At 60.2% G+C, this 57671-nt stretch carries 53 protein-coding genes and 1 pseudogene (1 of these 54 cut by a window edge); 24 read left to right on the top strand and 30 right to left on the bottom strand.

Annotated features, from left to right (window positions below):
• Together nifJ and AACX78_RS08655 are read right to left on the bottom strand one after the other, a co-directional pair.
• A protein-coding gene (gene nifJ, locus AACX78_RS08660) for a pyruvate:ferredoxin (flavodoxin) oxidoreductase (RefSeq protein WP_159165952.1) crosses the window boundary here: on the bottom strand, positions 1–2846 show its 5' portion. Its footprint begins 730 nt before the window's first position; only the first 2846 of its 3576 coding nucleotides appear in the window; its start codon is at positions 2844–2846; its stop codon lies beyond the left edge, outside the window.
• Positions 2843–4489 (bottom strand): NAD(P)-binding protein, encoded by a 1647-nt coding sequence (locus tag AACX78_RS08655; RefSeq protein WP_159165951.1) that lies wholly within the window; start codon positions 4487–4489, stop codon positions 2843–2845. Before AACX78_RS08655 ends, nifJ begins: the two co-directional genes overlap by 4 nt.
• A gap of 352 nt (positions 4490–4841) precedes the next feature.
• On the opposite strand from AACX78_RS08655, the gene AACX78_RS08650 reads away from it, so the two are divergent.
• Both AACX78_RS08650 and AACX78_RS08645 read left to right on the top strand, forming a co-directional pair.
• Positions 4842–6650, top strand: a complete 1809-nt coding sequence (locus AACX78_RS08650) for an MOSC N-terminal beta barrel domain-containing protein (protein ID WP_159165950.1) — start codon at positions 4842–4844, stop codon at positions 6648–6650.
• Between the two features lie 210 nt (positions 6651–6860).
• Positions 6861–8573, top strand: a complete 1713-nt coding sequence (locus tag AACX78_RS08645) for a methyl-accepting chemotaxis protein (RefSeq protein ID WP_159165949.1) — start codon at positions 6861–6863, stop codon at positions 8571–8573.
• A gap of 76 nt (positions 8574–8649) precedes the next feature.
• Here the strand turns inward: AACX78_RS08645 and htpX are convergent, their stop codons facing one another.
• The 5 genes from htpX to bioB all read right to left on the bottom strand — a co-directional run bounded on the left by htpX (position 8650) and on the right by bioB (position 13580).
• Positions 8650–9522, bottom strand: a complete 873-nt coding sequence (gene htpX, locus AACX78_RS08640) for a protease HtpX (protein WP_159165948.1) — start codon at positions 9520–9522, stop codon at positions 8650–8652.
• A 114-nt stretch (positions 9523–9636) separates the two neighbouring features.
• Positions 9637–10317 (bottom strand): dethiobiotin synthase, encoded by a 681-nt coding sequence (gene bioD / locus AACX78_RS08635; protein ID WP_096119200.1) that lies wholly within the window; start codon positions 10315–10317, stop codon positions 9637–9639.
• Between the two features lie 143 nt (positions 10318–10460).
• Entirely contained in the window at positions 10461–11273 is an 813-nt protein-coding gene (gene bioC / locus AACX78_RS08630; protein WP_113721138.1) for a malonyl-ACP O-methyltransferase BioC, read from the bottom strand.
• The gene (gene bioF, locus AACX78_RS08625; protein ID WP_159165947.1) at positions 11266–12483 is read right to left on the bottom strand and encodes an 8-amino-7-oxononanoate synthase; all 1218 of its coding nucleotides are present in this window, start codon (positions 12481–12483) and stop codon (positions 11266–11268) included. Before bioF ends, bioC begins: the two co-directional genes overlap by 8 nt.
• A complete protein-coding gene (bioB, locus tag AACX78_RS08620) occupies positions 12480–13580 on the bottom strand; it encodes a biotin synthase BioB (RefSeq protein ID WP_159165946.1) in 1101 nt (366 codons plus the stop codon). Before bioB ends, bioF begins: the two co-directional genes overlap by 4 nt.
• Before the next feature lie 190 nt (positions 13581–13770).
• On the opposite strand from bioB, the gene bioA reads away from it, so the two are divergent.
• Positions 13771–15045 (top strand): adenosylmethionine--8-amino-7-oxononanoate transaminase, encoded by a 1275-nt coding sequence (gene bioA / locus AACX78_RS08615; protein ID WP_159165945.1) that lies wholly within the window; start codon positions 13771–13773, stop codon positions 15043–15045.
• A gap of 135 nt (positions 15046–15180) precedes the next feature.
• Positions 15181–15993, top strand: a complete 813-nt coding sequence (locus AACX78_RS08610) for a HAMP domain-containing protein (RefSeq protein WP_159165944.1) — start codon at positions 15181–15183, stop codon at positions 15991–15993.
• Here the strand turns inward: AACX78_RS08610 and AACX78_RS08605 are convergent.
• Positions 15990–16340 (bottom strand): hypothetical protein, encoded by a 351-nt coding sequence (locus AACX78_RS08605; RefSeq protein WP_011898929.1) that lies wholly within the window; start codon positions 16338–16340, stop codon positions 15990–15992. The genes AACX78_RS08610 and AACX78_RS08605 overlap by 4 nt on opposite strands.
• Before the next feature lie 194 nt (positions 16341–16534).
• Between AACX78_RS08605 and asnS the strand changes: the two genes are divergently transcribed.
• The 7 genes from asnS to AACX78_RS08570 all read left to right on the top strand — a co-directional run bounded on the left by asnS (position 16535) and on the right by AACX78_RS08570 (position 23992).
• The gene (gene asnS / locus AACX78_RS08600; RefSeq protein ID WP_059112591.1) at positions 16535–17935 is read left to right on the top strand and encodes an asparagine--tRNA ligase; all 1401 of its coding nucleotides are present in this window, start codon (positions 16535–16537) and stop codon (positions 17933–17935) included.
• Positions 17936–18302: 367 nt separating this feature from the next.
• Entirely contained in the window at positions 18303–19646 is a 1344-nt protein-coding gene (locus AACX78_RS08595; protein WP_159165943.1) for an anaerobic C4-dicarboxylate transporter, read from the top strand.
• Positions 19647–19807: 161 nt separating this feature from the next.
• Positions 19808–20464: a diphthine--ammonia ligase gene (locus AACX78_RS08590; protein WP_159165942.1), complete on the top strand. Its 657-nt coding sequence runs from the start codon at positions 19808–19810 to the stop codon at positions 20462–20464.
• Positions 20465–20823: 359 nt separating this feature from the next.
• The gene (locus AACX78_RS08585) at positions 20824–21138 is read left to right on the top strand and encodes a hypothetical protein (protein WP_201302818.1); all 315 of its coding nucleotides are present in this window, start codon (positions 20824–20826) and stop codon (positions 21136–21138) included.
• 315 nt (positions 21139–21453) lie between these two features.
• On the top strand, positions 21454–22365 hold the full coding sequence (locus tag AACX78_RS08580; protein WP_011898932.1) for a LysR family transcriptional regulator: 912 nt from the start codon (positions 21454–21456) through the stop codon (positions 22363–22365).
• A gap of 712 nt (positions 22366–23077) precedes the next feature.
• On the top strand, positions 23078–23548 hold the full coding sequence (locus tag AACX78_RS08575) for a hypothetical protein (RefSeq protein WP_159165940.1): 471 nt from the start codon (positions 23078–23080) through the stop codon (positions 23546–23548).
• Positions 23549–23572: 24 nt separating this feature from the next.
• Positions 23573–23992 carry a hypothetical protein gene (locus AACX78_RS08570; protein ID WP_159165939.1) on the top strand — a complete coding sequence of 140 codons (420 nt, stop codon included), beginning with the start codon at positions 23573–23575 and terminating at the stop codon, positions 23990–23992.
• Positions 23993–24008: 16 nt separating this feature from the next.
• Here AACX78_RS08570 and AACX78_RS08565 read toward each other — a convergent pair whose 3' ends face one another.
• From AACX78_RS08565 to AACX78_RS08550, 4 genes are all read right to left on the bottom strand, one after another.
• Positions 24009–24551 carry a recombinase family protein gene (locus AACX78_RS08565; RefSeq protein ID WP_159165938.1) on the bottom strand — a complete coding sequence of 181 codons (543 nt, stop codon included), beginning with the start codon at positions 24549–24551 and terminating at the stop codon, positions 24009–24011.
• Between the two features lie 112 nt (positions 24552–24663).
• Entirely contained in the window at positions 24664–24801 is a 138-nt protein-coding gene (locus AACX78_RS08560; protein ID WP_010674054.1) for a hypothetical protein, read from the bottom strand.
• A 400-nt stretch (positions 24802–25201) separates the two neighbouring features.
• Positions 25202–26110 (bottom strand): hypothetical protein, encoded by a 909-nt coding sequence (locus AACX78_RS08555; RefSeq protein WP_159165937.1) that lies wholly within the window; start codon positions 26108–26110, stop codon positions 25202–25204.
• Positions 26111–26130: 20 nt separating this feature from the next.
• Positions 26131–27834 (bottom strand): recombinase family protein, encoded by a 1704-nt coding sequence (locus AACX78_RS08550; protein ID WP_159165936.1) that lies wholly within the window; start codon positions 27832–27834, stop codon positions 26131–26133.
• 245 nt (positions 27835–28079) lie between these two features.
• Between AACX78_RS08550 and AACX78_RS08545 the strand changes: the two genes are divergently transcribed.
• The 7 genes from AACX78_RS08545 (at position 28080) to AACX78_RS08515 (ending at position 34823) form a co-directional block, all read left to right on the top strand.
• On the top strand, positions 28080–28454 hold the full coding sequence (locus AACX78_RS08545) for an ArsC family reductase (protein ID WP_125609113.1): 375 nt from the start codon (positions 28080–28082) through the stop codon (positions 28452–28454).
• A gap of 19 nt (positions 28455–28473) precedes the next feature.
• Positions 28474–29601, top strand: a complete 1128-nt coding sequence (dapE, locus tag AACX78_RS08540) for a succinyl-diaminopimelate desuccinylase (RefSeq protein ID WP_159165935.1) — start codon at positions 28474–28476, stop codon at positions 29599–29601.
• The gene (locus AACX78_RS08535) at positions 29598–30287 is read left to right on the top strand and encodes a M15 family metallopeptidase (RefSeq protein ID WP_159165934.1); all 690 of its coding nucleotides are present in this window, start codon (positions 29598–29600) and stop codon (positions 30285–30287) included. The genes dapE and AACX78_RS08535 overlap by 4 nt, the downstream gene beginning before the upstream one ends.
• Positions 30284–30430, top strand: coding sequence for a hypothetical protein (locus AACX78_RS08530; RefSeq protein ID WP_017411705.1), 147 nt, complete (start codon positions 30284–30286; stop codon positions 30428–30430). Before AACX78_RS08535 ends, AACX78_RS08530 begins: the two co-directional genes overlap by 4 nt.
• Positions 30431–30709: 279 nt before the next feature.
• Positions 30710–32437 carry a potassium/proton antiporter gene (locus tag AACX78_RS08525; protein ID WP_005312960.1) on the top strand — a complete coding sequence of 576 codons (1728 nt, stop codon included), beginning with the start codon at positions 30710–30712 and terminating at the stop codon, positions 32435–32437.
• Positions 32438–32478: 41 nt separating this feature from the next.
• Complete coding sequence (locus tag AACX78_RS08520; protein ID WP_021137953.1) at positions 32479–33582, top strand: beta-N-acetylglucosaminidase domain-containing protein; 1104 nt, start codon at positions 32479–32481, stop codon at positions 33580–33582.
• A gap of 32 nt (positions 33583–33614) precedes the next feature.
• Positions 33615–34823: a cation:proton antiporter gene (locus tag AACX78_RS08515; protein WP_159165933.1), complete on the top strand. Its 1209-nt coding sequence runs from the start codon at positions 33615–33617 to the stop codon at positions 34821–34823.
• A 181-nt stretch (positions 34824–35004) separates the two neighbouring features.
• On the opposite strand, the gene AACX78_RS08510 is transcribed toward AACX78_RS08515, so the two are convergent.
• Both AACX78_RS08510 and AACX78_RS08505 read right to left on the bottom strand, forming a co-directional pair.
• Positions 35005–35796, bottom strand: coding sequence for a DUF1460 domain-containing protein (locus tag AACX78_RS08510; RefSeq protein ID WP_159165932.1), 792 nt, complete (start codon positions 35794–35796; stop codon positions 35005–35007).
• A 363-nt stretch (positions 35797–36159) separates the two neighbouring features.
• Complete coding sequence (locus AACX78_RS08505; protein ID WP_021137956.1) at positions 36160–36792, bottom strand: LysE family translocator; 633 nt, start codon at positions 36790–36792, stop codon at positions 36160–36162.
• Positions 36793–36957: 165 nt separating this feature from the next.
• Between AACX78_RS08505 and AACX78_RS08500 the strand changes: the two genes are divergently transcribed.
• The 3 genes from AACX78_RS08500 (at position 36958) to AACX78_RS08490 (ending at position 39581) form a co-directional block, all read left to right on the top strand.
• Positions 36958–38580, top strand: coding sequence for a methyl-accepting chemotaxis protein (locus AACX78_RS08500; RefSeq protein ID WP_159165931.1), 1623 nt, complete (start codon positions 36958–36960; stop codon positions 38578–38580).
• Positions 38581–38757: 177 nt separating this feature from the next.
• Positions 38758–39288 carry a DUF1523 family protein gene (locus AACX78_RS08495; RefSeq protein ID WP_005312938.1) on the top strand — a complete coding sequence of 177 codons (531 nt, stop codon included), beginning with the start codon at positions 38758–38760 and terminating at the stop codon, positions 39286–39288.
• Positions 39285–39581 carry a winged helix-turn-helix domain-containing protein gene (locus AACX78_RS08490; RefSeq protein WP_059112600.1) on the top strand — a complete coding sequence of 99 codons (297 nt, stop codon included), beginning with the start codon at positions 39285–39287 and terminating at the stop codon, positions 39579–39581. The genes AACX78_RS08495 and AACX78_RS08490 overlap by 4 nt, the downstream gene beginning before the upstream one ends.
• A 189-nt stretch (positions 39582–39770) precedes the next feature.
• Here the strand turns inward: AACX78_RS08490 and AACX78_RS08485 are convergent, their stop codons facing one another.
• Positions 39771–40241, bottom strand: a complete 471-nt coding sequence (locus AACX78_RS08485; RefSeq protein WP_021137959.1) for a hypothetical protein — start codon at positions 40239–40241, stop codon at positions 39771–39773.
• A 33-nt stretch (positions 40242–40274) separates the two neighbouring features.
• Entirely contained in the window at positions 40275–41210 is a 936-nt protein-coding gene (gene rihA / locus AACX78_RS08480) for a pyrimidine-specific ribonucleoside hydrolase RihA (protein ID WP_021137960.1), read from the bottom strand.
• Positions 41211–41385: 175 nt separating this feature from the next.
• Between rihA and AACX78_RS08475 the strand changes: the two genes are divergently transcribed.
• A complete protein-coding gene (locus AACX78_RS08475) occupies positions 41386–42117 on the top strand; it encodes an RluA family pseudouridine synthase (RefSeq protein WP_201302817.1) in 732 nt (243 codons plus the stop codon).
• A 150-nt stretch (positions 42118–42267) separates the two neighbouring features.
• On the opposite strand, the gene udp is transcribed toward AACX78_RS08475, so the two are convergent.
• Positions 42268–43023: a uridine phosphorylase gene (gene udp / locus AACX78_RS08470; protein ID WP_005312923.1), complete on the bottom strand. Its 756-nt coding sequence runs from the start codon at positions 43021–43023 to the stop codon at positions 42268–42270.
• A gap of 392 nt (positions 43024–43415) precedes the next feature.
• Between udp and yiaY the strand changes: the two genes are divergently transcribed.
• The gene (gene yiaY / locus AACX78_RS08465) at positions 43416–44567 is read left to right on the top strand and encodes an L-threonine dehydrogenase (protein WP_159165930.1); all 1152 of its coding nucleotides are present in this window, start codon (positions 43416–43418) and stop codon (positions 44565–44567) included.
• 52 nt (positions 44568–44619) lie between these two features.
• Here the strand turns inward: yiaY and AACX78_RS08460 are convergent, their stop codons facing one another.
• From AACX78_RS08460 to AACX78_RS08400, 13 genes are read right to left on the bottom strand one after another with little or no spacing between them, the layout of a single operon-like run.
• Positions 44620–46002: a vWA domain-containing protein gene (locus AACX78_RS08460; RefSeq protein ID WP_159165929.1), complete on the bottom strand. Its 1383-nt coding sequence runs from the start codon at positions 46000–46002 to the stop codon at positions 44620–44622.
• The gene (locus AACX78_RS08455) at positions 46003–46515 is read right to left on the bottom strand and encodes a pilus assembly protein FlpK (RefSeq protein ID WP_159165928.1); all 513 of its coding nucleotides are present in this window, start codon (positions 46513–46515) and stop codon (positions 46003–46005) included.
• Positions 46512–46985, bottom strand: a complete 474-nt coding sequence (locus tag AACX78_RS08450; RefSeq protein WP_159165927.1) for a TadE/TadG family type IV pilus assembly protein — start codon at positions 46983–46985, stop codon at positions 46512–46514. The genes AACX78_RS08455 and AACX78_RS08450 overlap by 4 nt, the downstream gene beginning before the upstream one ends.
• Positions 46982–47746: a Flp fimbrial biogenesis protein FlpI gene (gene flpI, locus AACX78_RS08445; RefSeq protein ID WP_159165926.1), complete on the bottom strand. Its 765-nt coding sequence runs from the start codon at positions 47744–47746 to the stop codon at positions 46982–46984. The genes AACX78_RS08450 and flpI overlap by 4 nt, the downstream gene beginning before the upstream one ends.
• 19 nt (positions 47747–47765) lie before the next feature.
• Entirely contained in the window at positions 47766–48650 is an 885-nt protein-coding gene (gene flpH, locus AACX78_RS08440) for a Flp fimbrial biogenesis protein FlpH (protein WP_087756076.1), read from the bottom strand.
• A gap of 3 nt (positions 48651–48653) precedes the next feature.
• Positions 48654–49535 (bottom strand): type II secretion system F family protein, encoded by an 882-nt coding sequence (locus AACX78_RS08435; RefSeq protein ID WP_159165925.1) that lies wholly within the window; start codon positions 49533–49535, stop codon positions 48654–48656.
• Positions 49532–50845: a CpaF family protein gene (locus tag AACX78_RS08430; protein WP_159165924.1), complete on the bottom strand. Its 1314-nt coding sequence runs from the start codon at positions 50843–50845 to the stop codon at positions 49532–49534. The genes AACX78_RS08435 and AACX78_RS08430 overlap by 4 nt, the downstream gene beginning before the upstream one ends.
• Complete coding sequence (locus tag AACX78_RS08425) at positions 50845–51969, bottom strand: AAA family ATPase (RefSeq protein ID WP_159165923.1); 1125 nt, start codon at positions 51967–51969, stop codon at positions 50845–50847. Before AACX78_RS08425 ends, AACX78_RS08430 begins: the two co-directional genes overlap by 1 nt.
• A gap of 3 nt (positions 51970–51972) precedes the next feature.
• A complete protein-coding gene (locus AACX78_RS08420) occupies positions 51973–52521 on the bottom strand; it encodes a pilus assembly protein FlpD (protein WP_159165922.1) in 549 nt (182 codons plus the stop codon).
• A gap of 11 nt (positions 52522–52532) precedes the next feature.
• The gene (gene flpC, locus AACX78_RS08415) at positions 52533–53930 is read right to left on the bottom strand and encodes a type 4 pilus assembly secretin FlpC (RefSeq protein WP_159165921.1); all 1398 of its coding nucleotides are present in this window, start codon (positions 53928–53930) and stop codon (positions 52533–52535) included.
• 19 nt (positions 53931–53949) lie between these two features.
• The gene (gene cpaB / locus AACX78_RS08410; RefSeq protein WP_159165920.1) at positions 53950–54840 is read right to left on the bottom strand and encodes a Flp pilus assembly protein CpaB; all 891 of its coding nucleotides are present in this window, start codon (positions 54838–54840) and stop codon (positions 53950–53952) included.
• 8 nt (positions 54841–54848) lie between these two features.
• Positions 54849–55265, bottom strand: coding sequence for a prepilin peptidase (locus tag AACX78_RS08405; protein WP_005312858.1), 417 nt, complete (start codon positions 55263–55265; stop codon positions 54849–54851).
• Positions 55262–55465: a Flp family type IVb pilin gene (locus tag AACX78_RS08400; protein ID WP_005312855.1), complete on the bottom strand. Its 204-nt coding sequence runs from the start codon at positions 55463–55465 to the stop codon at positions 55262–55264. The genes AACX78_RS08405 and AACX78_RS08400 overlap by 4 nt, the downstream gene beginning before the upstream one ends.
• A 221-nt stretch (positions 55466–55686) precedes the next feature.
• Here AACX78_RS08400 and AACX78_RS08395 point away from each other — a divergent pair.
• A pseudogene (locus AACX78_RS08395) lies at positions 55687–57671 on the top strand (DUF1566 domain-containing protein); the annotation flags it as partial.

Here is a 57671-nt window from a genome sequence, read left to right as displayed (position 1 = left end):
AGCCGCTCACGCACTTGCGCGACCCGGGTGCGCTGGGCACGGATCTCCGACTCCAGCCGCTGCGGGGCGCTGATAAGCGACTCCACCAGCTCGGCGCCCAGCTCCCCCTTCATCGCCTGCAAGGCTGTCACCGCCTGACCATGATGCTGATCGGCGGTGAGGCGGAAGCCAAAGCCGAACTCGGCGTTGTCCTCGAACAAGGAGTTTGACCAGGCGGGCCCCTTTCCTTCGCCATTCTTGGCCCACGGCGTAGTCGGCAGGTTGCCGCCATAGATGGAGGAGCAACCGGTGGCGTTGGCCACCAGCATGCGATCGCCAAACAGCTGGGTCAGCAGCTTGAGATACGGGGTCTCGCCACAGCCAGCGCAGGCACCGGAGAACTCGAACAGGGGCTCCAGGAACTGGGCGCCGCGCACGGTGGAAAAATCCACCCGCTCGCGGGCAGGCCACGGCAGGCTTTCGAACCAGCGCAGCGCCTGTTTCTGGCCAGCCAGATGCGGCGCCTTGTCCATCATGGTGATGGCGCGCGTGCCTTCATGTTCCTCATCAGCCCCGACCCGCACCGGACAGGCCTGCACGCACTGGCCGCAGCCGGTGCAATCCTCCGGATAGAGCTGCAGGGTATAGCGGCTGTCGGGGAAGCCCCTGGCGGTGACGGGCACCGACTGGGCCGCCTCGGGGGCGGTCGCCAGCCAGTCCTGATGGTAAAACTTGGCCCGCAGCGCCGCGTGGGGGCAGACAAAGACGCAGTTGCCGCACTGGATGCAGATATCGGAGTGCCAGATGGGGATCTCGCGGGCAATATCCCGCTTCTCGAAGCGGCTGGTGGCGGTGGGGTAAGTGCCATCCACCGGCAGCATGGAAACGGGGATGAGATCGCCGCGCCCCGCCAGCATCTCGCCAGTGACCCGCTGGACAAACTCGCTGCCCCCCGGTGCCAGTGGCAGCGGATAGTCGCTGATCTGCTCGTCCCCGGCCGGGATCTCCACCTTGCAGAGGTGAGCCAGGGTATCGTCCACCGCAGCGAAGTTGCGCGCCACCACCTCGGGCCCCTTGCGGGCATAGCTCTTCTCTATGCTCTCCTTGATCAGCGCAATCGCCTCGTCCCGTGGCAAGACCCCGGCCAGCGCGAAGAAGCAGGTCTGCATTATGGTGTTGATGCGATTGCCCATGCCGTTTTGCTCGGCCACCCGATCCCCATCGATGCAGTAGAGCTGGATATTGAGGGCGCGGATACGGGCCCGCAGCCGCTCGGGCAGTTGGCCCCACACCTTGTCAGCCTCATGGGGGGCATTAAGCAGCAGGGTCGCCCCCTCCGCAGCGTGCTCCAGCAAGTCCATCGATTCGGTGAAGCTCCACTGGTGACAACCGATGAAGCTGGCCTGCTCGATAAGCCAGGGGGCGTCGATGGGCTCGGGGCCGAAGCGCAGGTGGGAGACGGTGCGCGAGCCCGACTTCTTGGAGTCGTAGACGAAGTAGCCCTGGGCGTGGAACCCCTCCAGCTCGCCGATGATCTTGATGCTGTTCTTGTTGGCGCCAACCGTGCCGTCGGCGCCAAGGCCGAAGAAGAGCGCCCGCACCCGGCTAGGAGGCTCCAGATCGCCGATGGGGTGCCAGGCCAGACTGAGGCCCGAAACATCATCCACTATCCCCACGGTAAAGCGCGGGCGCGGCGCATCGGATGCCAGCTCCTCAAACACAGCCGCGCACATGGCCGGGGTGAACTCCTTGGAGGAGAGGCCATAACGACCGCCACTGAGCCAGGGCAGCCGCTTGAGAAGGCCGCGCTGCAAGCCATCGATCAGGGCGCTCTGCACATCCAGCAGCAGCGGCTCACCCCCTGCGCCCGGCTCCTTGGTGCGATCCAGCACCGCCAGCCGGCGCACGCTGGCAGGCAGCGCATCGAGCAGCGCCTGCACAGGGAAGGGGCGATAGAGGCGCACCACCAGGACCCCTGTCTTGCGATCCTGCTGGTTGAGCCAATCCACAGTAGTGCGGGCAGTGGCCGCCCCGGAGCCCATCAGCACGATGACGTCGGTGGCATCAGGGGCGCCGTGATACTCCACCAACCGGTAGTGGCGGCCGGTGAGGGACCCCAGCTTGTCCATGCACTGCTGCACCCGCGCCGGAACTGCCTCGTAGAAGGGGTTGACGCTCTCGCGGGACTGGAAATAGGTATCCGGGTTCTGGGCGGTGCCGCGCATCACCGGATGATCCGGGTTGAGCGCCCGGGCGCGGTGGGCCCGCACCCAGTCATTGTCGATAAGGGCGCGAATTTCATCCCGATGCAGGGCCGTGATCTTGTTCACCTCGTGGGAGGTACGAAAACCGTCGAAGAAGTGGATAAAGGGCACCCGGCACTGCAGGGTGACACTGTGGGCAACCAGCGCTAGATCCTGCGCCTCCTGCACCGAGCCGGAGGCCAGCATGGCAAAGCCGGTGCTGCGGGCCGCCATCACGTCCTGATGGTCGCCAAAAATCGAGAGCCCCTGCGCCGCCAGTGAGCGGGCCGCCACATGGAACACAGCCGCGGTCAATTCGCCTGCGATCTTGTACATGTTGGGCAGCATCAGCATCAGCCCCTGACTGGCAGTGAAGGTGGTGGCCAGCGCCCCCGCCTGCAGGGCACCGTGCACAGTCCCGGCCGCTCCCCCTTCACTCTGCATCTCCACGACTGTGGGGATGTTGCCCCACAGGTTGGTCTGCCCTTCGTCCGCCCAGGCATCGGCCAATTCAGCCATGGTCGAGCTCGGGGTGATGGGGTAGATGGCGCACACTTCACTCAGCTGATACGCCACCCGGGCCGCGGCTTCGTTGCCGTCGACCATGATCAATTCATGTTTCATTGGGACTCCTCCGGTTGGCGCAGCTCGATAGCATGACAAGGGCACTGGTCGTGACAGGCACCGCAGCCGGTGCAGCGCGTCGCATCCACCAGATACCCCAGACCCGGCCCCAGTTTCTCGATGGCCTGCTCGGGACAGCTGCCATAGCAGCCGTCGCACTCGAAGCAGTTGCCGCAGGAGTAGCAGCGCGCCGCCTCGTAACGGGCGGCCGTCTCATCCAGTCCGCCTATGATCTCGCCAAAGTCATCCCGCGCCCACGCCGGTTTGACCGGCTGACTGCTGGCGGGCGCGTGGGTCTGGAACCAGAGTTGCAACTGCTCGGGCCCCACTAATGGATAGGAAAGCGGTTTGTGGTAGTGGCGACCGCGCAGCCAGGCATCCATATGGCGCGCCGCCTTCTTGCCGTGGCCGGTGGCGATGGTGACGGTGCGCTCCGAGGGCACCATGTCACCGCCGGCAAACAGGCCCGGCACATCCGTCATCAGGTTGTCGGCTACCTGCACCACTCCCTCCTGGTTGACCCGCACGCCGGGGATGCACTCCAGCACGCTCAAGTCCACCTCCTGCCCCAACGCCAGAATAAGGGAGTCCGCCTCCAGGGTTTCGAACTTGCCGGTGGGCACCGGTTTGCCCTCGGCATCCAGCGCCATCACCTCCACTTCAATGCTGGTGTTGTCGAGCTGGCGAATGCTGCGCAGCCAGTTGATCTTGATCCCCTCCTCCTCGGCTTCAAGGGCTTCGAAGGCGTGAGCAGGCATATGGTCCCGGTCGCGCCGGTAGATGATCATCGCCTCTTCAACGCCCAAACGACGGGCGGTACGGGCCGCATCCATGGCGGTATTGCCGCCACCGTAGATCGCTACCCGCCGTCCCAGTTTGGGAGGCGGCAGTCCCTGCTCTTCGGCCAGACTGGCCTGCTCGAGGAAACTCACCGCATCGAGGATCTTGCCCGCTTCCCGGGCCGGAATATCGACCCGCTTGGCCAGATGGGCGCCGATGGCCATAAAGACGGCGTCAAAGCCCCCTTGATCGCGCGCCTTGAGCACGTCTTCCACCTTGTGGTTGAGGGTGAGTGTCACCCCGGCAGCAAGGATGCGGGCCACCTCCCTGTCCAGCACGTCGCGGGGCAGCCGGTAGGCGGGGATGCCAAAGCGCAGCATGCCGCCAGCCAGCGGCCCCGCTTCACGGATCTCCACCTGATGGCCGAGCCGGTTGAGGTGCCAGGCACAGGAGAGGCCGGAGGGACCGGCGCCGATCACCAGCACCTTCTTGCCGCTGGCAGGAGCTGGCGGCGCGGGCAGCCAGCCTTTGGCCAGCGCCTCGTCGCCGAGGAAACGCTCGATGGCGTGAATGGAAACGGCATCATCCACCTGGGCGCGGTTGCAGGCGCTCTCGCAGGGGTGATAGCAGACCCGGCCATGGACGGCAGGCAGGGGATTTTCTTCGATCAGGGTCTGCCAAGCTGCTTCAAAGCGGCCCGCTTCGGCGAGGGAGAGCCAAGCCTGGATGTTCTCGCCAGCCGGGCAGGCGTGGTTGCAGGGTGGCAGGGCCGGCCGCCAGACGGGCAGCCGGGTACGGACCGGGCCTGTTCCCGTTTTCTGGGAGAGATCCGGCTGTGGGGTCATATCCAGTTGTTTGCTCATACATTGCTTTCTTCTTTTTGTGTGACAGGCCCCATCCGATGGCACTTGATACCGTTTAGCCGAAGCGGACGGTGGCCGGAGAGGGAAGAAGCGAAAGCGTTAGAAACTGGAAGCTGGTTCGATAGTGGACTGATTTTTGTACTGATTGACGGATCAGGATCAAATAATGTTGCACTTTATGGGGTATGGAGAACAGAACGTGACCCCTGTAACATCTTGCCCGATTGAAGATGTGATTGGGTTGACCATGTCACACCTTCGACAACCGGCGCAGCACACTGCAGGGATGGCTGCCACGACAGTCACAGCGCTCTTCCCCTTGTTGACACAAGGCACTTCACAGGATCAGGACATGCCAACACTCGACAGCATTCATCTCTACCCCATCAAATCAACGGCAGGCATGCCACTGACTCGCGCTCTGGTGACCGAAGAAGGATTGCAGGGAGATCGCCGCTACATGGTGGTCAAACCGGACGGCACCTTTATCACAGCCCGTACCCATCCCCAGCTACAGCAAGTAGTGGCGACCCCCATAGAGGGCGGCTTGCAGTTGCGCTATCCGGGATTTGAACCGCTCACGCTGCGAGAACAGGATTTTTCCCGCACACCTCGGACTACCGGCGTCTGGCGCGACAGCTTCACCGCCCTGCATACCGATATCAGCGCCGATCTCTGGCTGAGCAAGGTCGCGGGTGAGCCGGTCGCCTTGCTCTGGCTCGGCGAGCAATCGGATCGTTTCCGGGAAAAAACCGGCACCCGGGTCAGCTTCGCCGACGGTTATCCCCTGCTGCTGATCAGCCAGAGCTCGCTCGATGACCTCAACCTGCGCTCCGATGCCCTGCACCAGATGAGCCAGTTCCGTACCAACCTGGTGGCAACCGGTACCCGGCCGTTCGAGGAGGACAGTTGGGTGCGCATCCGCATCGGCGAGGTGGAGTTCAGTGTGGCCAAGCCGTGCAGCCGCTGCATCATGACCACGGTGGAAGCGGGCACGGATCGCTTCAACGCCCTCAAGGAACCGCTGGCTACCCTCACCCGTTACCGGCGTGGCGAGGATGGGGATGTCTATTTCGGCCAGAATCTGGTGGCCCTCAACGAGGGCTGGATTGAGGCGGGCAGCGAGATAGAGGTGCTGGAAACCGCCAGGGCTGTGGTCTATCCCAATGCGGCGCCGAAGAAGCGGGAGCTGGTCTGCGTCGCCCGCGAGCCGCTGGCGCGGGATCTGGAAACCTTCTGGTTCGAAGCCGCCGACGGCGAGCCGCTGCCCGACTACCTGCCGGGCCAGCACCTGCCCATCAGTCTGGATATCAAGGGCGAGCGGCTGCAACGGCGCTATACCCTGAGCTCAAGCCCGGATCTGCCGGAGCGCTACAGCATCAGCGTCAAGCGCCTGGGTGAAGGGCGCATCTCCCCCTGGCTGCACCACCAGCTGCGGGTGGGGGATACCCTGCTGGCGGCCACACCAGCTGGCGAGTTTCACCTCGGCACCGAGCGCAGCCTGCTGCTGCTCTCGGCCGGCTCGGGCGTGACTCCCATGCTCTCCATCGCCCGTACCCTGGCCCTGCGCGGCGAGCTCGAGGATGTGCACTTCATGCACCTGTGCCGCAGCGAAGCAGACATACCGGCCGCCGCCGAGCTGCACGATCTGAGCCGGGCAGGCATGCAACTGACCCTGATCCTGAGCCAGCCGGATACTCACTGGCAGGGGCTCAAAGGGCGGCTGTGCGATGATCATCTGGCCCAGGTCAAGGGGTTGATCGGGCGTGAGGTATTTATCTGCGGTCCTCACGGGTTTATGGCCGATGCGGCCGCCAGATTGTCCGCACTCGGCGTGGCTGCGGATCGCATCAGGCAGGAGAGCTTTGGCGGCGCCATTCTCTCGGTGGCTCGCCCCCATCAGGCGGTGCAACTGCGTATCGGTGAAGAGGCCTTTGCCGGCAACAATCAGGGCACCATACTGGATCAAGCCCACAAGCAGGGAGTGGAGCTGCCCTGGAGCTGCCGCGCCGGCATCTGCGGCAGTTGCAAGCAGACCCTCGTCTCGGGAGAAGTGGATCACCCGGATGCCCCGGCCATCACGGCAGCCGAGCGGGCCGAAGGCAAGATCCTCACCTGCTGCGCCGTGCCCTTGACCGATCTGGTGATCGGGCCGCGATAATAGTGCGGGCCGGGAGCATCATGGGTTAAGCGCCCCCCGGCCCTTATTTTCCCCGCTGTTTTTACCCCCTTCCCTTTTCTCGGCATACCCGAGCCATGCTGCTCCTCTGGCCCCCTATACTCACTGCAGAACAATAAAAACCTTCAGAAGTACCGGCCTTCGCCGTGTGACAAAGGGGGTTATTCTGGTGAGAATAAGGACGCTCAAACCATGGAACAGAACAGACCTGCCTTTCAACTCAATCTCTTGCTCTCCGTTGTCACCCTGATCCTGCTATCGCTGGTATTTTTTGCCTACACCTGGTCAGGGACAAAACTCGAGCAGAGTTATCAACAACGCTACCAATCCTATCTGCTGGCCGATGAGCTAAGGCAATCCTCCGACGATCTGACCCGGCTCGGTCGCACCTATGTGATCACCAAGGATCCCACCTATGAGCAGCAGTACATGCGGATCCTGGCCATACGCAACGGCGAACAGAACAGACCGGAAGGCTACAACCGCATCTATTGGGATTTCGTGGCGGCCAGTGGTCAAAACCCCAGACCCGACACTTCGCTGCGGCGTGGCCTCATCGATCTGATGAAGGATGCCGGGTTTACCGATGGTGAGCTGGCCAAACTCAACGAGGCCAAGAACAACTCGGATGCCCTGGTCAGTACCGAAGTCGCCGCCTTCAAGCTGGTACAACAGCAGGAGGGGGATCTCGCGGCCAACCAGCAAAAAGCCATCGCCATGATGCATGACAAGGCCTATCACCAGAACAAGGGGCGCATCATGGCCCCCATCGATGACTTCTACGTCATGATGGAGACCCGCACCCAGCAGGCGGTGGACGATGCCACCAGCCAGTCTGCCATGTTGCGCTATCTGTTTATCGCCCTGGGCCTGGTATTGATGTTCTTCCTGTGGCGCACCTATCGGGCCCTGCTCGACTTGACCGGCACCTCGGTCAGCCAGCTCAGAAGCGATCTCAACAGTCTGGCGCAAGGGGATTTTTCCCGTCAGATCCAGGTACCCGTTGGCGCACAAGAGAGCCTGATCGGCCTGCTGGCCACCATGCAGTCAACCCTCAAGGGGATCATCGCCCAGGTCTCCCACTCCAGCGAGGAACTGTCAGGCTCGGCCGACAGCATAGCCCAGATAGCGGAGCAGACAGCCCAGTTTGCCACCTCCCAGCAGACCAGTACCCAGACAATGGCGGCCGCCATCGAGGAGCTGGTGGTGAGCATCAGCCACCTCTCCGACAACGCCACCCATGCCGACGAATTGAGCAAGGTGTCGGCCAACACCCTGGAAGAGGGTTCCGGCGTCATCAAGCAGACCCTGGACAGCATAGAGAACATCTCCAGCACAGTGGGGGATGCGGCCAGCAGCCTCTCCGAGCTCAACAGCCACACCCAGCAGATTTCGGACATCATAGAGGTGATCCGCGGCATCGCCGATCAGACCAACCTGCTGGCCCTCAACGCCGCCATAGAGGCAGCGCGGGCGGGAGAACAGGGGCGGGGCTTTGCGGTGGTGGCAGACGAGGTGCGCAATCTCGCCAGCCGCTCGGCGGCCTCGACCCAGCAGATCACCGGCATGATCAGCAAGATCCAGAGCGGGGCGGATGCCTCCATCCGCAGCATGGAGAATACGGTCAACAACGTCTCTCGCGGCGTGAGTCTGGCCAACCAGACCGGCGAGGCCATCACCAGCATCAAGAGTCATGCAGCCAACCTGACCGGATTGATGGGGGAGATAAGCCACACGCTGCGCGAGCAATCCACCGCCGCCAACGAGGTAGTTTCTACCGTCGGCCACATCACCTCCCTCTCCGAGCAGTCGGGGGATGCGGCCCGTCACGTATCGCAGGAGGCCGCCAAGCTCAAGCAGCTGTCACGGCTGCTGCGCCAGGAGATGGGTCGCTTTAAATTGTAAGCAGATCCGGCAAAGCAAAACGGCTGCCCAAGGGCAGCCGTTTGTTTGGCAAGGCCTTTTTCAAGACCGTATGGCATCAACCACGCAGGGCAGCGATGCGCTGTTCGATGGGCGGGTGGCTCATGAACAGCTCGCTCATGGAGCGCTTGCCGTTGATGCCAAACGCCATCATGGAGCCTTCCATCTGTGGCTCGGCACCGCGAGAGAGGCGCTGCAGCGCAGCAATCATCTTGTCACGCCCCGCCAGCTTGGCGGCACCTGCGTCGGCGCGGAACTCACGCTGACGGCTGAACCACATGACGATCATGGAGGCCAGCACACCGAATGCCATCTCCAGCACGAACACTGTGATCATGTAGGCAAAACCACCGGAGCTGCTGCTCTCTTCGTCGTTGTTGGAGCTGAAGAAGTTGCTGATGACACCGGCCACGATACGGGCGAAGAACATCACGAAGGTGTTTACCACCCCCTGGATCAGGGTCAGAGTCACCATGTCACCGTTGGCCACATGGCTCACTTCGTGAGCCAGCACGGCTTCCGCCTCGTCGCGGCTCATGCTGTAGAGCAGGCCGGACGAAACAGCGACGAGGGAGTCGTCACGACTGGCACCGGTCGCAAAAGCGTTCATCTCCGGTGAGTCGTAGATCCCCACTTCCGGCATCTTGATACCCGCTTCACGGGCCTGACGGGCAACTGTGCTGACCAGCCAGTGCTCTGTCTCGTTACGGGGTTGCTCGATGACCTGGACGCCATAGCTGCGCTTGGCCATCCACTTGGACATCAGCAAGGAGATAAAGGAACCCCCAAAACCGAACACGGCACAGAACATCAACAGACCGGAAATGCTGGACTTGTTGATCCCCAGAACCGAGAACAGGATATTGAGTACCACCCCCAGCACCAGCATGACGGCCAGGTTGGTCACCAGGAATAGCATAATTCGCTTCATATAGACTCCTTGTGAGATATGGATAGGTGCCTCCCGTTCCGGTTCACAGCCGGTCGGTATCACACCTGTTCCGCATAATAGATAGATTCGATGAATGTTCGCTGAATGTCGGGTTCAGAGCAGAGGGGATATATCGAGACGCCCGCGCAAATCAGCCTCAAGTGGATTGTTTACAAAGGGTATTTCACCCAAAAACGGCGCGGGGAGCAAGCCCCTCAAGGTGTCCAGGTTTTCCTGGTAGTGACTCATGGATCCGTACAGCCGATTCATGACCCAGCCTGCCACCGGCAGATTGTCATTTCGAATGGCGGCAAAGGTGAGCAGCGCATGGTTGAGACAACCCAGCTTGGCCCCCACCACCATGATCACCGGCATGTTCTCCTGCTTGACCCAATCCGACAGCAGATGCTTGCGATCCAGCGGCAGAAACCAGCCGCCCGCCCCCTCTACCACGACAAGCTCGGCCCCCGCCTGCTCTATCTGGCGCAGACCGTCAGACAGTCCCTTCAGGGTAATGGCATCACGGGCCTCGCTGGCGGCGATATGGGGCGCAATGGGCGGTTCAAAGGCATACGGATTGACCATATCGTAAGGCAGCGACAGGTTGGCCGCCTCTTGCAGCAAGACGGCATCCAGGTTGCGCAACCCATCCGGGGTGCGAGCGCAGCCAGCGGAGATCGGCTTGTAACCGGCGCACTGAATGCCATGGGCGACAAACTCCAGCAGCAGGGTGCGGGCGACCAGCGTCTTGCCCACATCGGTATCTGTGCCGGTGATAAAGAAGGATTTAACCATGATGACTCCTCAACACAAATCAGGCGACAGCCCGCCGTTTATAGGGGCAGATCACCTGCATATCAAGTATCCGGGACAGAAGATGAGTTCAGCCCGACTTGTTCGCACATAGCGTCCCCCGGACAGACCAGGCAAGGGGCGGCTTATCGGCGGATCAGGCGCCCCAGGCACACCTGATAGCTGGCGGCCAGCAGGCCATCCGGCTGACGGTAGGCTTCATAAGCCTCCGTCAGGCGCTGCAAGCGCAGCCGACTGCTCAGACCCGACTGACGCGCATCGTTGAGCTGGCTGGCTCCTATGCCCTTGAGGTCGCGCAGCAGACCGCTCAACTCGTGATAGGAGAGCGCCCAGGCCAGACTCTCAAGGCAAGGCGCTGTGAAGCCCCCTGCGGCAACGGCATCTTGCAATTGTGGCAGGCTGAGGAAGCGATTGACATGGGGATGGTCGTCAACCGTGCGCCAGGCCTCACGCAACTGCCAGAGCGAATCGACAAGCAGGGTCGAGAACAGCAGTTGTCCACCGGGTTTGAGTACCCTGTGGAGTTCGGCAAACGCCTGCGCCGGTCGTTCACACCACTGCAGGGCGAGGCTGGAGAAGACCCAGTCCAGGCTCCCGTCTGCAAACGGCAGACGCTCGGCATCGCCGCACACAAGTTGCGCACCGCTGCCACGCAGAGCCGCCTGCTGCAACATGCCGGGGGCAAGATCCAGTCCATGCAATTGGTGGCAACGACTGGCGAGGTGGGGCAGGAAAAATCCGGTACCACAACCCAGATCCAGCCCGGATATGGGAGAGGTTGACAAGGAAGCGGGTGTCACTGGCTCCCCGGGCATGCGATCCAATAGCGCCAGACCGACTTCCTGCTGAAAACGGGCATGGGCATCGTAGTGGCGGGCCGCCGCCCCGAAACGGCGGGCGAGCTGCGCCTTGTCAACCTGCTGAAAGCGCTCATGCATGGCGAACACCTCTCGGCTCTGCGGCAAACTCACGCCTGCTGGCCGACAGGATGCAAGGGCCGAGGGCCTCGAGCAGGCGATCCACATCCTGCTCGCTGTGAGCCGCGCTTAACGTGATGCGCAGCCGCGCCGTACCGACCGGCACAGTGGGCGGGCGGATGGCGCTCACCCAGACGCCGCGATCCCGCAGCCGCTCGGCCAGTTGCAGGGCCGCACTGCTCTCCCCCACCAGCAGCGGCTGTATGGGGGTGTTGCTCGCACCAAGTTGCCAGCCCTGCGCCTGTGCCCCTTGCCGGAAACGGGCGATCAGCTGGCCAAGATGAGCGCGGGCATCGTCGGCGACCCGCACCAGTTCGATACTCTTGCTGACCGCGCACGCCTGAGCGGCCGGCATATGGGTGCTGTAGACATAGTGGCGAGCGAAGTTGACCAGATAATCCACCAGCTCGCGGCTGCCGCCGACAAAGGCCCCGGCCACCCCGAGCGCCTTGCCAAAAGTGCCCATCTGGATGTGTACAGATGCCGGAGCCACCCCTTGCGCCGCCAGGGTGCCGCGCCCCTCGGGCCCCAGCACGCCAAGGCCGTGAGCATCGTCGATCATCAACCAGTTGCCGCTCTGGGCGGCCAGGCGGGCAAGCTCAGGCCAGAGGCCCTGATCCCCATCCATGCTGAACACCCCTTCCGAGACGATCAAACCCCGGTTTGGTTCGAGTTGGCGCTCGAGAGCAGTCATATCGTTGTGACCGAAGCGCTTCATCTTGCAGGGGAGCTGGCTGCCCATCTCCTGCAGGGAGGCGTGGTTGAGCCTGTCCTGCCACAGCAGATGATCCTTGCCGAGCAAGGCCTTCAGCACCGCCTGATTGGCGGAAAATCCGCAGTTGAACAGCAGCACCGCCTCCACCCCCAACCAGTCAGCGAGCGTCTCTTCCAGCTGCTGGTGAGCACGGCTGTAGCCGGTCACCAGGGGCGAGGCACCGGAGCCAGCCCCATAGCTGTCAATCCCGTCCTTGAAGGCGGCTTTGATGGCGCTGTGATCCGCCAGCCCCAGATAGTCGTTGGCGGAAAAATTGAGGTAGTCGCGCCCCGCGACCTGCAATCGCCCAGCCACACTGCCTTGTGTTGCGATGCGGCGACGCAGCAAGGCGGCCTGCTCGCGCTCGGCCAGAGCCGCGCCCAATGCAAAGGGGCCTTTTACCGCCAGGCCATTCATGACCGCGCAACCCCTGCGCGAGGACGGGTAGCATCGTAAAACATCTCATCCGGCGCGTTCTGGCGGCTCACCTCGGCCAGCAGCTCGGCTTCCAGTTCCAATGTCTGAACCTGATCCGGCTTCTGGGCTCGCTGGGCGGGGCGAATGCCGAGTCGCTTGAACAGCTGCATGTCGCTGTTCTCATCCGGGTTGGGAGTGGTCAGCAATTTGCAGCCGTAGAAGATGGAGTTGGCCCCCGCCATAAAGCACATCGCCTGCATCTGTTCGTTCATCTTCTCCCGTCCCGCGGAGAGGCGCACATGGGAGGCAGGCATCATGATCCGTGCCACCGCTATGGTGCGGATGAATTCAAACGAATCGAGATTCTCTTCGTTTTCAAGCGGCGTCCCCTTCACCTTCACCAGCATGTTGATGGGCACGCTCTCCGGGTGGCGCGGCAGGTTGGCGAGCGCCATCAAGAGACCCGCCCGATCTTTTGCCTGCTCACCCATGCCGACTATGCCGCCTGAGCAGACCTTCATGCCGGCGCCGCGCACATGCTCCAGGGTATCGAGTCTGTCCTGATAGGTACGGGTAGAGATGATCTCGCCATAGAACTCCGGCGAGGTGTCGAGGTTGTGGTTGTAGTAATCGAGCCCTGCGGCACCAAGGCGGGCGGCCTGATCGGCGGTGAGCATGCCAAGGGTCATGCAGGTCTCCATGCCCAGCCCTCGCACCTCTTCGATCATTCGCAGTATGTAGGGCATGTCCCTCTCTTTGGGGTTGCGCCAGGCGGCCCCCATGCAAAAGCGCGACGAACCGTTGGCCCTGGCCTCACGGGCCCGCTCCAGTACCTTCTCCACCTCCATCAGCCGCTCGGTCTCAAGCCTGGTGTGATAGCGGGCGCTCTGGGGACAGTATTTGCAATCCTCCGGGCAGGCACCCGTCTTGATGGAGAGCAAGGTGCTCACTTGCACCTCGTTGGGATCGAAATGGGCACGGTGTATCGTCTGGGCCTGGAACAGCAGATCGTTGAATGGCAGGGCAAACAGGGCCTGAACCTCAGCGAGGGTCCAGTCGTGACGAAGGGCGTGGCCGCCCGCTGTGTAAGCATTCATACATGGCTTCCGGTTGTTATAAGTGGGATCCTGCGCCCGCCATCCTGGATGGCCGAGCCCGGACCCGCCACTTTGCCCCGCGCCATCCAGCGAGTGAGGAGCCAAGTGGCTGAAATTGTTGGCTAGTGTAGAGAGCGCGCGTAGACTGTCAACACCGACCAGATCAAACCAATTGACAACAGAATATAAAATGACCAACCAAGAATTCGACCTGAATCACATCTGGCACCCCTATACCTCTCTCACCCATCCCCTGCCCTGCTATGAAGTGGCCAGTGCCAAAGGGGTGACCATCACCCTCGCCGATGGTCGCGAACTGGTGGATGGCATGAGCTCCTGGTGGGCCTGTATCCACGGCTATCAGGTGCCTGAACTCGACGCGGCCGCCACCGCCCAGCTCGGCAAGATGTCCCATGTCATGTTTGGCGGCCTGACCCATGCCCCGGCGGTCGAGCTGTGCCGCAAGCTGGTGGAGATCACACCGGCCGGTCTGGACCGGGTGTTTCTGGCCGACTCGGGATCGGTGGCGGTGGAAGTGGCGCTCAAGATGGCCCAGCAGTACTGGCACGCCAAAGGCACCCCCAGAGCCAAGTTCGTCACACTGCGCGGCGGCTATCACGGCGACACCTTCGGTGCCATGAGCGTTTGTGACCCGGATGGCGGCATGCACGATCTCTACCAAGGCTTCCTGCCCGAGCACTACTTTGCCCCGGCCCCCAGCTGCCGTTTCCACGCCCAGTGGGACGAAGAGTGTGTGGTGGATCTCGCCACGCTCGTCGCTGACCATCATGAAGAGATCGCAGCCATCATCCTCGAACCCATAGTGCAGGGAGCGGGCGGCATGCGCTTCTACCACCCCCGCTATCTGCAATGGGTACGCGCTTTGTGCGACGAGTTCGGCCTGCTGCTGATTGCCGACGAGATTGCCACCGGGTTTGGTCGCACAGGCCAGCTGTTTGCCTGTGACTGGGCTGGCATCAGCCCCGACATCATGTGCCTTGGCAAGGCGCTCACCGGCGGTTACATGACCCTCTCAGCCACCCTCACCACTGAGCATGTCGCCCGCACGATTTGCGACGGGAAAGCGGGTGTCTTTATGCACGGACCCACCTTTATGGGCAATCCGCTGGCCTGCGCCGTGGCCTGTGCCTCCATCGATCTGCTGCTGGCCTCGCCGTGGCAGGAGCGGGTGCAGGCCATCGAGCATCAGCTCAAAACCGAGCTGGTGCGGCTGACCCTGAACCCTTTGGTTGCCGATGTGAGAGTGCTTGGCGCCATCGGCGTGGTGGAGATGAAGGAGCGGGTAGATGTGGCCCGTATCCAGCGCAAGTTTGTGGAGTTGGGTGCCTGGATCCGGCCATTTGGCAAACTCATCTACCTGATGCCCCCCTTCGTCATCACACCGGCACAATTGAGTTTGCTGACCCAGGCCATCCATGAAGCCATCGCCAGCGGCGAGTTTTAAGCCGGCATGAAAAGGCCCTGCATGAGAATGCAGGGCCTTTTGACTCTTTTTTATCAGAATGTGAGCAAGACACCAGACCCGGGCGACCATGACGAGTAGACTGCGCGGGTTTTACCCAACAGATGTACTGCTCCCATGCGCCTCTCCATTGCTGCCAAAATCAACTTCTTCCTGCTGTTCATCTTCTCCATGGTGCTGGTCTTCTCCGCGGCCTATCAGGCGGTGCGCGAGCGCGACCTCATCCTGACGCTCATCAAGGAGCAGAGCCGCGAGCAGACCGAAGCCTATTTCGACGGCCTCAACATGCTGATGCTGACCGGTAAGATGGACGCTCGCGACACACTGCGAAACAAGTTCCTCGATCACGCACACGTGGAAGATGCCCGCATCGTCCGTGGTGATGCCATCAGCAAGCAATACGGGCCGGGCCGCGAGACAGAGCAGGGCAAGGATGAGTACGATCGACTGGCGCTGGCGGGCAAGGGCAGCCTGGAGGTGGTGCACGACGGCATGCACAGCAAGCTGGTGGTAACCCGCCCCCTGTTGGCCAAGAAAGATTTTCGCGGCACAGACTGCACAAGTTGCCATCTGGTACCGGAGAACACTGTGCTGGGGGCGGTGCGCTTTGACTACTCCCTCGACATCCTCTTTACCCGGGTCGAGCAGAACATTCTCACGTCGGCACTTATTCTCACCGGTATCTTCGGGCTGGGGCTGCTGTTGACCCTCTGGGTCATTCGCACCTGGATAGTTCGCCCCCTCAACCAGCTGACCCGTTCCATGGAAGAAGCCACCGACCTGCATGACTTCGGTCACCGATTGGAAGGGGATGAAGGGGACGAGATTGGCCGGGTGGCACTGGCTTACAACCAGATGCTCGACAGTGTGGAACGCCAGCTCGGCAAGCGCCCTGCCGCGCAGGCGAAGCCGGACAAAAAGCAGGATTAGCCCGCATAGTAGAACAGCAAACTGGCGATGAATATCAGCAGCAGTATGGTCAGATTGACGTGCAGCGAGTCCTCCCGTCGTCGGCTGCGTTTACGCTCCAGCAAAAACACCGCCAGGGTCAACAGGCAACAACCCCAGAGCCAATAAACCAGCCAGGGAGTCAGTACGGGATCCCAATAATCGCGAACTGCTATCCCCCCGTAGACCAGAAAACCGTACGCCACTTCCGGGCGCGCATAGTGATAGAGGGAGAGCAGCACGATAAAGCCCGCCCAGCAGAGGATCACCAAGCCCTGCAGCCCTCTGGTCAACCAGTCCGGTCCCTGTCGCCGCTCTTTCACGTCCATCCCCTGCCCCACTGGCCCGGCCATGAGGTGATCCGGGCATAAATCACCTCCAGAGTCCGACATTTTTGCTTGTTTATCAAACCCGCGCGGGTAAGATTGTCGGCTTAGTCTGCCATGATGGGCCAGTGAATGCCCGGGCCAGACCCCTAGTGTTGCAAATAGCGCTGCAAGAACAAGCTGGAGACAATATTTCGATGACGCACGCATCCGTAGTAGATGTGCTGACCGGTAAATATGCGGTTGGCACCACCCAGACAGTAAAAGGGTGGATCCGGACTCGCCGTGATTCCAAGGCGGGGATCTCATTTTTGGCCGTATCCGACGGCTCCTGTTTCCATCCGGTACAGGCAGTTGTCCCCAATACCCTGGCCAATTATGAGAATGAAGTGCTGCGTCTGACCACAGCTTGCTCCGTGGAAGTGACCGGTGTGGTTGCCGCCTCCCAGGGCAGCGGTCAGGCTTTCGAACTGCAAGCCACCGACGTCAAGGTCGTAGGCTGGGTCGAAGATCCGGACACCTACCCCATGGCCGCCAAGCGCCACAGCATAGAGTATCTGCGTGAACAGGCCCACCTGCGTCCGCGCACCAACATAGTCGGCGCCGTGACCCGGGTGCGCAACTGCCTGGCCCAGGCCATCCACCGCTTCTTCCATGAAGAGGGTTATCTGTGGATTGCGGCTCCGCTCATCACCGCCTCTGACACCGAAGGTGCCGGCGAGATGTTCCGCGTCTCCACCCTGGATCTGGAAAACCTGCCGCGCACCGACGCTGGCAAGGTCGATTACGACAAGGACTTCTTCGGCAAGGAGACCTTCCTGACCGTTTCCGGTCAGCTCAACGTCGAAACCTACGCCTGTGCCCTCTCCAAGGTCTACACCTTCGGGCCCACCTTCCGCGCCGAGAATTCCAACACCAGCCGCCATTTGGCCGAGTTCTGGATGGTTGAGCCGGAAATTGCCTTCGCCAACCTGGACGATAACGCCGCCCTGGCCGAAGCCATGCTCAAGTACGTCTTCAACGCCGTACTGGCCGAGCGCCGCGACGATCTGGAGTTCTTTGCCCAGCACGTCGACAAGGATGCCATCGGTCGTCTGGAACGCTTCGTCTCCTCCGACTTTGCCCAGATCGACTACACAGATGCCATCGAAGTGCTGAAAAACTGCGGCAAGAAGTTCGAGTTCCCGGTCTCCTGGGGCATAGATCTCTCCTCCGAGCACGAGCGCTATCTGGCCGAGGAGCACTTCAAGTCTCCTGTGGTGGTGAAGAACTACCCGAAAGACATCAAAGCCTTCTACATGCGTCTCAACGATGACGGCAAGACAGTTGCCGCCATGGACGTACTGGCCCCCGGGATCGGCGAGATCATCGGCGGTGCCCAGCGTGAAGAGCGCCTCGAGGTACTCGATCAGCGCATGGCCGAAATGGGGCTGAACAAGGAAGATTACTGGTGGTATCGCGATCTGCGCCGCTTCGGCACAGTCCCGCACGCCGGTTTCGGCCTCGGTTTCGAGCGTCTGGTGGTCTACGTGACCGGTATGGGCAACGTCCGTGACGTTATCCCCTTCCCCCGTACACCCCGTACCGCTGAATTCTGATAACGGCCCTTTGCCGACAAAGCCGACCTCAGGGTCGGCTTTTTGTTGCCCGCCCCACGGTATTCGCCCCTCGCTGCCACCACAATTAATCACACTTCCCCTTCTGGCTGCAGCCTTGTTGCAGTGCACCTCAAGATACCAGCCCCGTATGATACCAACCAGACCCCCTTCAAATAACAATCATGTTAATACGTGGTTTTTATGCAGTTAAATCAAAAACCGATGAGTTATTGAAGTACCTCAATTTTTTGCCCCTTTGAGAAGGGCACAATACCCACTAACCCTTTAGGGCTAAATAAAAACAGACAATCCCGGTCCATGAGCTCAACACAGCACAGATATGGATTAAATCACGCGAGGTAATGGAATGATCTTGATGGAATTTATGGTGGTACTCGGCTGCTTGTTGCTGGGTACCCGATTTGGGGGCATGGGACTGGGTCTCATCAGTGGCATAGGTCTGTTCCTGCTGACCTTCGTGTTCGGCCTGGCACCGGGCGAACCGCCAGTGCAAGTCATGCTGACCATACTCGCAGTGATCGGTTGCGCCGCCACCCTGCAGACCGCCGGCGGCCTCAACCTGATGATGCAGGTGGCCGAGCGTCTGCTGCGCCGTCACCCGCAATACATCACCATACTGGCCCCGCTCACCACCTGGACCCTCACCTTCCTGTGCGGTACCGGCCACGTGGTTTACACCATGTTCCCCATCATCTCCGACATAGCGCTGCAAAAGAACATCCGCCCGGAACGGCCGATGGCGGTCGCCTCCGTCGCCTCCCAGATGGCGATTTGCGCCTCGCCAGTCTCGGTCGCCGTGGTCTCCATGGTCTCCATATTGGCAGCAGGACACGGTATCGGTGAGGCTTACGGCCTGCTGGATATCCTGATGATTGCCATCCCCTCCTCATTGACCGGCGTGATGATGGCGGCCCTGTGGAGCCTGCGTCGCGGCAAGGATCTGGACAAGGACGAAGAGTTTCAGGCCAGGATCAAGGATCCGGAGCAGCACGCCTTCATCTATGGCGGCGGTGAAACCCTGCTCAACACCAAGTTCCCGAAAGAGGCCTACTGGTCTACCTGGATCTTCTTCGCCGCCATCGCTGCCGTGGTATTGCTTGGCGCCAACGAAGGGCTGCGCCCCGTGTTCACCATCAAGGACAAGACAGGCCCTCTCTCCATGAACCTGGTGATCCAGATGATGATGCTGATCGCCGGTGCCATCATTCTGATGCGCTGCAAGGTCAAACCGGGCGAGATCGCCAACGGGGCTGTCTTCAAGGCCGGCATGGTCGCCATCTTCTCCGTGTTCGGGGTGGCATGGATGAGCGAAACCTTCTTCCAGGCCCACATGCCGCTGCTCAAAGAAACCCTGTCCCACGTGGTACAAGCCCAGCCCTGGACCTACGCCCTGGTGCTGTTCCTCATCTCCAAGCTGGTCAACAGCCAGGCTGCCGCCCTGACCGCCATCGCCCCCATGGGTCTGGCGCTGGGAGTGGAGCCCAAGCTGCTGATCGCCTTCCTGCCGGCCAGCTACGGTTACTTCGTGCTGCCGACCTACCCGAGCGATCTGGCCTGCATCGGTTTCGACCGTTCCGGCACCACCCGCATCGGCAAGTTCATCATCAACCACAGCTTCATCATTCCGGGGCTGATCGGGGTGAGCAGCTCCTGCGCCCTGGGTTATCTGCTGACCAGCATACTGCTCTAATCCCAGCCGCGTTTATCACGCCATTGCCACACAGGCCCCCAACTTCGGGGGCCTGCTCTTTTCTCCCCCTGTCTATTCCCGTTACGATTTCACGCCACGGCTTTACCTGCGCCCCCGCCACTGGGTAGCATGCTCCCTCTTTCACCATCGGAATCGACTCCATGTCTCGCGTCATCCTGCTCTGGAGCGGCGGCAAAGATGCCATGCTGGCCCTCTGTCATGCCCGTGAGCAGGGGCATCAGGTGGTGGCACTGGTCACCTTTGCCCCGCCATCCCCCCGTTTTCTCGCTCATCCCCTGCCACTGGTACGCCGTCAGGCCGAGGCGCTGGGCCTGCCCCACCAGCTGGTTACCATAGAGGCGCCATTCGATCAGAGCTACGAAAGGGCACTGGCCGACTTGCGGCAGGAGTGGAAACTCGATGGGGTGATCACCGGCGATATCGACAGCGTGGAGGGCGCCAGCAACTGGATCCGCGAACGCTGCCGCCCGCTGGGGCTTGAGGTACACACACCGCTCTGGCAGCAATCTCGCGAAGCGTTGCTGAGCGACATGCTTGGGCGTGGCATCGTCGCCCACCTCTCCTGCGTCGATACCCGCACGCTGGCACCCGACTGGGTCGGCCGAGTGCTGGACACATCCGCCATCACTGAATTGAAGGCGCTGGCAGACCGGCAAGGGTTCGATCTGTGTGGGGAACAAGGGGAATACCACACCATGGTGACCGACGGCCCGGGCTTTGCCGCTCCTCTTGGGCTCGATGGCTGGCATCTGGCAGCGCAGGCACACCTGGCCTACCTGGCAAAAGAGGAGGAGTAGCCTGGCGGCGGTGAATGCAGGCTCTTCTGCTGGCGGCAAACAAGCGGGTTCAATCGTTGATCCGGTCGCGGTTTGGTCAAAGGCCATATGAGCCAGCAACAGGAGGATACAGACATAGACGGCACCGTTTTTCCTTGCTCCTGGTCGCCAATCATGGCGGAGCCTCACTTCGCCAGAACAAAACTCCAAAAAAACAATAAAAAATGGAAATTTAAACTAATAGCAAAGCTTTAGAATCCCTTTGCCAAGCATTCTGGCGAGGAACCTCAGGCTTTTTTGCTCTGGATCAACGTCAGGGGCCAGTGAACTGGCCAAGATGCCCATCGACATACAGCGACCATTTCGCGCCGGAGAGAGTTATGACAAACCAAGCCACTGCAGGCACCACAAGCTGCGACTACAAGCTATGGGACATCCTCGTCGAGTCAGCAAAGGAACGCACTACCATTCGTTACTCCAAACTGGCCAGGCAGGCCGGGCTGGAGAATAGCCAGGATGAGCTGCGCACCCTGCTGCAACGCATCCGCATGTACTGCACCGAACACCAGTTGCCGATCCTCTCCACCATAGTGGTGGACGATGTGGGCAAATACACCGGCCTCTCCTCCGGCCTGCCGGACGCTCCCTGGGAGCGTGCCAGGGTGTTTGACTACCAATGGCCTGTTGCCCCCTGATCCAGACATTCATCACCATAACGCGCCCGCTGGCGCGTTTTGTACTTCTTCGGGCCCGCTTTCCTGAACCGCAGGCAAAAAAAACCCGCCTCAAAGGCGGGTACTAAGCAAGCAACGCTCTGGATGACCAGAGTAAAGAGTTCAGGCTGTCGAATCTTGCCACCCCCGGCACCACGCGAAAGAGGTAACAGGACAGCATGGGTTTGTATAAATCGCTGATTTATCCAAGCTTCATGCTGACCATCGACGGGGAGTGAGACTAAAGTGAAGGCCCTGCTTAAGGAAATGATTTATTAGTATTCCATTATGCACAGAATGAATTTACGAGGCGTCGACCTCAACCTGCTGGTGGTGCTCAAGGCCCTGCTGGAGGAACGCAACACCACCAAGGCCGCCGAGCGACTCGCCATGAGCCAGCCAGCCGTCAGTCGGGCTCTGGCCCGCCTGCGACTGCTCTATGACGATCCCCTGCTGATCCGCACCCCCCTGGGAATGGAGCCTACCGCAAGGGCACAGGCACTCTTGCTGCCACTGCGGGAAATACTGCACGACATAGAGCAGACCTTCAGCCAGCCCGAACAGCACGACCCGAGCCAGTTCGAGGGAGTACTGCGCATCGGTGCCCACACCTATGTGGAATATGTGATGATGCCAAGCCTGCTGGGGCGCCTGCAGCAGCAAGCGCCGAACCTGCGCATCCACATGGTGCCCCTCAATGCCGATTACGAGGACCAGCTCGACGAAGGGGTTGTCAGCATGGTGATCAGCAAACAGGACGAGGTACCCGGTCGCTTTCGCCGTATCCCGCTGTTTGAAGACAAGCTGATCTGCGCCGCCCACAGCAGCCATCCCTTTCAGGGTCAGGTGCTCTGCATAGAGTCTTTCGCCAAGGCCCAGCATCTGCTGGTCGCCCCCCGTGGCAGCGAAGGGGGCATAGTCGATGACCTGCTCGCAGCGCACGGCATGACCCGCCATACCCCCTTGATAGTGCAGAGTTTTCTGGCAGCGCCCTTCATACTGCCCTATGCCCCCCTGCTGCTGACCTCGCCAGCCAGGGTGCTGCGTCCGCTGATGCCGCTGCTGGATCTGGTGGAGTACGAGACCCGCTTTACCCTGCCGACCTTCGAGGTCAGCCTCATCCGCCATCGCCGCGACGACAACCACGCCATGCTCAACTGGTTCGAGTCAGAATTGCATCTCTGGTGCCAATCCCTCTGCGAGCTATGATCCCCTCCGGCGCCCCGTGCGCCGGGCTCTTTTCCCCTCGCCACTGCGTTTGACTCTGGCCCTTTGGCTGGCGACTCCCCTGGTAAAATCCCCCGAGTCGCAGCGCCAGCGTTGCCTTGAGATCGCCACAATGCCAGAATCGGGCCTTTCCTTGATTTCATGTTCAGATCTCAAGTTTCAGCTTTCAGGGCCCACGCCCGCAGACAAGGACTCCCCATGGCCACCACCCTCTATGGCATCAAAAACTGCGAGACATTATTTGTATAAGAACCTAAACATGGAGTTGTTTTCATATGGACACACTCCTTGTTTTTGACCTAACTAAGCAAGTAAGATACCTACCTATATATCCCCCATGGTTATCGATCACAATGACTCAGCAAACAGCAACGCAGCAACAAGTACATGTGCTGCCTCACTCATACAGCCCTAGCTATCAGCCACACGTTGCTTCTGGCGTGGCTTGTAATCGCCTAGCAAACGACAGAGTGGAGCTGTCCTTTTACGCTGATAGAGCTCGCTATATGCATGAGGAACTGGAGCTAGTGCCTGGGCAAGTGGGTCAATTCCAAATTAAAGAGGGGGTTGGTATAGCCTCCTCTCCAGTAAGAGAGCACATGACTGCTGTGAACATGTCACTTGAGGAATTGAAAGCCTTCTATGACATGCTTACATTAGTCCTAAATGAACCCCGAAAATAACAGACGACATCATGACTACCAACTACTATGACGGTCACTACACCCAAAGCAGTGGCCACAAGTTCATTGGTGCTTTAGCCGTTACTACTGCCACTGTCTTTGGTATCTGCTCTCAGTCTGTTCAACCATCTTCAAACGGAGATGAGAAGATACAAATCTCCGAGCTTATTCCTGTATCCTTAGTAAAAAATCATGCTACTGTTGTGCTTGACATAGTTCCACCAACAGTGGATATCGTTGCACCTTGTACGCTACAGGAGGATTGTATGGTTACTACTATCAGTTACTCCAACGCAGAAAAAATCCATTCAACTCTCAGAGGCTCTTCCACTCTGGCAACTGTTGTAATGGGATTATGTAGTACGCTACTGATATTCGATGTGTTCTCTCCGATAGTCCTTGTGCCAGCAATCATCAGTAGTTTCGGTGTTGCTGTTGCAAATGGAATTCAAATGAATCAAATAAAAAATAACTACCGCTAACTAACCTGACTAAGCACTTACACTATGACTAAGCCAGAAGGGGGGAGCCCCTCGCCAGTTATGCCTCAAACATCCCCACTACAACCTAGATGGCATGAATCTTTCGCAACGTCTATCAAAAGTCTTGGTGTTGCTGTAGTTGGTAGCACCAAAGCCATTACAGGGAGCGTTGTAGATTCGGTTTCTGCCCTTGTGACGGCGTTGACAGGCTTCATAAGTGCTGTAGATGCTGGTAGAGCAAATTTTCTTATAGATGTTATAGCTTTCTCTTTCTGGGGTGGGTTTATCTACCTAACATATGAAACAATGATGAAAATTTCACCCGTCGAGTTTTTAGTTAGCTGTGGTGTTGGGTTTTTCATCACTCTAGCCTTTACTGGTTGGTGCCTCAATACTTGTTACCTTAAGAACGGACTTATCAAAGGCCGCGATTCAGCCCCTTAAATTAAGGGGCTTTTGTTTAAACTAGGCTAAGTATTCTATAAATACTTGATTGGCTGATTCCCAACCGCCTTGCAATATCTGTCTTTTTTATTCCTTGTTGATGAAGCTCTATCACACCCTCCGACATCAACCTTGCTGTCGGTTTCCGGCCCTTGTAGACCCCTTTGGTCTTCGCCAAGGCGATCCCTTCCGCCTGACGCTCTAGCATGATTTCCCGCTCGAACGTGGCGATGGCCCCAATCATGGTCAGCATTAACTTGCCTGTTGGCGTTGCCGTGTCGATGCCCAGATTCTGGATCTGCAATGTTACCCCTTTGGCGTGTAGCTGGTCTGTGATCTCCAGCAAGTGACGGGTGTTTCGAGCGAGTCGATCCAATTTGGTCACTTTTAGCACGTCTCCTGAGCGGGCGAATTCGAGCATTGCTTGTAGTTGCGGCCTATCCGTCTTGCTCCCGCTGACCTTCTCCTGAAAAACTTTTTCACACTCCGCCAGTGCTGTCAGTTGCTGCTCCAGCGATTGTCCCGTGGTCGAGACACGGGCATACCCGATGATTGCCATGATGGCCTCCCAATAGGCTCAAGACCCTACAAGAAAAACGTGTCAAAACTCGAAATCAAACCCGTGTGACAGGGGTTGCCGGGGGGCTTCCGGTCTGTCACACGGGCATGGTCTATTGAGCGTCCGGCTCTTTCGGCGGGGGCGGTGGTGTCTGCATCGAGTTGACGGCCTCTTTGATGAGGACGCCCAAGGCTGCCAGCAGTGCCGCCTCCAACGCTTTCAGTAACGGGTTTCCTTGCTGCTCATTCATACGCCTTCTCCTTGCTGGATGGCTCCCGACAAGGGGCCAGATGTGATGTGTTCCATGGGGTTCTCCTATGGTGTTTCCATCTGTCTTATACCGGCAAAGGGTCTCAATATTGCCCACCAAATTTCCTTATGCTGGAGGGACTTGGGATAGTTTTATGGGGTCCTCTGGCTGCGAGAGATCCTTATCATCTTCGCGGTATCTCCCCTCTGGATGGCTTCTAAGCTCCCCCCTCGGTGCAGTAATGACTAGGTAGATGAAGCCCCCCACTAAATGGAGTGCATAATTCAGGGGTACACAGCATACACAACGTACACATTTGGCAACCGATTGCGATGTTCTCAACGATCTTGATGTGCAAATGTCTAAAATGGTAATTGCACATTTACCGAAAATGTGCACATCAAAGAATCGTCAGGCGGTGATAGGCCTTACTCCCGCTATGGCTTTGATCCAACCGCCAACCTAGTCGATGGGCTATCCGCTTGAGATCTCTTAGAGGCTGGGCAGGGTTACGCAGATACCCGACCTGATCGCAGGTATAAGCACTCTGGGCAGACGCTCTGGTGATGTCGATGTATCGCCCCTCAGTCGGTTCCGCCATCATCTCTAGTAGTTCTTGCAGGTACTCCTCAACGCTCTGGATACGTCCTTGTGTGCGGCAGAGGGTCTCCCATAGCTCTTGCTCCTCGTGGCGTATCCTGATCGGTCTGAGACCCGTCAACTGCTCAATGTGGGCATCACGCTGTTGGTCTGCTTTGCGGTTCACTGGCTCTAGATGGTACTTTTCATCGAACTCCAGCAAGTACGCTTCCTTCCTGAGCGGTTTGTCGAAGTACTTCCCGTCAGGGTCAAACCACTGCATATTCACCCGAAAATCCACACGATAGGGGCCACAAGCAAACTGTGGGATCACCTCTGTTCGCAAACCCAGCTGCTGTACTTCAAAGTAAGCAACCAATGGGGCCAAGTACTCAACGTAAAACGCAGCCTCATAGCGACTCTGGTTTTCCTCTTGTGGCAACGATTGTTCGGTTAGCCGCTCGATTTCCGCAAGCAACGCAACGTTCAGGTGAGAGCTGGGGCCATAGGTCAACACGGCCAAGGCTTGCAATGGCGACCACCAGCCCAACCCATTATCAGGTTCAGGGACGTCCGGTAGTTCAAGCCCCTGCACCTGCCGAATATTGGCTATTGCCCGCCGAACATATTGGCTGTATCGACGGTTAAATCCAGGTATCCGCGAGAGCAGTTCCTTTGGGTCAATAAGCCCTTGGGAAGGATGCCCAATGAAAATCCCAGTGATGCCCAAAACTGCCTCCTACGTGGTCTTTACTTCGACTCTTCCGAGCTAAAGTCCTCGAAATCGTCGTCATAATCGGAGTCAGTTTGTTTCTGGAAAGACTCGTACTCGTCGATTTCGCCCTTCACCCAGTTGGCGTCAATGTAGGGGGCCTCAGCTGTCGTTCTGAGCAACTCTTCACCGCTTCTGTCTCGGATACTGCTGCCAGCCAACTTAGGCTTGAAAGCCTGCTCAAGCATGAACTGACCATCAAGATCCGTGAACACCGCAGCCACTGAGTCGTCAGTCTTGATAACGCTGATTTCTTTAATCGCAGCCTTTAACTGGCTGTTGAACCGTTGCCGCTGATCGGTACTATTCAAATCCTCTGGCAGTATCATCTTCCCGAGTGTTTTCTCCGATAACTCTCGGCTCATGAGGTCATCCTCAAGCTGGCTGATTTGCCCTTCTAAGGCTTGGCAATTTGCCTTGCACTGCGTGAACAGCTCTCGGAATACGGCATCATCATCAAGCTCCAGCATGGATTGAGCCGCTTTATTCCTTTTCTTGACTTCCAACTCCAGCTTTTTTCGCAGGTTCGCCAGCTCATCTTTCAGAGCAAGTGTTTTTTCAGTCGTGGCCCTTCGTTGTTGCATCACCGCAGATAACAAGCTGACGGCCTGTAATAGCTGCGGTTCAACTTTGTCGTAGAGCATATTTGGCAGTTCACACCCAGTAATATTCTGCTTGGGACAAACAAGATAATTGCGAGGACTCCCTGCTTTACCCTTATTGTGGAAACGCAGCGGCTCACCACATTGGCAGCGAAGAACTCCGCTAAAGAGGTTGTTGTAAATACCCTTGCGATAAGAGCCGCTATGTTTGCATCTCGTGCCGATAAGGTATTGCACTTCTTCAAACAAGGTGGGGGATACTATTGTGGGGTAATACCCCAAAATCGGTTCACCATCAGGCACCCGCTCACCGCCATCGATAACATGTGGCTGGAAAACACCTATCACGGCTTGACTCTTGATGACCGCCTGAATACCTGCTGGGCGCCAGTCCGCCTCTTTGCCGAACGTCTTGTAGCCCTTTTCCAAAAAAGCCTTGGCGATCTGCTCATAGCCGCAACCCGACTTAGCCATTTCAAACATCTCGTTCACAATCGCTGCTCGTTCTGGGATCGGGACGATCTGATCCCCCTCCCTAGTTAGCCATGACGGTAGGCGGGAGTTTTTCATCACCTTGTTGTTCTCTCTGGCCTCTTTACGGCCATTTGACCATGCAGCACGACTCCGGCGGCTCTTCATCTCAGATTCGTCATTCGCACGAGCCATGTAAACGATAGAGACAATTAACTTGGTGAAATCCACCTCGCCTTTGCGAAAAACTTGATTGTCAGAAAGCGTAACAATCACAACGCCCGCATTCAGAATCTCAAGAAACTGGGACAACGCCTTCTCAATCGCTTGCCTGCTCAGACGATCAACCGACTCTACCAACAGGTACGAGCCTTCCTCAATTTCCCCACCCTTTACCGCATCAATGAAGCGGCCTAACGCCCCGTCAGTCCTATTGCTGCCCCTAAATGCACTCACCCCAAAGTCTTCAATCGTCTTTGCATCCAGCTGAAGATTGTGCTCGGCACAGTAGTCGATAGCCGATTTGAGTTGACGGCGATAGCTGTCCCCCTGTGCCTGCTTAGGGGTACTAAAACGAACATAGGAATACGCCTTCGGGCTACGACTCATAACAACTCCTTTGCGATTAGCTCACCTCTAGCACAGGTGCACTAGACAAAAAACTAAGACTGGGTGAGACTATCAACAGATCGGCACTTTACACAACATGCACTAAAGGTTATTTTTGCCGAACTGACTCACAACATAGTGAAGCAGGCCACCAGCCAGCATGAACAGCCCAAAAAATGGTCGCGTTTCCACGCATGATGATCGCCTGTATGCTATGGCCCATTGAACGGAACACGGTGAACTCCATGGAAAACAAGACCGAATGCAAAGTCGTGCTATACGGCATTTCTCCCAAAAACTGCGACACCATCAAGAAAGCCCGCAAGTGGCTGGACGAGGCTGGCATCGACTACCGCTTTCACGACCACAGAGCCGATGGCCTGGATCCCGCCGCGCTGGATAGCTGGCTGGCAAAGCTTGGCTGGGAAGCCCTGCTCAACAGCCGTGGCACCACCTTCCGCGCCCTGCCGGATGAAGCAAAGCAGGGGCTGGATACCGCAAAAGCGCGCGCACTGCTGCTGGAACATCCGGCCATGATCAAGCGCCCGCTGCTGGATCGGGACGGCGAGCTGACCCTGGGTTTCAAGGCTGATCACTATCAATCCCTCTTCTCTCGTTAAACTTTTTTAAGGAACGCTGATGTCGGACGTCATCGCACTGGCCAAGGATCTGATCCGCCGCCCCTCCGTTACCCCGCAGGATGAAGGGTGTCAGACCCTGATGAGCGAACGCCTGGCGCGTCTTGGCTTCGTCATCGAACCCATGGTGTTTGAAGACACCACAAACCTCTGGGCGCGCCGTGGCAGCGAAGGCCCCCTGTTCTGCTTCGCCGGCCACACCGACGTGGTACCGGCCGGACCGCTGGAGAAGTGGCACACACCGCCGTTCGAACCGACCATCCAGGATGGCGTGCTCTACGGTCGCGGCGCCGCCGACATGAAGGGATCCCTCGCCGCTATGGTGGTGGCCGTCGAACGCTTCGTGGCCGAGCATCCGGATCATCAGGGGTCCATCGCCTTTCTCATCACCTCGGATGAAGAGGGCCCCTTCATCAATGGCACAGTGCGTGTCATCGACACCCTTGAAGCGCGCAACGAGAAGATCCGCTGGTGCATCGTCGGCGAGCCCTCCTCCACCCATGTGGTGGGGGACGTGGTAAAGAACGGTCGACGTGGCTCCATCACAGGGGATCTGCTGGTGCGTGGCGTACAGGGGCATGTGGCCTATCCCCATCTGGCGGACAACCCCATCCACAAGGCGGCGCCGGCATTGACTGAGCTCGCCGCGACTGTCTGGGATGAAGGCAACGCCTACTTCCCCCCCACCAGCTTCCAGATTGCCAATATCCAGGCTGGCACCGGCGCCTCCAACGTCATTCCGGGGGAGTTGCAGGTTCAATTCAACTTCCGCTTCAGCACACAACTGACCGACATGGATATTCGTGAGCGCGTCCAGGCCCTGCTCGACAAGCACGGTCTGGACTACGAGCTGACATGGACCCTCTCCGGCCAGCCCTTCCTGACCGATACCGGCGCCCTGCTGGAGGCCACAGTGGCGGCGGTAGCGGCGGTCAATGGCCAGCAACCGGCACTGCTCACCACGGGCGGTACCTCGGATGGGCGCTTTATTGCCCCCACAGGGGCCGAAGTGATCGAACTCGGCCCCGTCAATGCCACCATCCACAAGGTGAACGAGTGCGTGAAGGCCGAGGATCTGGATCTGCTGGCAGATATGTACCAAGGGGTACTCGAGAGATTGCTGGCATGACCCAGGAACAACTGCTGGGGCTCGACGAGAGTCACCTTGTTCTGGTGGGACGCGGGCCCCATCGTCTGACCGCTGCCACTGCAGCGGCCTTCAACGACATGCAGGTGGCCGCCGCCCATGAAGGGCACAACCTGCAGGCGGCCTCCAGCTGGCGCAGCTTCGAGCGTCAGCTCGCCATCTGGAATGGCAAGTGGCGCGGTGAGCGCCCCCTGCTGGATGTCGACAACCAGCCTATGGATACGCTGCAACTGAGCGAGTGCGAACGGCTGCACGCCATACTGCGCTGGAGCGCCCTGCCCGGTACCAGCCGCCATCACTGGGGCACGGATCTGGACATCTATGACCCCGACTGCCTGCCTGCCGGTACCAAGCTGGCGCTGGAGCCCTGGGAGTATGAAGCCGGGGGCTGGTTTAGCGACCTCGGCGACTGGCTGACTGACCACATGAATGACTTCGGCTTCTTCCTGCCTTATGCCAGACCTGTGGGTAGCGGCAGCGGTGTCGCCTACGAACCCTGGCATATCAGCTTCGCGCTGGAATCCCGGGAGCAGCGGCTGGATCCGGATGCGCTGGCGCTTTGCCTGCAACAGGCGGATATTGAAGGCAAGTCAACCATATTGGCCCATCTTGACGAGATTTTGGCCCGTTATGTCACCACCTGTCCTGACGAAAGGAAAACCCCATGAATCTCTGGCTGTGGATTGGTTTGCCACTGCTCTTCCTGCTTGGCATGTTTCTCAATGCCATCAAGGACATGAAGCGGCTGGAGAAACAGCTGCCCAAATACAAGGACAAGATACGGGAAGTCAAGGATGACGAGGACGACTGATCGTCCTCTCAGCCCGCCAGGGGCGCCACTATGGCGCCCCTGCTGCTTTTCACGAGGGCGGAATTCTCCCTCCCCATCCTGATGATGGCTCAGTGATCCCGTTCACATAGAACAGGACTTCTTTCTCCCTTCCTTCCCGCCATCTTCAAGGTAAAAACCCAGTTCCTGGCAGCACTGAAAATGTAAAAAACTGCAAATAAATGCACAATTAAGCCACACCGCGCCCAACAAACTGCATATAATGTGCCTGTTTTGCATTTTGACAGAAGGAGTTCGCCATTGGATGCCGTCACCATCAACAGTTTCTTTTTAGTCGCGGCCTTGTTGGTGGGAGCCAGTGTCCTGTTGAGCGCGCTCTCCTCTCGCCTTGGTATCCCCATTTTGGTGATATTTCTCGCGGTCGGCATGCTGGCCGGGGAAGATGGGCCGGGGGGCATTCACTTCGCTGACTACTCGGTCGCCTATCTGGTGGGCAACCTGGCGCTCGCCATCATATTGCTCGACGGCGGCATGCGTACCCGGGTTTCTTCTTTTCGGGTCGCACTCTGGCCAGCGCTCTCGCTGGCAACCGTCGGCGTGGCCATCACCACAGGGCTGACCGGTCTGGCCGCCGCCTGGTTGTTCGACCTCAACCTGATGCAGGGCATGCTGATCGGCGCCATCGTCGGTTCCACCGATGCGGCGGCTGTCTTCTCCCTGCTCGGTGGGCGCAGCCTCAACGAGCGGGTCAGTGCCACCCTGGAGATAGAGTCCGGCAGCAACGACCCCATGGCGGTGTTTCTCACCGTCACCCTGATCGAAATTCTTGCCACCAACCAACAGGGACTGGACTGGTTCTTCCTGCTGCTGCAACTGGGCAAGCAGTTTGGCCTCGGTGCCGGCATAGGTCTGGGCGGCGGCTGGCTGTTGTGGAAACTCATCAACAGCGCCAGGCTGGCTCCGGGCCTCTATCCCCTGCTGACCGTCAGTGGTGGCCTGCTCATCTTCGCCCTCACCACGGCCATCGGAGGCAGCGGCATCCTCGCCATCTATCTCACCGGCCTGCTGCTCGGCAACCTCTCCCTGCGCAGTCGCAGTACCACGCTGTCGGTACTCGATGGCCTGACCTGGCTCAGCCAGATCGGCATGTTCCTGGTGCTGGGGCTGCTGGCCTCCCCCCACAAGCTGCTGCCCATCGCCCTGCCGGCGCTGGCACTCGCCGCCTGGATGATACTGTTCGCCCGTCCCGTCTCTGTCTGGATTGGCCTCTTGCCGTTCAAGAACTTCGCCCCCCGCGAGCGCTGGTTCATCTCCTGGGTGGGGCTGCGCGGCGCCGTGCCCATCATACTGGCGGTCTTCCCCATGATGGCCGGGCTGCCCAACGCCCAGCTCTACTTCAATGTCGCCTTCTTCGTGGTGCTGGTCTCCCTCATACTGCAAGGCAGCTCGCTGCCGCTGGCATCAAAGCTGGCCAGGGTTGAGGTACCGGCACCGCCGTCACCCATCAACCGATCCGGGCTTGAGATAGATCTGGACAGCCAGTGGGAGACCTTCGTCTACCGCCTCAGCGCCGAGAAGTGGTGCATCGGCTCGCCCCTGCGGGATCTGCGCATGCCCAAGGGGACCCGCATCTGCGCCCTGTTCCGGGATCAGGAGTTGCTGCACCCCTCGGGCAGTACCTGCCTGCAATCCAATGACATCCTCTGCGTCATAGGACACGAGCGAGATTTGCCGGCTCTCGGCCAGCTGTTCAGTCAGGCTCCTGAGCAGGATCTGGGTCCGCGCTTCTTCGGTGACTTCCTGCTGGAGGCGGCCGCCAATATGGTGGACCTGGCACCGCTCTACGGGCTGGATGTGAGCGAGGTGGCGGATCAGACACTTGGCGATTTTCTTGCCGACCAGTTGGGCGATAATCTGGTAGTCGGCGATCAGGTCGAATGGCAGGGCCTGATCTGGACAGTGGCCGAAATGGAAGAGGGCAAGCCCCGCAAGATAGGGGTGCGCTTTCAGGAAGAAGACCCGGTCTGACGCACATCGTCTGACCCGCCTTTGCGAGCAGGGAGTTCATTATGCCTTACCAAACCGAGTTGTCTGGCCTGCAACCCCCTTTTCCCAATCTGGGATTGATAGAGGGATTCTTTGGCAAGGGCTGGAGCTGGGAAGCCCGCGCCCGCTACGCTCAATGGCTGCCACGCCACGGCTACGGCTTCTACATCTATGCCCCGAAAGAAGATGGCTATCTGCGCAAGCACTGGGCACTGCCCTGGCCTGAAGCCGAGCTCGAGGCTCTGCGCCAGCTGGCCCGCCAGTGCCGCGACAACGGCCTCGCCTTCGGGGTGGGCTTGAGCCCCATGGGTGCCCACCACGACTATGATCGCAAGCGCCCGGCCCTGTTGGAGAAGGTGCGCCTCATCGACGAAGCGCTGCAGCCTGACATACTGGCTGTGCTGTTCGACGACATGAAGGGGGATACCCCGGATCTGGCCCACCACCAGCTCACCATAGCCCACGACATTGCGGCCCACAGCAAGGCCGGCCGTCTCATCTTCTGCCCCAGCTACTACTCCACGGATCCCGTGCTGGAAAAGGTGTTCGGCGCCATGCCCCCCCGCTATCTGGAGGATATAGGCCAGCAACTCGACCGCCGTTTCGAGATCTTCTGGACAGGCCCCAGGGTCTGCTCCAGCGAATACCCGGCCCCCCACCTCAAACAAGTGACCGAGCTGCTCGGGCGCAAACCCTTTTTGTGGGACAACTACCCGGTCAACGATGGCAGCAAGGCCAGCAGCTTCCTGCATCTGCGCGCCTTCGAGAATCGTCCGGCAGAACTTGTGGATCTGGTCGCGGGCCACGCAGTCAACCCCATGAAGCAGGCAGCGCTCTCTGTGCTGCCGCTTGCCACCCTGCCCATGAGCTACCGGCTCGGCAAGCAGTATGATGCTGACAAGGCGCTGCACGCCTCCCTCAATGCCACCTGCGGGCCGCAGATTTCGGCGATGATAGAGGCAGACCTGCCGCTGTTTCAGGACATGGGGCTGGCCCTGCTCACCCAGGAGCAGATAGCCCATCTCAAGCGCCGTTACCTGCCGTTTCAGGATCAGGTGTGTGTAAACGAAATCTTGCGCTGGCTGGCCGGTGAATATGTGTTTGATCCTGACTGCCTGACCGACTGAGACAAGCCACGCCAGATGCCACAGGAGGCTGCATGGACGCATCCCTGATCTACCAGAACCTGGCGGTGTTTGCCGCCTTCTTGCTGATCTACAGCCTGATCGCAGGTCGCTTCGAATCCCGACTGATCAATGGCCCCTTGCTGTTCCTGCTGATGGGCTGGCTGCTGGGACCTGGCGGGCTCGGTCTGCTGTCACTCTCGGTCAATAGCGAGGGGATCAAGCTGCTGGCAGAGCTCACCCTGGTCATAGTGCTGTTCAATGACGCTGCCAACACCAACTGGCAGGTATTGGCTGCCAACCGCGCCCTCCCCATACGATTGCTGCTCATCGGCCTGCCACTCACCCTGCTGGGGGGCACCCTGTTCGGCCTCTGGCTCTACCCGGATCTGCCGCTGCTGGAGCTGGCCATCCTCTCCACCATTCTTGCCCCCACAGATGCGGCGCTCGGCAAGGCCGTGGTCAGCAATCCGGCCGTGCCTGCGCCCATCAGGGAGGGGCTCAATCAGGAGAGTGGCCTCAACGACGGTATCTGCGTGCCAGTGCTCCTGCTGCTGCTCGCCCTCATCGCCCCCACCGAACAGCACACAGGCACGGGCATGCTGGCCATGACGTTGCTGCTGGAAGAGATAGGCATAGGCCTGCTGGTGGCCCTGGTGCTCACCAGCCTCACCATACGGCTGCTGAAAACCTCCTACCTCAACGGCTGGCAACTGCCGCTCTGGCGCCAGCTCACCATGCCGGGGCTGGCCCTGCTCTGCTTTGCGCTTGCCCAGACCCTGGGGGGCAGCGGTTTTATCGCCGCCTTCGTCGGGGGTCTCTTGATGGGCCGCAGACTGGGGGAGCACAAACACGCTTACATGGATAGCTGCGAAGGGTATGGGGACCTGCTCTCCGTGGTGATCTGGATGGTGTTCGGCGCCACCCTGATGCCCATGCTGCCGGAGCTGCTGCACTGGCAATACTGGCTCTATGCCGCCGCCAGCCTCACCCTGCTGCGCATGCTGCCGGTCTGGCTGAGCCTGCTGGGGACAGGACTAAAACCCGAGTTGATACTCTTCATCGGATGGTTCGGACCAAGGGGGCTCGCCAGCATTGTTTTTGCCGTCATGGTGTTGCAACACGAGCCAGCGCTGCTGGGACAAGAACCCATCATAGCCACTGTGCTTTGCACCATCATACTGAGCGTCATCTTGCACGGTATCAGTGCTAATCCCTGGGTCAGGCGCTTCAAGACGGCGTAAATACCCGACAGTGGCCAAAGGTATGGCAGAGGGGATAAACCACCTCATCGCCATTGCGGTATAAAACAATACCCCCAGTCAGGACTGGGGGTATTGTGGATAGATCAAGACATGTATGAGCTGCGTATTTCAAGGTGCCATGGCAATCAAGGCTGATTTGGTCCCCTTGTGGCCGCCCCCATCATGACCGGATATTGCCCTCTGTTGCGCGGTAAACCAGAATGCCCGGCTTGTTTTTCACATAGTCAATAAAAGGCGAATCCACTACCTTCATATTTGTCGAAACAGAAGAGGCATTGCGAAGTACGGGGCCATTTTCACCCCGAATGAAAATACCGGTATGGGTCACATCCAGACCGGCAATATTGGTATAGATACCGATATAATCGCCATCTTCCAGCAAGCTCAGCATGTCTTCGTCCACGCGATCACCAGGAATATAAGTGATGTCGCGGTCCTTCACCGCCAGCCCCGGAATATAGTGACTGCCATCTTCTTTTTGATTCAATACTTTGGCGGCGGTCACCACATAGTTGCCGACCAGATGGGTCACATCCTTCACCTGATTGCCACTATGGACCCAATCAGAGAAAAAATGCTTTCTAGTCAGGTAGTTGACTTCACCATTTACATAACGAGTGTACATGACATTCTCGATGAAATTATGCACACTCGTTGAGTGTCGCAGTGACTCAACGTAATCCAGATAGGTGAAGCAATCCAGCTCACCAAAATCCACCACCAGTTTTTCCTGCTGGTCGCTCGATCCCACCAGCCGATTGGCAACATAAGGATTCTCGAGAAACAGTTGCGAGAAATCCTTTATTGACTGACCCGGTGCCATATTCTGATGTTGAGCAAACATCCTGGTGAGTTGCTGCTCCTTTATATTGTAAAAATCCAGGTTTTTCCCGTTGCCGGCCGCAACCCCGCCAGAAAAAGCGAGCAAAGCGGCGCCTATTACCTTCACCATTGAGTACCATCCTTGACCATAAAAACGAGCAGCAGGGGGTACCCCTGTCGCGAACAGCGTCGACAATATGCATCTAATGCCATTCGAGACTGATGAATTAAGGGCCGATTGAAAACAAAAAAAATGTAAGTAAATGTACCCGACTCGCCAGATATTGGCCTGATACAGACTCACGCTGGCATGAATACCCGCTGGTGGAAAATAACCTCGATGGCGACCAAACAGAGAAGCCCCGACGGGGCAGGGGCTGCTCTGTTGGCTTTCGTTTTGGGTTTTCGTTGCTTGTCATGGCCTTGCTGTCACAGCCTGACGAGACACGTTATCCGCCCCATCACAGGACTGCGTTCACTGGCCGACAGGCACTCAGCCGAGCGCCAGCCAGACACCGACACCGAACATCAGGGAACCGGCGATCCGGTTCATCAGGGTCACGTTGCCGCTCTTGGCGAGGAAGTGGCGCAGGGTACGGCCACCGCCCGCGTAGAGCAGCAGACAGGAGAACTCGATCACCAGGATCAGGGCCACCAGGGCACTGATCTGGGGCGTCATCGGCTTGGCTGCATTGATGAAAGGAGGCAGCAGGGAGACCATGAAGGCCCACCCCTTGGGGTTGGCGATGGCAGTGACAAAACCCTGCATGGCCAGACCAAGGGGGCGTGTCTCCTGTCCGGCCGACAGATCCGCCGGTATGGCCATCTTGCCTTTGGCCTGCCACATCTGGATGCCGAGCCAGATGAGATAGGCGCCACCCACGTATTTGAAGGCAGAGAAGAGCGCCGGATAGTTGAGCATGACGGCAGCCACCCCGATCACCGACAGCACAGAGACCAGCGCGACCCCGACCAGTTCACCCCACATCATGTGGAGGGTACGGCGCACCCCCAGACTCATGCCGAGGGTCATCGCCAGCGTCATGCACATGCCGGGGGTAACAGAGACAAAAAAGAACGTAGGCACAAACAGCGCCAGAATCGCGGGATCAATCCAGTCGGACACACTACACCTCCATGGTAACAAGCTTGAGATCTTGCCTATCACACTCTTTTAACACAAGAAAAAACCTTTTCGTTCAGCATGATTTCAGCAATAAAAACCCTGTGATAATAGTTGTCGCGCCTGTGTAATATGCCGCCTCACTCCTCTTTTGGGTTAGGACCTGCCATGTCGTTGAGTAACCTGTCCATCCGTCTTCAAGTGCTTGTTCCACTCCTGCTCGCCAGCCTCTTGATGGTCCTGATGGCCGGGATCAGCAAGCAGGAAATAGACAGCGCCATTGCGGACATGAACCAGACCACCACCAGCGTGACGCGCCACAAGGACGACATCGCAGCCCTGATCCACGCCACCTACCGGATGCGCACCAACGCCATCTATGGCCTGTACGATCCGGCGCGCTTCGCCCAGTTGCCAAACGATCTCAATGCGGCGGAACAGGAAATAGGGACCATCTTGTCCCGACTGGTGATCACAGGTGCCGAGCAGGACAACAGCCAGGTGGCCGCCGCCCTGCAGGCTTATCTCGGCCACACCCGCAACAACATGTTGCCGCTGCTGGCCCAGAAACATCAGGGAGGTGGCGATGCTGCCACCTACGAGCAGTCACGGCTGCGTTTTCGTGAGCTGGGGGAGCAGTTGATCAAGCAGATCGACACCATGTCAGCGCGCATCAACCAGCTGATCCAGACCGAAATTGCCGAGGAAGAGGCGCACTACAACGCCACCCTGTTGCGAACCCTGCTGATGATGAGTGCCACCCTGATAGCGGCGCTGCTCGGTGGCTGGTGGTTGTCCGGCCAGATAGTCCGCCCCATAGGCCAGTTGCAGGAGGTGATGCGCGCCGTCGCCCAGGGGCGCTTCAACGTGCGGGCCAACGCCGATGGCAGCAACGAGCTGAGCCAGCTGGCCAAAGATATCAACCAGACACTGACGCAGCTTGGCAGCACAATCCATACACTGACCGGTATCAGCGGCAACGTGGCCTCTGCCGCCACAGAGCTCGCCGCCGTCATGACCCAGTCCGAGACCAATGCCCAGCAGCAGCGCAGCGAGACAGAACAGGTGGCCTCCGCCGTGACCGAGCTGGCCAGCACGGCCGACAACGTCAACCACAACGCCGCCCTGGCAGATGGGTTGGCGCGGGATGCCAATAGCCGGGTCGAACAAGGGCTGGCTCTGTTTGCGGAGAGTATCGCTGCCAACAGCCGCATGGCGGGCAGTCTGGAGAGCGCCGCCGCCGTGGTGGCGCGCCTCAAGTCCCAGTCCGAGCAGATCGGCAAGGTGATCGAAGTGATCCAGAGCATCTCGGAGCAGACCAACCTGCTGGCCCTGAATGCCGCCATCGAGGCTGCTCGCGCCGGTGAAACCGGTCGCGGCTTCGCGGTCGTGGCCGACGAGGTACGCCTGCTGGCGGCCCGCACGCAGGACTCCACCAAGGAGATCCAGACCATCATAGAGCAGTTGCAGAGCCAGTCCCAATCCGCCAACAACGGCATGCAGGAGACCCTCACCATCCTTGAACACAACCAGCAGCTCTCCGGCGAGGTGCAGGCGCTGCTCGGTGGCATCACGGAGGCGGTCAACCAGATCAATGGAGCCAATGCCCAGGTGGCTACCGCCGCCGAAGAGCAGTCGTGCGTCACCGCCGACATCAACCGCAACATCACCAATATTTACGAAATAGTGAACCAGAGTGTGGCCGGCATCAGCCAGAGTGCCGCCGCCAGTCACGAACTGTCACAGCTCGCCGAGCAGCAGCGCAAACAGCTGGCCCAGTTCCAGTTGTGACGTCCGCTTGCGCGATCGACACAAAGGCCCCGCAAGCGGGGCCTTTATGTTAATGAATGGACACATTTGTTATTGTTTTAAACGGCTTTTTTATAATGTGGCTTCATTGGGGGCTGGGCTGTCGCACCAAATGTGAGTATGGTAGAGGCACGTCACTTCCCCTCACATGAGATCACCATGAAGCTGCATTTCAAGAAACCGGCCTTCATCGGCCTGGGCCTCATCGCCCTCGTCTCCGCCATCTGGCTCGACTACTACCTGCCGGAGCACACCATAGCCACCATCACAGGGGTGGAAGTGAAGCGCACCGACAAGGATGGCCCCATCAGCCAGAAAAACCCGGCTGACGGTCCCACCACGGATGTCTACTACATCTATACCGAACGCCCGGGCGAACAGATCCGGGTATTTCGCAATGAAGATACCGGCTGGGGCTGGCCTTTCTACTTCAAGTTCAACGCGGCCGATGTGCAGGCAAAAGCCAAGTCCATGGAGTTCGAGAAGCGTCTGGCCATCATTACCTCCTACGGCTGGCGCGTGAACATGTTCACCATGTTCCCCAACGTCACCAAGATAGAGAGTACGGGTCCTGAGGCCTCCACCTGGAGTTTCTTCCGCTGGTTCTGGTTCGGTATCTGGGCACTGGTGATGGGCAAAGCCGCCATCGCGACCTGGCGCTACTTCGACCGGCTCGAGGACGAGATATGACAGAGCCGAGCAAGACTCGTACCAGTTTCTACCGACGGCTTTACGTTGCCTGGCTGATAAGCAGCGGCACGGACACAATCCCGGCCATCATGGCAGCCACCGGCATGCCGCGGCGCACCGCCCAGGACACCCTGGCGGCACTGGCTGATCTCGATATCAGCTGCGGCTTCGAGCAGACGGAAGGGGCGCGCCACCTGCAGGGGCACTATCGCATCAGCGACTGGGGTCCCATCAATCCGGCCTGGATCAAGGCCCGGTTGCCTGCCATCAAGCAAACACTGGGTTATCCATAGCACTATCGCACCGGTGACTGGGGGGTCTATCCAATCCAGCCTGGATCAAGGCACAGTTGCCCGTAATCAAGCAAACGCTGGGTTATCCATAGCACTATCGCACCGGTGACGATCAACAGAGGCCAGCCGCAAGGCTGGCCTCTTTTTATATTGCCCGGGCAGACACAGGTCTCGGCACGCGGAAACGACTTACTCCGGGAAGGGCTCTTCCGGCAGCGGTTCCTGGGTCTCAGCCTGGGTGCAGTCGATGATGGAACGCTTGGGGTTGTTGGGGTCGCGCAGCAGCAAGGGGGCCAATCCCTCATTGTGCTTCTGCTCGTCGGCAAACTCGCTGCCATAGGCATTGTGGGTCAGCCTGCGTGCATTGGCGATGGGGGTGTCCACAAACAGGGCGTGCACTTCGAAAGTGGACGAGGGGATGAGAAAGCCACTGATGGGCAGACCATGCAACTCTTCATGGGTCTTGTACCAGGCAAACCCGTCCGTCACCTTGTAGGGGGTGAAGTGTTTAAGCTGAGGGTGGGCCGGCTCGCCGGTCTCGCTGTCGAGGTAGAGATGGTCGAGATCGCAGGTCGCCAACCCCTGCCACATGGATTCGAACGGCGTGGAGCAGGCCGTCAATTGCAACCCGGCCAGCAGTGCCAGCGACGCTTTGTACATTTCCCGTCCCTTCTCTCAATAGTGCAATGGCCGTCAGCCAAAAAACCGCAGTCGCTCGACCAGCAAGTCGATAAAACCCGGGCGATCCAGTCCCAGCAACACCAGCGCATTGGCCGGTTTTCCGGTGAGCTGATAGCGATCCACCACCGTCATCCCTGTGGTATGCAACCCCCGGGTCTCGATATCGACCCGGCACTCGACCCCGTGAAACAGACCGGGAGCCAGCAACCAGGCAATGGTACAGGGGTCGTGCAACGGCGCACCAGCAAATCCCCACTTGGGATCCCTATGGTAGATCATGAAAAAGTCGAGCAGGCCGGCCACGCAACGGGCCACCGGATTGGCAATGGCGCGCACCCGCGCTATGTCCTCGTCCATCACCTGCGCCTCGTGGGTCACATCGAGGCCACACATTGTGATGGGAATACCTGACTTGAAGACCATATCGGCTGCTTCAGGGTCCACATAAATGTTGAATTCCGCCGCTGGCGTCCAGTTGCCCGCCCCCGCGGCGCCGCCCATCAGTACGATACGGGCGATGTTGGGCTTGAGTTCGGGGTGCGCCGCCAGCAGCAGGGCGATATTGGTGAGCGGGCCGGTCGGCACCAGGGTGACCGGCTCCGGACTCTCGCGCAGCGATTTGGCCATCAATTCGAGGCCCGTCATGGCCTGGGGTGCAAAGGCGGGATCCGGCAGCGTGGGGCCATCGAGGCCTGACTCGCCGTGGACGTTGTCGGCGATGATAAGCTCGCGGGCCAGTGGTTTGGGCGCTCCTGCCGCCACAGGAATGTCGTCACGGCCGAGCAGAGTGAGAATGCGCAGGGCATTGTTGAGGGTCTTCTCCTGTGTCTGATTGCCAGCACTGGTGGTCACCGCCAGCACCTTGAGTTCGGGACTCGCCAGCGCCAGTATGAGGGCGATGGCATCATCGTGGCCGGGATCACAATCGAGAATAACGGGCAATGCCATGAACGGACTCCTTGCAACATGACGGGGAACCATACCTTAACAACCCGTGACGAGATTAACTCGGGAGGGAGTCACAAAACGGACTCAGCCCATCTTATCAAGCAGTTGCTGTCAAACTCGCCGTGAGGGATGTCGCCGGCTCACCCTCGATTCGCCCCGCGCAGCCGGTTCGAGTATGATCGCCCCCCGTTTCCAGCCCGTGTACCCTATGTCCGTCATCGTCGATACCTTCATCGCCCCGCCCTGCGAGGCTGCCATCGAGATCCTGTTTGAAGATGAGCACCTGCTGCTCATCAACAAGCCGAGCGGCCTGCTGAGCCTCTCGGGCAAGAACCCGCAGAACCTCGACTCTGTCCACCATCGGCTGGTGCAAGATTATCCCGGCTGCACCCTGGTGCACCGCCTCGACTTTGGCACCTCAGGTCTCATGGTGGTGGCCAGAAACAAGGCCATCAACGCCCTGCTCTGCCAGCAATTCAGTCAGCGGGCTGTGAGCAAGGCCTACAGCGCCCTGCTGTGCGGTCATCTGGCCGACGATGAGGGGGTGATCGATGCCCCCATCGCCAAGGATCCCGCTCTCTTCCCGCTGATGAAGATCTGCGCCGCCAGCGGCAAACCTGCTCGCTCCCGCTATGAGGTGGAAGATCGCCTCTGTCGTGAAAGTGAACAGGGGGAAAACCAGCGACTGACTCGGGTCAGACTGGTACCGGAGACCGGCCGTACTCATCAACTGCGGATCCACTGCCAGCTCGTGGGTCACCCCATCCTCGGCTGCGATCTCTATGGTGGCCTGCTGTTGCCCGGCTGCGAACAGGCACCGCGGCTGATGCTGCATGCGAGCGAGCTGGATTTGGTGCATCCGGTGAGCGGCGAGCCGATGGCGGTCAGATGTGCCAGCCCCTTCTAGCGAGACGCAGCATCAAGACGGGGTGTGAGAACAGGCGAAGGCAACAAGAGAGGGAACAGAGGACCAACTGGAGTAAAACGGGGCAAACGGCAGATAAAAGATAGGGGCCGTGCTTTCGCAACGGCCCCCACCCCCCACTCGGTGTGGCTATCAGATCAGCTTGCGGGCGGCGCCCAGCACGATCTTGATGGCATCAGATTCGGTTCTCGCCATGGTTTCGGCGTTCGGGATTTCCTGCTGGGTACGGTTGACGATAACACCAGCCACCATACCGGCACGCAGGCCCTGGCTGGTGCACATGGTCAGCAGGGTGGCAGATTCCATCTCATAGTTCAGCACGCCCATGGCTTGCCACTCTTTCATGGAACCCTGGAAACGGCTCACTACGCGGCCGGATACGGTGTCGTAACGCTCCTGACCCGGGTAGAAGGTATCGGAAGAAGCAGTCACACCGATGTGCAGCTTGGAGCCCATCTCTTTGGCAGTGTTGACCAGCGCCGTGGTGCAGTCGAAGTCGGCAACAGCCGGGAACTCCATGGGTGCAAAGTGCAGGCTGGCACCGTCAAGGCGCACGGAACCTGTGGTCACGATCACGTCGCCCACGTTAAGGTGCGGCTGGATGGCGCCTGTGGTGCCGATACGCAGGAAGGTATTGATACCCAGCTGGGCCAGCTCTTCTACCGCGATGGAGGTGGACGGGCCACCGATACCGGTAGAGCAGATGATCACGGCCTTACCGTCCATCTCGCCGCGCCAGGTAGTGAACTCACGATGGCTGGCCAGGTGCACCGGGTTATCCAACAGCTCTGCGATGCGCTTGACGCGCTCGGGGTCACCGGGGACGATCGCCAGGGTGGCGCCTTGCAGATCAGCTTTCTTCAAACCCAAGTGAAAAACATCAGACATAGTGGACTCCTGGTTGCTCCCGGCCGACATGGTCAGGGCGCAAGTTAAGATGATTCTTGATGGTACTTTCAAACCTTCACTCCCCTCTCTGGGGAGGCGCCAACTATGGTCGAAAGCGCTTTCCAATTCCTTGAAGCACCTCACACTTCCACGCATTGAAAGTGACAAATTCAGCGCAAAACGTTTGCTAACTTGATGAATTTCTTGAAAAACGTTTTTCTGCCAAGAAAGGGGCAAGCGGCCTTGTCAATCCCTGTCTCGCCCCGGTTTATCGGTACGTGATCGAGTCCATAAAGTTGCAAACAGGATACCATTGACCCCTTTTCATCCCCACTAACGATGCTATTTTGACGTCCGTATACCACTTAATGGCTAATCATACGGAGTCCATCATGGCGACATTCAAGTTCTATATTCCCGCAATCAACCTGATGGGAGCGGGCTGTCTGCAAGAGGCGGCAGCCGATATCAAGGGTTATGGCTATCGCAAGGCGCTGATTGTCACCGATCGTGTCCTCAACCAGATAGGCGTGGTCGCCAAGCTCACCACCCTCTTGGCGGAACATGGCATTGAAAGCCTGGTTTTCGATGAAACCAAGCCGAACCCCACCATGACCAACGTCGAGTCGGGTCTGGCCATGATCAGGGCCAACGGCTGCGACTGCGTCATCTCGCTGGGTGGCGGCTCGCCCCATGACTGCGCCAAGGGCATCGCCCTGGTGGCCGCCAATGGCGGCAGCATCCAGGACTACGAAGGGGTGGATCGCTCCGCCAAACCGCAGCTGCCGCTCATCGCCATCAACACCACAGCCGGCACTGCCTCCGAGATGACCCGCTTTTGCATCATCACCGACGAAGCACGCCAGGTGAAAATGGCCATCATCGACAAACACGTCACCCCGCTGATGTCGGTCAACGATCCCGAGCTGATGCTGGCCAAGCCGGCCGGCCTCACCGCCGCCACCGGCATGGATGCCCTGACCCACGCCATCGAGGCCTATGTCTCCACCATCGCCACCCCTGTGACCGATGCCAGCGCCATCATGGCGATCCAGCTCATCGCCAAACACCTGCGTACCGCGGTCAATCAGGGCGATGACCTGCACGCCCGCGAGCAGATGGCCTATGCCCAGTTCCTGGCCGGCATGGCCTTCAACAACGCAAGCCTGGGTTATGTGCACGCCATGGCGCACCAGCTGGGGGGCTTCTATGACCTGCCCCACGGGGTCTGCAACGCCGTGCTGCTTCCCCACGTTCAGGCATACAACGCCCAGGTAAGCGCCGCTCGCCTGAAAGATGTGGCCCGCTACATGGGCGTTGACGTGAGCACCATGAACGACGAACAGGGCGCCGCTGCCGCCATCGCTGCCATCAAGCAGCTGGCGCTGGATGTGAAGATCCCGGCCGGTCTGGAGCAGCTCGGCGTCAAGGCCGATGATTTCGACGTGCTGGCCAGCAACGCCCTGAAAGATGCCTGCGGCTTCACCAACCCGAAACAGGCGAGCCACGAAGAGATAGTCGCCATCTTCCGCGCCGCCATGTAAACCGCATTGCCAATAGATAAGAAAAGGGGCCTGATCTGGCCCCTTTTTCACACTATTTTGTCAGCACCACATCGTTGATGGCGCTGGCCAATCGGGTCAGCACGGTGCGAATGTTGCCGCTGGTCGCCTTGTAGGCCTGCGAACGGTCGCTGGCACACTGCGCCACGAAGCGGGCATCTCCCTCGAATGCCACCGTATAGACCTGGATCCCCTTGCGTTTCATTTCCCGGCACAGCAGCAGTTGCTTGCGATCACGCAGCGCCGCCTCGGGCCCCATGTGTTCGCCGTCCGAGAACAGCACCATGATTTTGCGGTTGTCCGCTTGTCCGTAAGGGCGCGGCAGTTCGGCTGCCCCCCGGCCCCAGCGCCCCTGCCACTGGGGTGACAGCAGGCGCCAGCCCCACATCACGCCCTCAGCGGTATTGGTGTTGAAGGCGGCGTAGAGGGTATCGAGCGCCTGGCGATACTCGGCCCGGGTCGACAGATGCGCCTGAATGGGACTCACCCCACAGTCGGCATCATCGAAGATGCCGAGCTTGTCACGCCGGTTCTCCAGGTAACGCTCCAGGGGGTTCTCCCTCGGGGCGAATGCCCGCAGGGGAGTGCCATCTTCATACTGCTTGATGGCTGGCGGCTTGGTGCTGTAGTGCAACCTGGGTTGCGTCTCGCCAACGGGAGCCTGCTCCAGCTTGCGGATCCAGCCCGGGGTGAGTTCCGCCAGCCGGTCTATGCCGTCCACATGCTCCGGCAGGCGGGCACAGAATGCCTTGCGCTGGCGCCCCGGTACGTCACGGGTCAGCAAATTGCTCCAGCCTCGCTCATGGGCCAGCGTCTGCAACCCGAAGGGAAATGCCAGGCTCTCTGGATGAAACAGTTCAGGATGATCCCCGATATTGACCAGTCCGGTGGCGGGGATGATGCTGACGACCCTGTCCTGATTGCGCCGCTCGCGGCCAAACAGCACCTCGCCAAACTCTGTCAGCCCCTGCTTGATCGCTTTTATCGGCGCCCCGGACATGGAATTGGACACATCCAGCACCAGGGCAATTTCAATACGAGTTCGGGCACTGCTGGCACGGGCCGCTGCCGCCACCGGCATGTCCCCCCCTTCGCCAATGGCCGAGAGATCCATCAGTGCGGGCACATGCCCCTGCAGAATAACCCGGGCTCCCTGTTCGCTCTGGCTCAAGCTGGGGGGGGCCACCTGCAAGGGGCGGCCCGCCAGATTGGCCTGCACCAGAGCGACGGCATCCTCAGCGGCAGTGTCACTGTCGGCGGCAGAGTAAAGCACCGCATCGGCGGCGGCGCTGAGCAGGCTCTGGCCGCTGTAGCCACGGACCAGTTCGATGACAACGCCGGTCAGCGCCAGCACGCCTGTCAACATAAGGGCAAAGGCGGGAGAGAGCCCGCCCCCTTGGCGCAAGGGCAGTCCCATTCAATGGATCTCCTGAATAAAGTGGGTGACCAGGGTGCGGCCCGCCCAGAACCGGCTGAACATGCCGCCCTCCCCTTGCCCGAGGCGATAGCAGAGGGTCACCCGCATCAAGGTGCCCACCCGCAATTGCGGCCAGTTGCCCTGGCCGGCGCAGCCAGTGCCCTGCAGCAGGGGAACCAATTCGCCATTGGCGCTGTTGTACTGCTCTATGGTCAGGGCGGCCTGCCCCTCTTGCAGAGCAGACAGCTGGCCCTGCACGAAGCGCTGATAGAAGGCCAGCTGCGACACGGCGGCGGCATTTTGCCCCGTCCCCTGCTGGGTCACTATCTGGGTCACGTTGTAGGCCACATTGTGCAGGCGTTGCTCGAGGCGCAGCAGTTGCAGTGCCTCGCTGCCAAAACTGAGCAGGGCCAGCAAGACGGGAATGAACATCATCGCCTCTATGCTGATGCTGCCCTCCATGGCGCCTGGGCCCGACACCGGGAGCCGGTGGCGACAGGAGCAGCGACTCATCCTGCCCCTCCGGCCGGTAGCCGGTCGGTGAGCAACAAGAGGGTGCTCTGATAGCTGAGCTCGCGATCGTCAATCAGCCAGCTCGGGGTGAGCTGTAGACGGGGGCGGACCCTGGCCGTCACCTCCAGCACGGGATCCGCAGGCAGGCGGATCTCGCTGGCAGGATCCGGGCTCCCCTCCTCCTGGCCCAGCATGGCCTCCAACGACACATGAGGGGTGACGCTCACCGTCACGCCATCCAGCTCCCCTCGCCCTCGTTGTTGCAAGCGAAGGCGGATCCCGTCAGCCGACGGGATCCGCCCCGCCGCAGATTCGGCCTGCAGCTCACGGAGCACGGATCGCAAGCCATGCTCCAGGGTGCTGTATTGCAGATGCACCCGCAGCACATCCACCACCAGCAACAGCAGTGCCAGCAGCAGCGGCAATATGATCACCAGCTCTATGCTGGCCACACCGAGCTCGCGTCTCACGCCCCCGTCCCCCGCCCCAGTTGCGCCTTGAGCAGCCTGATGTCGTGCTCCAGCTGGCTGGCGCTAAGAAAACGCGACAGTATGAGGCGAGCCTGGGGTTGATTGCCCTCCGCCAGCAGCAGCAGGACATAATTCATCTCCACCCTGGGGGGCAGGCTCTGGTAGTGCAGCAGCGGCTCGAATGCCTGACGGGCCGCCACCTTGTTGCCCTCCATCAGCCAGCCCAGCGCCAGGTTGGCGCGATAATCCGGTTCGTCGGGGGCCGCCGCCACCGCCACTTCAAACTGCTGGCGTCCCTTGCCAAAGGCCCCCTGCTGCAAGCTGGCCACCCCCAGGCCATTGCTGAGTCGCGCGCGCTCGTCCCGGTTCAGTCCGGCCAGTGCCAGTCCCTGCTGATAGGCCAGCGCAGCCTCGGCGCTCAGGCCATCATCCAGCAGAAACTTGCCAAGATAGTGAGCGGCCTGAGCCCCCTGCTTGCCCCCCTTGTCCAGCAACTGCTGCAAGCCATCACGCGCCGCCTGCTTCTTGTCTTGCTGATAACGGGTACGGGCCAGCATCAGCTGCGCCTCCTCCAGGGTGGCATCGTCAGCCAGCAAGGCCTGATAGAGCCGCTCTGCCTTGTCATACTGGGCAGAATCGAACGCCGCCTTGGCCACCGCCATGCCATTGCTCTGGCTTTGCTGGCGGGTATTGCCGTGGTTGCTGCACGCTGCCAGCCCGAGCAGGGCCAGCAACAACAAGCAATTAAGTCGTGATCGCATTTCAAATCCTGTGGCCCGCTCAGCGCAGGCTGTTGATCAACAAATTGAGGGTGGGAGCAATGATCAGCACCAGCATGGGCAGCATGATGAGCGCCATCTGGATGAGGGTGATCTTGCCCGGCAAGGAGCCAGCCTGCTCCTCCAGCGCCAGCCGCCGCATCTGGCGGGCCTCCTGACTGATGGTGCGCATTGTCTCGGCCAGCGGCGAGCCGTACTGCTGGGCCATCTGCAAGGTGTTGGCGAGCCTGTCCAGCTCGGGCAAACCGGTGCGCCAGGCAAGCCGCGCCAGACAACTTGCCTGATCGCCGCGCATCTGGATCTCCGCATGGGTGCGCAGGAACTGGCGGGCCAGGCCCGGCTCCAGCGCTCCCAGATAGTGGCCCACCCGCAGCAGCGCCCGATCCAGCGCCAGCCCTGCCTCGACGCTGATCACCAGCAGGTCGATGGCATCGGGCACCACCTTCTGCTGTGCACTCTTCACCTTGCGGGCACGCCACTGCAGCCAGCGCTCGGGCACACCGGCCCCCACCACATAGGCCACCAGCACCCACATCAGGGTGAAACCGTCGGCGGGTGCCGCCAACAGACGCCACAGCAAGGCCGCCAGGGCCCCTCCCAGCCCACCCAATAACTTGGCCGCCCTGAGCCGGTCAAAGCCATGGCGGGAGAAGATCCCCGCCTGCGCCAGCAGTTGCTGCAAGCGGGCCTGCTCCCGGGCGCCGACCGGGTAACCGCGACCGCACCAGGCCAGCCAGTCCCGCGCCGCATCCCTGCGTTGACGGACAGGGCCATAGCGGTGGCTCTGGGCCTGCCACTGCTGCTGTTGCCGGTAACCGTGCCAGCCAACGACTGCCGCCGACGCGAGGCAGGCCAGCGCCAATCCGAAAAGTTGCATGACAGTCATGGGCTACCCCTGCAGACGCGTGAGGCGACGGATAAGCCAGAGCCCGACCGCCACGCTGATGGAGACATATCCCAATACCCACTGGCCGCTGGCCGTGGTCATCAGGTAGGTGAAGTGCTCCCGCCCGGTCGTGAACAGCACCAGCAAGATGATGACGGGGAGCGCTGCCAGCACCTTGGCGGCATTGCGACTCTCGGCCGTGATGGTCTGGATGCTGGCCGCCAGGGTCTGGCGGGCACGCAGTGTCTCCACCAGTTGCGCCAGCACCTCCGAGAGGCGGCCGCCCGTTTCCTGTTGCAGGCTGAGCACTATGGTCAGAAACTGAAACTCGGCCACCGCGACCCGGTTCGCCGCCTGTTGCATCACCTGCGCCACCGGCTGACCTACTTGCAACTCGTCATGCATCTGACCAAACAACCTGGCCATCAGGCCGTGCTGCTGGCAGGCCACCAGCTTGAAGATATCCGCCAATGGCGCCCCGACCCGCAGCGCCCGTATCATGCCGTCAATCACCTCGGGCAACTGGGTACGAAACCGCTCCAGCGCCCGCTGTTGCAGTTGCTGATAGACCACCAGCCCGAGGGAAAGCGCCCCGCCCACCGCCAGCAGCAGTGCCAGCCAGAACGGCATACCATTGGCCACCAGCAAGACGCAGGCAAGGGCCGCCCCCGCCGGGCCCTGCCAGGTCCAGCGGGTCAGCTGATCCTGGCCCACCATGGTCACCATCTGCTGATACCAGTGGGGCAGAGGCCGTGCCCCCTTGTGTTGTGCGGGCTGGCCATAGCGTTGGCACTGCTGCTGCCAGGCTTCGCGTCGGCTCTGCCATTGCCAGAGCAACAGGCAGGCCAGTCCCCAGCCCAGACACACCAGAATGAGCGTGCTCATGACACCGGCTCCCCGGCACCCGCCATGCAGTCATGCAGTTCGGTCAGCAAACCCGCCTGACGGGCTTTCTCCTCGACTCCGGCCGAGAGAGGATGGGCGATAAAACGCCCCTGCAGCTTGCCGTGCAGCTCGGATTCCAGCACGAAGCGAAACAGCGACTGCATCCTGATCTGGCTCCCTTCCAGCGAGGTAACTTCACTGATGGCGGTGATCCGGCGCTGACCATCACGCATCCGCTCCAGTTGCACCACCAGATCCACGGCGCTGGCGATCTGGGCCTGGATGATCTGCTCGGAGAGCCGCTCAGCCCCCATTTGCAACATGTTGGTCAGCCGCAACAGAGCATCTTCCGGGGTGTTGGCGTGCAGGGTGCAGAGGGAGCCGTCATGGCCGGTGTTCATCGCCTGCAACATGTCGAACGCCTCGGCGCCGCGCACCTCCCCCAGAATGATGCGATCCGGCCGCATCCGCAGGGCGTTGCGCACCAGGGCGCGTACGCTCACCTCTCCCTTGCCCTCGGCACTTTCGTTGCGGGTCTCCAGCGGCACCCAATGGGGCTGATCGAGGGAAAGCTCGGCGGCATCCTCTATGGTGATGATCCGCTCGTCGTCGTTGATGTGCTTGCTCAGGGCGTTGAGCAAGGTGGTCTTGCCCGACCCCGTTCCCCCCGAGATAAGCACGTTGAAACGGCTGCGCGCCGCCAGCCCCAAAAAGCGGGCCATGGCATCGGACAGGGCCCCCTTCTCCACCAGATGGGTCAGGGTCAGGCGGCTGCTTGGGAATTTGCGGATGGAGATGGTGGTGCCGCACAGGGCGATGGGCGGCGCAATGACGTTGACCCGGCTGCCATCGGCCAGTCGGGCATCCACCATGGGGGTGGACTCATCCACCCGCCGCCCCACCGCATTGACGATCCGCTGCGCCACGTTGAACACATGCTGACGGTCGCGAAAGCGCACCCTGGAGAGGGTCAACTTGCCGTGCCGCTCCACATAGACCTTGTCCGGGCCATTGACCAGAATGTCCGAGACCTCGGGGTCATCGAGCAGGGGTTGCAGCGGCCCCACGCCCACCATCTCGTCCACCAGCTGACGGGCAAGCAGGGTCAGCTCCTGACGGTTATAGGGCAGCATGCGGCGGGTCGAGAGCTGCGCGAGGGCACGGGTGACCCGCTCCAGCAGCGCGGCGCGCGGCAAGGTGGCGGCCACCGAGGGTTCAACCAGCTCGTAGAAGGCCTCCCGCGCGGCATCAGACAGGGTGAGCAGCGCCCCTGGCACCGACGGCAGTCGGCTGTTGGCTTGTCCAAACATCAGCGCCGCCCTCGCCCTGTGACCTGAGCCCCCACCAGCTCACCCGCCAGCAAGGTCAGGGCGCGAGCCAGTTTGCTCTTTTGCTGGATGAGCGGCTGCCCGGCACGCTCGGCACGCACAAAGGCGCCGTGATCATAGGGCAGCACGGCGGCGTGGGGCTGACCACAGACGCGCTCCAGCTCCTGCACCGGCACCCGCCCCTCCTTGCCACGGCAGTGGTTGCCCACCAGCAGGCGGCGTTGGGCCTGCCCGCCTTGCGGGCATTGCCCCAGCAGCCGCAGTGCCCCCAGACTGAAATCGTGCAGCCAGAGCACTACGTCCGCCTCTTGCAGCAAGGCACGCAGCCCATGGGTGCGCAGATCCGGCACATCGATAATGAGGGTGCTGTAGTGCTCCGCCATCACGTTGACAGCCGCCACCAGTTGCTCGGCACCGAGCACCAGCTCCTGCCCCTCGTCATAGAAGAGGAAGAGCCTTGGCCCAAGCTGATGGGCGGTGTGGGCCAGCAGGGTGCCATCGAGCCGATCGGTGGCCTGCCACCACTGTTCACCGGGTGGGGCATAGTCGCTGCCCAGCAAAATAGGGTGACGGCTGTGATGAAGGTTGAGATCCAGCAACGCAACCTGACGGTGATGCTGATCAGCCAGCGCCATGGCCAGATTGGCAGCCACTGTGCTGGTGCCCACGCCACCGGCAGCGCCGACCACGCAGATCACCCGCCCCTTGCGCAATGAGGTCACCAGCGGCACCCCCAGCAGACGCAGCAGGCCGGTACGCAGGGCATCGGGATCCAGCGGCGCCGGATAGTAATCATCCACCCCCACCGAAATAAGCCAGCGGAACAGGGTCACGTCCCCCCTCTCCCCCAGCAGGACCAGCCGCATCTGGGGCGGGCAGCACTCGGCAAGGGCGGCCAGATCGGCCGCCAGCGTCTGTGGATTTTCCACCTCCACCAGCAGGATATCGGGGGCCCCTTGCGCCAGGCAGTGGGCCCTGGCCTCGGCCAGGGAGCCCGGGAACTGTCGGGCGTCGACCTCGGCCAGCTGGGCCAGCACCAGGCCAACCCCGGCATTCAGGGTGGGCTGGCGGGTGACAGCCACCAGTTGTTTGGCTTGTTCACTCATGCACTACTCCCCTGTCGTCTGCTGTTTCTTGGCCGACTTGGCCTTGCCCTGATAGAGGCGCTGCACGGCACCGGCATCGAGGGCGCTGCCACTGCCGTCATAGCGGGCGCCACGGGCCCAGTGCTCCCCATGACTCTGGGCGCGATACTGGTTGCGCAGTACCAGACAAGCGCCGGGCGATGCCAAAGATACGCCTCTGGCATAGCGGCAGGTGTCGGATTGCAAGGTGGCGTCAAGCTCGACCTCATACGCTTGCCGGGTCGCCGGGATGAAGGTGAGGCGGGTCTCCAGCGCCAGCCACTGGGCCAACTGCTGGCGCAGAGCTTCCGGAGTTGGCTCCCGGCTACCGGGTTGCGGGCCCGTGATCGTCAGGTGCAGGGATCCTGCCTCCAGCCGGTTGGCCAGCGGGGCCAGTTGCCATTGCAGCTGTTGTTGCAGTTGCGACGGGGCAACCCGGAACTGCAGCTGATCCTTGAGGGTGGCGGCAGGGGGTTGGGTGGTGCAGGCCATCAGCGGTAACGCCAGGGCCAGCAACAGTGTCTCTCTTAACATGGTCACTTCCCTCAGTAGCTGTAGCCGTAGTTGCCAAACAGGCGAGTCGCTTGCGCACCAGGTCGCTCGGTTGACCCCATGTCGGTGAAGAACAGCCGCTCGAACCGGCTCGGCGCCCGATAGTGATCCAGCGGCGTCGACAGGGAGAGGGGATCGCTGGTGGGCTGCACCAGGCGGGCGGTGGCGATGATCACCAGTTCGCTCTCCTGGTTCTTGAAGCTGTTGCTGCCAAAGAAGGGGGCCAGCCCGGGGATCTCGCCGAGGAAGGGCAAGGCCTCGTTGCTCTGGTTGCGATGAGTACGCACCAGGCCCGCCAGGGCGAAGCTCTGGCCATCCGCCAGCTCTATGGTGGTGGTGGTGCGACGGGTTTCTATGCCCGGCACCACGACCCCGGCGATGGAGACGCTGTTCTCCCGGCTCAGGGTCGACACTTCGGGTGAAACCGTCAGGCTGATGCGGTTGTTGTCGAGCAAGGTGGGGGTCAGCTCCAGCGAGATGCCGAACTTCTTGAATTCGATCTCGGGCCCGTTATCCCCATTGCCCACCGGGAAGGGGAACTCGCCACCGGACATGAAGGTGGCGGCCTCACCGGATTTGGCAGTCAGGTTCGGCTCGGCCAGCACATTGACCAGGCTGTTCTCCACCAGTGCATCTATGATGGCGTTGATGTAGACCACATCCTTCTTGCCGCCCCAACTGCCCCGCTCGGCGGGTTTGGGGAAACGGTTGCCCGGCGAGACACCCAGCTGCAAGTACTCCCCCATGGCGCTCCAGCGCAATCCCAGCTGTTCACTGGTGGTGCGCTGCATCTCGACGATGCGCACCGATATGTTGATCTGATCCGAGCCCGCCAGACGCAACTGGTTGATGACGTTCGCATATTGCCCGCTGCCACCACCGGCGACCGCCGCCCCCTCATCCTGATTGCCGCTCTGAGGCTGAGCGGGGGCGACTGGGCCAGAGGGGACTCCCTGAGGCTGAATGCCTTTGGCGAACGCCTCCACCATGGCCAGGATCTCGTGGGCTTGCAGCGGACTGGTTACCTCCCCTGCCACCACTATGGCGCCGCCAGACTCGCTGAAGGTGAGTCGGCTCTGGGGAAAGTGCTGCCTGGCCAGCTGCTTGAGGGGGGCAAGATCCGCCACCACCTGCACCCGGTAGTGACCCAGGGTGCGGCCATCCTGCGCGGTGACCACCAGATCGGTGCGGCCAACCTTGCGACCATAGATCAGCAATTGCTGATCAGAGGGGCTGTGTACCCGCACCAACTCCGAGTTGGCGACGAAGGCATCCAGCACGGGTTCATCGAAATTGAGCAGGGTGGACTGCTCGGGGGTGAGAGTCAGACTCTCTGCCGCCACTGCCCATAACGGCAGCAGGGCGAGCACCATGGCGAGTGTTCGCAACATCGTGTCCTTTCTGGGTTGATTAAGGTTGGCGGTTACGGTCGTTGCCGTCGCCATAACTGATCCGGACTCCGTGACCCGGAATGGCCCTCGGGTTCTGGCCACTGGCCACCTGCTCGGCCCATATCAGGCTCCCTTCCGGCAGGGCAACAGCCTCGCTGCCCGCAGGGGCACCCTGGGCCGAGCGCAGTACCAGTGCCAGCTCTCCCAATCGATGGGCCAGCAGCAGACGGGCTGCCGCCCGCGGGGCCAGCTCGAAGGTCACAGCCACTTGATCGAAGTTGTCCTGCGCCGCCGCAGTGCCGTTGAGCGCGGCGATATCGGTCACCTGGGCATCGATGGCCAGCAACTTGATGTCGGTCAGAATGATCTCCGCCGACTGGTTGCTGGTCACCTCGGCCCCTTGCGCATTGTGCTGACGGGCATGCTTGCTGGTGAGGATCACATCCACCCGGTTGCCGGGCCGGATCAGGCCATGGCTGGCCGCCTCCCGCCCCAGCGCCAGGGTCACAGCCCGCATCCCCGGTGCCATCATGGCGGAGAGATAGTGGCTCTGCTCCGGGCGCACCAGATCATCAGACGAGACAATCTGCCCCGACTCCAGGGTACGGGTGACCAGACTTCCCTTGAGTGCCTTGGTATCGGTAAAACCGAACAGGAAGAGCCCCGGCAGATTCATCTCCTCGGCGGCGGGCAGAGTTTGCCAGACCAGATCCTCGGGATGGATAAAGGAGCCGGCCTGTACCCTATGGGCGGCCACCAGCACCTGGGCGACCCTGTCGGAAGCTGTCGATTCCGATGTCAGGTCTCGCGGTGGAACTGTCTTCTGCGGCGCCGGTTCAACCGGCCAGAAGGCAGCCAGCGTCGCCGCCAGCACCAGCAGTGCAGCGATAAGAGAGAGGAGTTTCTTCATAGGTGTGACTACATAAATAGAGGAGTGGTCAGACTCGCCGCCCACAAAATGGCGAATCCATAAGGCACTGTGACGGGCTCGGGAGATGGCCGGAAACGGGCATAAACCAGGCATACGAGGCTGAGCACGCCACCCGAGAGCGCCATCCAGAGCAGTAACTCGGGCCAGCGTCCGGATGCACCATAGAGGCAGACCGCCAGCAACTTGCTGTCACCGGCCCCGCACCAGCCCCTGTGATAGGCAAACAGCCCCAGCAGCAGTGTCAGCAGGGCCAAGGTCAACGAAAGCGGATTGAACGGCAGCAGCCAAAGCGCCCAGAGTGCCAGTACCAGCACAGCCAAGTTGGGGATACGCCGCTCAAACAGGTCGCTGACCAGACACCAGCACGCCATCAATATGGCCAGCCACTGCCCGAGCGCTGTCACTTGCCCGCGGCATCCATGTTCAACCCCGCCACTATGGCGGTGAACTTCTCCTTCAAGGCCGTGATGAAGATCCCGTCCGAGCCGAAGATGGCGAGGATCCCGGCCGCCAGCCCCGCCGCCAGAATGCCGTATTCGATCGCCGTGGCGCCGGTGTCATCCTTCAGATAGTCCCCAAGGTAATCCCAAACTCGCATCTTCATTTTATTGTCCCTGTTTTTTATGTCTGAAATTAAACATCGACAATATGATATTGAGATCACAAACGAGAATCAATATCATTATCACCAAATGAAATAATTCGCAGAGTGAATTTTCGTTTTTGACACTTTTAACAGCAAAAAAATCTGCACTAATCGTTCAACTCGCAAGAAGAGACTGGTTCAGCAGCTTATTCACCTATACAACAATAATGGAGTCGATCTTGTTCAGGACAACGCGACCCCTGATCCTGGCCCTCTGCTGCGCAACCTTGCTGGCATGCAAGGCCGAGCTGGGTACCCCGGATCAGGAAGGAAACAACGGCAACACCAGCGGTAATAACGGCAGCAGTCAAACCACGCCTCCCCCCCCGGATCCCGTGACCCCGCCATCGGACAACAACACCGGGAGCAGCGGCACGGGTTCGGGGAGCAGCAGCGGAAGCGGCAACACAGGCAACACAGGCAACACAGGCAACACAGGCAACACAGGCAACACAGGCAACACAGGCAACACAGGCAACACAGGCAACACAGGTACTGTGACCCCGCCTACACCGCCGGATCAACCGGACAAGGCACCAGATCCCGCCACCAAACCCACCAGCCTGGATCTGGCGGGTGCGCTCTCCATCACACACGAGCAGGGAGCCCAATTCGATATCCAGCTCTGCGCCGACAAGGTGTGCGTGACTCAGAGCGCCCTGGCCGACGGCAGCTTTGGGTTCAAACTCAAGCTGAGCCAGTGGCCTCAGGATAAACCACTGAGGTTGACCGCCAGCAACCGTCAACAGAGTGCGCCTATCCTCAGCAGTCAGCTGCCCTCGCTGGAGCAACTGCTCAAGCAGGATCAGAATGGGGATGGCATCATCACCGAGCAGGAGGTACCCCATCTGCACCTCTCCCCCATGCTGCTGGCATACCAGAGCCTCACCACGGCACTGCAAAAACGGGAAGGCAGGCAGGATGTCACGGCGCTGCTGGTCAGCGATCCACAGCTTAATCACGGCATGGCCCGCGAGCTGACCGCACTGCTGCAACTGGTACTCGATGGCGACATTCCCATCCCTGTCAGCGAGATCACCCAGCTGGCCGAGCACCTGGTTGCCTACCAGCAGGTTCAGCCAGGTGCTGATCTGCAAGAAGGGCTGTTGAACTATGCCGTCCAGCAAGGGACGGCACTGCCTGTCGATACGGAGACCATGCTGGCTGCTGCGGTCAAAGCCATGGTGGCCCTCGACACCCGCACCCCGGCCTATCAGCTGCACACCACCTTCTACCCTCATCGACAACTGACCCTGCAGGGAATATTCCCTTCGCGGCTTGGTGAGCCGACCGTCATGGTGGAGATAGGCGCCAAGCCCAATCACGATGGCCTTAACCAGTACTACTTCAAACCGGAACGTCCAATACGGCCACAGCAACTCCCCATCAGGGCCTTGGATGGCCAGGTGCTTGACGGTCTGCCCGTCAAACAGGGCAACCAGTACAGCCTCACCCTCGCACTGCCGGACCTCAACAATACCTTCACCACTTGCCAGCCTGGCGAGAGCGAGACCAGCGACGACCTGATGCAGGACACCCTCACCCTGGTGGTGCAGGATGAGAAGAGCGAGGTGGAGTTGCGATCCGTACTCGGATCCCTGTGCGAACTGGTCAAGCAGGACGGCAACCGGGACGGCATCCTCACCGCCAGCGAATTCCCGCGCCTGCAAGTGGGCTATACCAGCACGGCCCAGCAAGCCCTGCTGCTCAAAGCCACACTCAGTGCCGGCATGGGCTCTTTCCTGGACTGGCAAGCCTGGACCCTGGCGGAGCTGGATCAAAAACTCAAGGCACTGCCGAGGCATCAGGTTGAGCTGCTGGCAGCCATGGTCGCCCTGCAGGCCGAGGGGGAGCTCTGGCAGCAACCCGTCAACCTGATCGAGGGCACTGATTTTCGCCAGCAACTGCTGAGCTGGCTGGAGATCAACATGGCCAATGAATATTCAACCGTGTCCCGCAACAATCAGATACCGGACCTGTTCAAACTGGAATCCGCCATCGCCGACAATAGCGGGCTGGGCCCCCTGTTGAATGCCAATCCAGACAAGAACATCTCCCACATCATCAAGGCGGCGGCCGGTCTGATCCGCAACTCGGAAAGCGATGCACTTCTCTATCCCGGTACCAGCACACCGGGTAGCTGGGTCACCCCCTACCCCAACAG

The organism is Aeromonas sp. 9A, assembly GCF_963900955.1.
Taxonomy (GTDB): Bacteria; Pseudomonadota; Gammaproteobacteria; order Enterobacterales; family Aeromonadaceae; genus Aeromonas; species Aeromonas salmonicida.
The sequence above is the reverse complement of the archived record's forward strand: the minus strand, read 5'-3'. Positions and strand labels throughout refer to the sequence as shown.

Coding starts and splice junctions, on each gene's coding strand:
- AACX78_RS08655 (WP_159165951.1), bottom strand. CDS start 4,489: ATGAGCAAACAACTGGATATGACCCCACAGCCGGATCTCTCCCAGAAA.
- AACX78_RS08650 (WP_159165950.1), top strand. CDS start 4,842: ATGCCAACACTCGACAGCATTCATCTCTACCCCATCAAATCAACGGCA.
- AACX78_RS08645 (WP_159165949.1), top strand. CDS start 6,861: ATGGAACAGAACAGACCTGCCTTTCAACTCAATCTCTTGCTCTCCGTT.
- htpX (WP_159165948.1), bottom strand. CDS start 9,522: ATGAAGCGAATTATGCTATTCCTGGTGACCAACCTGGCCGTCATGCTG.
- bioD (WP_096119200.1), bottom strand. CDS start 10,317: ATGGTTAAATCCTTCTTTATCACCGGCACAGATACCGATGTGGGCAAG.
- bioC (WP_113721138.1), bottom strand. CDS start 11,273: ATGCATGAGCGCTTTCAGCAGGTTGACAAGGCGCAGCTCGCCCGCCGT.
- bioF (WP_159165947.1), bottom strand. CDS start 12,483: ATGAATGGCCTGGCGGTAAAAGGCCCCTTTGCATTGGGCGCGGCTCTG.
- bioB (WP_159165946.1), bottom strand. CDS start 13,580: ATGAATGCTTACACAGCGGGCGGCCACGCCCTTCGTCACGACTGGACC.
- bioA (WP_159165945.1), top strand. CDS start 13,771: ATGACCAACCAAGAATTCGACCTGAATCACATCTGGCACCCCTATACC.
- AACX78_RS08610 (WP_159165944.1), top strand. CDS start 15,181: ATGCGCCTCTCCATTGCTGCCAAAATCAACTTCTTCCTGCTGTTCATC.
- AACX78_RS08605 (WP_011898929.1), bottom strand. CDS start 16,340: ATGGACGTGAAAGAGCGGCGACAGGGACCGGACTGGTTGACCAGAGGG.
- asnS (WP_059112591.1), top strand. CDS start 16,535: ATGACGCACGCATCCGTAGTAGATGTGCTGACCGGTAAATATGCGGTT.
- AACX78_RS08595 (WP_159165943.1), top strand. CDS start 18,303: ATGATCTTGATGGAATTTATGGTGGTACTCGGCTGCTTGTTGCTGGGT.
- AACX78_RS08590 (WP_159165942.1), top strand. CDS start 19,808: ATGTCTCGCGTCATCCTGCTCTGGAGCGGCGGCAAAGATGCCATGCTG.
- AACX78_RS08585 (WP_201302818.1), top strand. CDS start 20,824: ATGACAAACCAAGCCACTGCAGGCACCACAAGCTGCGACTACAAGCTA.
- AACX78_RS08580 (WP_011898932.1), top strand. CDS start 21,454: ATGAATTTACGAGGCGTCGACCTCAACCTGCTGGTGGTGCTCAAGGCC.
- AACX78_RS08575 (WP_159165940.1), top strand. CDS start 23,078: ATGACTACCAACTACTATGACGGTCACTACACCCAAAGCAGTGGCCAC.
- AACX78_RS08570 (WP_159165939.1), top strand. CDS start 23,573: ATGACTAAGCCAGAAGGGGGGAGCCCCTCGCCAGTTATGCCTCAAACA.
- AACX78_RS08565 (WP_159165938.1), bottom strand. CDS start 24,551: ATGGCAATCATCGGGTATGCCCGTGTCTCGACCACGGGACAATCGCTG.
- AACX78_RS08560 (WP_010674054.1), bottom strand. CDS start 24,801: ATGAATGAGCAGCAAGGAAACCCGTTACTGAAAGCGTTGGAGGCGGCA.
- AACX78_RS08550 (WP_159165936.1), bottom strand. CDS start 27,834: ATGAGTCGTAGCCCGAAGGCGTATTCCTATGTTCGTTTTAGTACCCCT.
- AACX78_RS08545 (WP_125609113.1), top strand. CDS start 28,080: ATGGAAAACAAGACCGAATGCAAAGTCGTGCTATACGGCATTTCTCCC.
- dapE (WP_159165935.1), top strand. CDS start 28,474: ATGTCGGACGTCATCGCACTGGCCAAGGATCTGATCCGCCGCCCCTCC.
- AACX78_RS08535 (WP_159165934.1), top strand. CDS start 29,598: ATGACCCAGGAACAACTGCTGGGGCTCGACGAGAGTCACCTTGTTCTG.
- AACX78_RS08530 (WP_017411705.1), top strand. CDS start 30,284: ATGAATCTCTGGCTGTGGATTGGTTTGCCACTGCTCTTCCTGCTTGGC.
- AACX78_RS08520 (WP_021137953.1), top strand. CDS start 32,479: ATGCCTTACCAAACCGAGTTGTCTGGCCTGCAACCCCCTTTTCCCAAT.
- AACX78_RS08515 (WP_159165933.1), top strand. CDS start 33,615: ATGGACGCATCCCTGATCTACCAGAACCTGGCGGTGTTTGCCGCCTTC.
- AACX78_RS08510 (WP_159165932.1), bottom strand. CDS start 35,796: ATGGTGAAGGTAATAGGCGCCGCTTTGCTCGCTTTTTCTGGCGGGGTT.
- AACX78_RS08500 (WP_159165931.1), top strand. CDS start 36,958: ATGTCGTTGAGTAACCTGTCCATCCGTCTTCAAGTGCTTGTTCCACTC.
- AACX78_RS08495 (WP_005312938.1), top strand. CDS start 38,758: ATGAAGCTGCATTTCAAGAAACCGGCCTTCATCGGCCTGGGCCTCATC.
- AACX78_RS08490 (WP_059112600.1), top strand. CDS start 39,285: ATGACAGAGCCGAGCAAGACTCGTACCAGTTTCTACCGACGGCTTTAC.
- AACX78_RS08485 (WP_021137959.1), bottom strand. CDS start 40,241: ATGTACAAAGCGTCGCTGGCACTGCTGGCCGGGTTGCAATTGACGGCC.
- rihA (WP_021137960.1), bottom strand. CDS start 41,210: ATGGCATTGCCCGTTATTCTCGATTGTGATCCCGGCCACGATGATGCC.
- AACX78_RS08475 (WP_201302817.1), top strand. CDS start 41,386: ATGATCGCCCCCCGTTTCCAGCCCGTGTACCCTATGTCCGTCATCGTC.
- udp (WP_005312923.1), bottom strand. CDS start 43,023: ATGTCTGATGTTTTTCACTTGGGTTTGAAGAAAGCTGATCTGCAAGGC.
- yiaY (WP_159165930.1), top strand. CDS start 43,416: ATGGCGACATTCAAGTTCTATATTCCCGCAATCAACCTGATGGGAGCG.
- AACX78_RS08460 (WP_159165929.1), bottom strand. CDS start 46,002: ATGGGACTGCCCTTGCGCCAAGGGGGCGGGCTCTCTCCCGCCTTTGCC.
- AACX78_RS08455 (WP_159165928.1), bottom strand. CDS start 46,515: ATGAGTCGCTGCTCCTGTCGCCACCGGCTCCCGGTGTCGGGCCCAGGC.
- flpI (WP_159165926.1), bottom strand. CDS start 47,746: ATGCGATCACGACTTAATTGCTTGTTGTTGCTGGCCCTGCTCGGGCTG.
- flpH (WP_087756076.1), bottom strand. CDS start 48,650: ATGACTGTCATGCAACTTTTCGGATTGGCGCTGGCCTGCCTCGCGTCG.
- AACX78_RS08435 (WP_159165925.1), bottom strand. CDS start 49,535: ATGAGCACGCTCATTCTGGTGTGTCTGGGCTGGGGACTGGCCTGCCTG.
- AACX78_RS08430 (WP_159165924.1), bottom strand. CDS start 50,845: ATGTTTGGACAAGCCAACAGCCGACTGCCGTCGGTGCCAGGGGCGCTG.
- AACX78_RS08425 (WP_159165923.1), bottom strand. CDS start 51,969: ATGAGTGAACAAGCCAAACAACTGGTGGCTGTCACCCGCCAGCCCACC.
- AACX78_RS08420 (WP_159165922.1), bottom strand. CDS start 52,521: ATGTTAAGAGAGACACTGTTGCTGGCCCTGGCGTTACCGCTGATGGCC.
- flpC (WP_159165921.1), bottom strand. CDS start 53,930: ATGTTGCGAACACTCGCCATGGTGCTCGCCCTGCTGCCGTTATGGGCA.
- cpaB (WP_159165920.1), bottom strand. CDS start 54,840: ATGAAGAAACTCCTCTCTCTTATCGCTGCACTGCTGGTGCTGGCGGCG.
- AACX78_RS08400 (WP_005312855.1), bottom strand. CDS start 55,465: ATGAAGATGCGAGTTTGGGATTACCTTGGGGACTATCTGAAGGATGAC.